General features: G+C 72.2%; 56 protein-coding genes and 1 tRNA gene (1 of these 57 only partly in view). 25 read left to right on the top strand and 32 right to left on the bottom strand.

The genetic code is table 11. From position 1 onward, the window contains the following. The 3 genes from BCF33_RS12940 to BCF33_RS12930 all read right to left on the bottom strand — a co-directional run. A protein-coding gene (locus tag BCF33_RS12940) for an SDR family oxidoreductase (RefSeq protein ID WP_106161310.1) crosses the window boundary here: on the bottom strand, window positions 1–595 show its 5' portion. The gene continues 419 nt to the left of window position 1, outside the view; only the first 595 of its 1,014 coding nucleotides appear in the window; its start codon is at window positions 593–595; the stop codon falls past the left edge of the window. A gap of 13 nt (window positions 596–608) precedes the next feature. Then, window positions 609–1,406, bottom strand: coding sequence for an SDR family NAD(P)-dependent oxidoreductase (locus BCF33_RS12935; protein WP_106161308.1), 798 nt, complete (start codon window positions 1,404–1,406; stop codon window positions 609–611). A gap of 77 nt (window positions 1,407–1,483) precedes the next feature. Continuing rightward, window positions 1,484–1,924 carry a PA2169 family four-helix-bundle protein gene (locus BCF33_RS12930; protein WP_106161305.1) on the bottom strand — a complete coding sequence of 147 codons (441 nt, stop codon included), beginning with the start codon at window positions 1,922–1,924 and terminating at the stop codon, window positions 1,484–1,486. A gap of 226 nt (window positions 1,925–2,150) precedes the next feature. Here BCF33_RS12930 and BCF33_RS12925 point away from each other — a divergent pair, with 226 nt between their 5' ends. Then, window positions 2,151–2,654: a DUF892 family protein gene (locus BCF33_RS12925; RefSeq protein WP_106161303.1), complete on the top strand. Its 504-nt coding sequence runs from the start codon at window positions 2,151–2,153 to the stop codon at window positions 2,652–2,654. Window positions 2,655–2,741: 87 nt separating this feature from the next. On the opposite strand, the gene BCF33_RS12920 is transcribed toward BCF33_RS12925, so the two are convergent. The 4 genes from BCF33_RS12920 to BCF33_RS12905 all read right to left on the bottom strand — a co-directional run bounded on the left by BCF33_RS12920 (window position 2,742) and on the right by BCF33_RS12905 (window position 5,776). Beyond that, window positions 2,742–3,983: a DUF3618 domain-containing protein gene (locus BCF33_RS12920; protein WP_106161301.1), complete on the bottom strand. Its 1,242-nt coding sequence runs from the start codon at window positions 3,981–3,983 to the stop codon at window positions 2,742–2,744. Then, a complete protein-coding gene (locus BCF33_RS12915; protein WP_106161299.1) occupies window positions 3,983–4,417 on the bottom strand; it encodes a phage holin family protein in 435 nt (144 codons plus the stop codon). Before BCF33_RS12915 ends, BCF33_RS12920 begins: the two co-directional genes overlap by 1 nt. A gap of 1 nt (window position 4,418) precedes the next feature. Beyond that, window positions 4,419–5,120, bottom strand: coding sequence for a hypothetical protein (locus tag BCF33_RS12910; protein WP_106161297.1), 702 nt, complete (start codon window positions 5,118–5,120; stop codon window positions 4,419–4,421). Window positions 5,121–5,353: 233 nt separating this feature from the next. Beyond that, on the bottom strand, window positions 5,354–5,776 hold the full coding sequence (locus tag BCF33_RS12905) for a DUF4112 domain-containing protein (RefSeq protein WP_106161295.1): 423 nt from the start codon (window positions 5,774–5,776) through the stop codon (window positions 5,354–5,356). A 105-nt stretch (window positions 5,777–5,881) separates the two neighbouring features. Here BCF33_RS12905 and BCF33_RS12900 point away from each other — a divergent pair, with 105 nt between their 5' ends. Continuing rightward, window positions 5,882–7,102: a putative DNA modification/repair radical SAM protein gene (locus tag BCF33_RS12900; RefSeq protein WP_106161680.1), complete on the top strand. Its 1,221-nt coding sequence runs from the start codon at window positions 5,882–5,884 to the stop codon at window positions 7,100–7,102. A 154-nt stretch (window positions 7,103–7,256) separates the two neighbouring features. Beyond that, window positions 7,257–8,699, top strand: coding sequence for a UdgX family uracil-DNA binding protein (locus BCF33_RS12895; RefSeq protein ID WP_245883826.1), 1,443 nt, complete (start codon window positions 7,257–7,259; stop codon window positions 8,697–8,699). A gap of 97 nt (window positions 8,700–8,796) precedes the next feature. Here the strand turns inward: BCF33_RS12895 and BCF33_RS12890 are convergent, their stop codons facing one another. Beyond that, entirely contained in the window at window positions 8,797–9,552 is a 756-nt protein-coding gene (locus tag BCF33_RS12890; protein WP_106161293.1) for a sulfotransferase family protein, read from the bottom strand. Window positions 9,553–9,736: 184 nt separating this feature from the next. On the opposite strand from BCF33_RS12890, the gene BCF33_RS12885 reads away from it, so the two are divergent. From BCF33_RS12885 to BCF33_RS12860, 6 genes are all read left to right on the top strand, one after another. Next, a complete protein-coding gene (locus BCF33_RS12885) occupies window positions 9,737–11,827 on the top strand; it encodes an HAD-IIB family hydrolase (RefSeq protein WP_158259424.1) in 2,091 nt (696 codons plus the stop codon). Continuing rightward, window positions 11,824–12,948 carry a hypothetical protein gene (locus tag BCF33_RS12880; RefSeq protein WP_106161291.1) on the top strand — a complete coding sequence of 375 codons (1,125 nt, stop codon included), beginning with the start codon at window positions 11,824–11,826 and terminating at the stop codon, window positions 12,946–12,948. Before BCF33_RS12885 ends, BCF33_RS12880 begins: the two co-directional genes overlap by 4 nt. A gap of 19 nt (window positions 12,949–12,967) precedes the next feature. Then, the gene (locus BCF33_RS12875; protein ID WP_106161290.1) at window positions 12,968–13,894 is read left to right on the top strand and encodes a galactosyltransferase-related protein; all 927 of its coding nucleotides are present in this window, start codon (window positions 12,968–12,970) and stop codon (window positions 13,892–13,894) included. Between the two features lie 207 nt (window positions 13,895–14,101). Beyond that, window positions 14,102–16,420: an NADP-dependent malic enzyme gene (locus tag BCF33_RS12870; protein ID WP_170073292.1), complete on the top strand. Its 2,319-nt coding sequence runs from the start codon at window positions 14,102–14,104 to the stop codon at window positions 16,418–16,420. 60 nt (window positions 16,421–16,480) lie between these two features. Further along, window positions 16,481–17,275, top strand: coding sequence for a hypothetical protein (locus BCF33_RS12865; RefSeq protein ID WP_106161289.1), 795 nt, complete (start codon window positions 16,481–16,483; stop codon window positions 17,273–17,275). 423 nt (window positions 17,276–17,698) lie between these two features. Beyond that, window positions 17,699–19,615, top strand: a complete 1,917-nt coding sequence (locus BCF33_RS12860) for an AMP-binding protein (protein WP_106161288.1) — start codon at window positions 17,699–17,701, stop codon at window positions 19,613–19,615. A gap of 21 nt (window positions 19,616–19,636) precedes the next feature. Here the strand turns inward: BCF33_RS12860 and BCF33_RS12855 are convergent, their stop codons facing one another. Next, window positions 19,637–20,395: an NAD kinase gene (locus tag BCF33_RS12855; protein WP_106161287.1), complete on the bottom strand. Its 759-nt coding sequence runs from the start codon at window positions 20,393–20,395 to the stop codon at window positions 19,637–19,639. Between the two features lie 138 nt (window positions 20,396–20,533). On the opposite strand from BCF33_RS12855, the gene glyA reads away from it, so the two are divergent. Together glyA and BCF33_RS12845 are read left to right on the top strand one after the other, a co-directional pair. Further along, a complete protein-coding gene (gene glyA, locus BCF33_RS12850; RefSeq protein WP_106161286.1) occupies window positions 20,534–21,823 on the top strand; it encodes a serine hydroxymethyltransferase in 1,290 nt (429 codons plus the stop codon). After that, window positions 21,820–22,584 (top strand): alpha/beta fold hydrolase, encoded by a 765-nt coding sequence (locus BCF33_RS12845; RefSeq protein ID WP_106161285.1) that lies wholly within the window; start codon window positions 21,820–21,822, stop codon window positions 22,582–22,584. The genes glyA and BCF33_RS12845 overlap by 4 nt, the downstream gene beginning before the upstream one ends. An 18-nt stretch (window positions 22,585–22,602) precedes the next feature. Here the strand turns inward: BCF33_RS12845 and BCF33_RS12840 are convergent, their stop codons facing one another. Together BCF33_RS12840 and BCF33_RS12835 are read right to left on the bottom strand one after the other, a co-directional pair. Continuing rightward, complete coding sequence (locus tag BCF33_RS12840) at window positions 22,603–23,157, bottom strand: cytochrome b (RefSeq protein ID WP_106161284.1); 555 nt, start codon at window positions 23,155–23,157, stop codon at window positions 22,603–22,605. Window positions 23,158–23,189: 32 nt separating this feature from the next. After that, complete coding sequence (locus tag BCF33_RS12835; protein ID WP_106161283.1) at window positions 23,190–23,507, bottom strand: hypothetical protein; 318 nt, start codon at window positions 23,505–23,507, stop codon at window positions 23,190–23,192. A gap of 294 nt (window positions 23,508–23,801) precedes the next feature. Between BCF33_RS12835 and BCF33_RS14490 the strand changes: the two genes are divergently transcribed. The 3 genes from BCF33_RS14490 (at window position 23,802) to BCF33_RS12825 (ending at window position 24,326) form a co-directional block, all read left to right on the top strand. Next, window positions 23,802–23,936: a hypothetical protein gene (locus BCF33_RS14490; protein ID WP_281260019.1), complete on the top strand. Its 135-nt coding sequence runs from the start codon at window positions 23,802–23,804 to the stop codon at window positions 23,934–23,936. Between the two features lie 84 nt (window positions 23,937–24,020). Continuing rightward, window positions 24,021–24,185: a DUF1328 family protein gene (locus tag BCF33_RS12830; RefSeq protein WP_106161282.1), complete on the top strand. Its 165-nt coding sequence runs from the start codon at window positions 24,021–24,023 to the stop codon at window positions 24,183–24,185. Window positions 24,186–24,203: 18 nt separating this feature from the next. After that, window positions 24,204–24,326, top strand: coding sequence for an entericidin (locus BCF33_RS12825; protein ID WP_106161281.1), 123 nt, complete (start codon window positions 24,204–24,206; stop codon window positions 24,324–24,326). A gap of 39 nt (window positions 24,327–24,365) precedes the next feature. Here BCF33_RS12825 and lepA read toward each other — a convergent pair whose 3' ends face one another. Next, complete coding sequence (lepA, locus tag BCF33_RS12820) at window positions 24,366–26,165, bottom strand: translation elongation factor 4 (RefSeq protein ID WP_106161674.1); 1,800 nt, start codon at window positions 26,163–26,165, stop codon at window positions 24,366–24,368. A gap of 177 nt (window positions 26,166–26,342) precedes the next feature. Here lepA and BCF33_RS12815 point away from each other — a divergent pair, with 177 nt between their 5' ends. Next, the gene (locus BCF33_RS12815; protein WP_106161280.1) at window positions 26,343–26,690 is read left to right on the top strand and encodes a hypothetical protein; all 348 of its coding nucleotides are present in this window, start codon (window positions 26,343–26,345) and stop codon (window positions 26,688–26,690) included. A 147-nt stretch (window positions 26,691–26,837) separates the two neighbouring features. Here the strand turns inward: BCF33_RS12815 and rpmB are convergent, their stop codons facing one another. Beyond that, the gene (gene rpmB / locus BCF33_RS12810; protein ID WP_106161279.1) at window positions 26,838–27,125 is read right to left on the bottom strand and encodes a 50S ribosomal protein L28; all 288 of its coding nucleotides are present in this window, start codon (window positions 27,123–27,125) and stop codon (window positions 26,838–26,840) included. Between the two features lie 86 nt (window positions 27,126–27,211). After that, entirely contained in the window at window positions 27,212–28,195 is a 984-nt protein-coding gene (gene meaB, locus BCF33_RS12805) for a methylmalonyl Co-A mutase-associated GTPase MeaB (protein WP_106161278.1), read from the bottom strand. A gap of 109 nt (window positions 28,196–28,304) precedes the next feature. Between meaB and hrpB the strand changes: the two genes are divergently transcribed. Next, window positions 28,305–30,707 (top strand): ATP-dependent helicase HrpB, encoded by a 2,403-nt coding sequence (gene hrpB / locus BCF33_RS12800; protein WP_106161277.1) that lies wholly within the window; start codon window positions 28,305–28,307, stop codon window positions 30,705–30,707. Between the two features lie 67 nt (window positions 30,708–30,774). Continuing rightward, window positions 30,775–30,987 carry a hypothetical protein gene (locus tag BCF33_RS13945; protein ID WP_146132819.1) on the top strand — a complete coding sequence of 71 codons (213 nt, stop codon included), beginning with the start codon at window positions 30,775–30,777 and terminating at the stop codon, window positions 30,985–30,987. Between the two features lie 254 nt (window positions 30,988–31,241). On the opposite strand, the gene gndA is transcribed toward BCF33_RS13945, so the two are convergent. From gndA to BCF33_RS12775, 4 genes are all read right to left on the bottom strand, one after another. Continuing rightward, the gene (gene gndA / locus BCF33_RS12790; protein ID WP_106161275.1) at window positions 31,242–32,687 is read right to left on the bottom strand and encodes an NADP-dependent phosphogluconate dehydrogenase; all 1,446 of its coding nucleotides are present in this window, start codon (window positions 32,685–32,687) and stop codon (window positions 31,242–31,244) included. Between the two features lie 68 nt (window positions 32,688–32,755). After that, window positions 32,756–33,955 (bottom strand): hypothetical protein, encoded by a 1,200-nt coding sequence (locus BCF33_RS13940; protein WP_146132818.1) that lies wholly within the window; start codon window positions 33,953–33,955, stop codon window positions 32,756–32,758. 116 nt (window positions 33,956–34,071) lie between these two features. After that, entirely contained in the window at window positions 34,072–34,998 is a 927-nt protein-coding gene (gene argF / locus BCF33_RS12780; protein WP_106161273.1) for an ornithine carbamoyltransferase, read from the bottom strand. Then, entirely contained in the window at window positions 34,998–36,170 is a 1,173-nt protein-coding gene (locus tag BCF33_RS12775) for an aspartate aminotransferase family protein (protein ID WP_106161672.1), read from the bottom strand. The genes argF and BCF33_RS12775 overlap by 1 nt, the downstream gene beginning before the upstream one ends. Window positions 36,171–36,566: 396 nt before the next feature. On the opposite strand from BCF33_RS12775, the gene BCF33_RS12770 reads away from it, so the two are divergent. Continuing rightward, entirely contained in the window at window positions 36,567–37,124 is a 558-nt protein-coding gene (locus BCF33_RS12770) for a GcrA family cell cycle regulator (protein WP_106161272.1), read from the top strand. Here BCF33_RS12770 and BCF33_RS12765 read toward each other — a convergent pair. From BCF33_RS12765 to BCF33_RS12755, 3 genes are all read right to left on the bottom strand, one after another. Beyond that, on the bottom strand, window positions 37,121–37,624 hold the full coding sequence (locus BCF33_RS12765; protein WP_106161271.1) for a lytic transglycosylase domain-containing protein: 504 nt from the start codon (window positions 37,622–37,624) through the stop codon (window positions 37,121–37,123). The two genes, BCF33_RS12770 and BCF33_RS12765, sit on opposite strands and share 4 nt — an antisense overlap. Window positions 37,625–37,680: 56 nt before the next feature. Beyond that, on the bottom strand, window positions 37,681–38,181 hold the full coding sequence (gene msrB / locus BCF33_RS12760) for a peptide-methionine (R)-S-oxide reductase MsrB (RefSeq protein WP_106161270.1): 501 nt from the start codon (window positions 38,179–38,181) through the stop codon (window positions 37,681–37,683). Between the two features lie 87 nt (window positions 38,182–38,268). Then, on the bottom strand, window positions 38,269–39,072 hold the full coding sequence (locus tag BCF33_RS12755) for a M48 family metallopeptidase (RefSeq protein WP_106161269.1): 804 nt from the start codon (window positions 39,070–39,072) through the stop codon (window positions 38,269–38,271). Between the two features lie 95 nt (window positions 39,073–39,167). On the opposite strand from BCF33_RS12755, the gene BCF33_RS12750 reads away from it, so the two are divergent. Both BCF33_RS12750 and BCF33_RS12745 read left to right on the top strand, forming a co-directional pair. Continuing rightward, complete coding sequence (locus BCF33_RS12750) at window positions 39,168–39,548, top strand: thiol-disulfide oxidoreductase DCC family protein (RefSeq protein WP_158259423.1); 381 nt, start codon at window positions 39,168–39,170, stop codon at window positions 39,546–39,548. A gap of 32 nt (window positions 39,549–39,580) precedes the next feature. Next, the gene (locus BCF33_RS12745) at window positions 39,581–39,832 is read left to right on the top strand and encodes a hypothetical protein (protein WP_106161670.1); all 252 of its coding nucleotides are present in this window, start codon (window positions 39,581–39,583) and stop codon (window positions 39,830–39,832) included. Here BCF33_RS12745 and rimK read toward each other — a convergent pair. The 6 genes from rimK to BCF33_RS12715 form a co-directional block, all read right to left on the bottom strand. Next, window positions 39,829–40,734, bottom strand: a complete 906-nt coding sequence (rimK, locus tag BCF33_RS12740) for a 30S ribosomal protein S6--L-glutamate ligase (RefSeq protein ID WP_106161267.1) — start codon at window positions 40,732–40,734, stop codon at window positions 39,829–39,831. The two genes, BCF33_RS12745 and rimK, sit on opposite strands and share 4 nt — an antisense overlap. Beyond that, the gene (locus BCF33_RS12735; protein ID WP_106161266.1) at window positions 40,731–41,198 is read right to left on the bottom strand and encodes an ATP-dependent zinc protease family protein; all 468 of its coding nucleotides are present in this window, start codon (window positions 41,196–41,198) and stop codon (window positions 40,731–40,733) included. The genes rimK and BCF33_RS12735 overlap by 4 nt, the downstream gene beginning before the upstream one ends. Window positions 41,199–41,238: 40 nt before the next feature. Next, window positions 41,239–42,120, bottom strand: coding sequence for a carbohydrate ABC transporter permease (locus BCF33_RS12730; RefSeq protein WP_106161265.1), 882 nt, complete (start codon window positions 42,118–42,120; stop codon window positions 41,239–41,241). Window positions 42,121–42,135: 15 nt separating this feature from the next. Continuing rightward, window positions 42,136–43,173, bottom strand: coding sequence for a carbohydrate ABC transporter permease (locus BCF33_RS12725; RefSeq protein ID WP_106161264.1), 1,038 nt, complete (start codon window positions 43,171–43,173; stop codon window positions 42,136–42,138). Between the two features lie 63 nt (window positions 43,174–43,236). After that, the gene (locus BCF33_RS12720) at window positions 43,237–44,475 is read right to left on the bottom strand and encodes an ABC transporter substrate-binding protein (protein ID WP_106161263.1); all 1,239 of its coding nucleotides are present in this window, start codon (window positions 44,473–44,475) and stop codon (window positions 43,237–43,239) included. A 198-nt stretch (window positions 44,476–44,673) separates the two neighbouring features. Next, window positions 44,674–44,750, bottom strand: a tRNA-Met gene (locus BCF33_RS12715). A 139-nt stretch (window positions 44,751–44,889) separates the two neighbouring features. On the opposite strand from BCF33_RS12715, the gene BCF33_RS12710 reads away from it, so the two are divergent. After that, window positions 44,890–46,290 (top strand): FAD-binding oxidoreductase, encoded by a 1,401-nt coding sequence (locus tag BCF33_RS12710; protein WP_106161262.1) that lies wholly within the window; start codon window positions 44,890–44,892, stop codon window positions 46,288–46,290. 443 nt (window positions 46,291–46,733) lie between these two features. Here BCF33_RS12710 and hemC read toward each other — a convergent pair whose 3' ends face one another. Further along, on the bottom strand, window positions 46,734–47,675 hold the full coding sequence (hemC, locus tag BCF33_RS12705) for a hydroxymethylbilane synthase (RefSeq protein WP_106161261.1): 942 nt from the start codon (window positions 47,673–47,675) through the stop codon (window positions 46,734–46,736). 76 nt (window positions 47,676–47,751) lie between these two features. Here hemC and hemE point away from each other — a divergent pair, with 76 nt between their 5' ends. The 3 genes from hemE to BCF33_RS12690 all read left to right on the top strand — a co-directional run bounded on the left by hemE (window position 47,752) and on the right by BCF33_RS12690 (window position 50,443). Further along, window positions 47,752–48,801: a uroporphyrinogen decarboxylase gene (gene hemE, locus BCF33_RS12700; protein ID WP_106161260.1), complete on the top strand. Its 1,050-nt coding sequence runs from the start codon at window positions 47,752–47,754 to the stop codon at window positions 48,799–48,801. Between the two features lie 271 nt (window positions 48,802–49,072). Then, window positions 49,073–49,912: an EamA family transporter gene (locus BCF33_RS12695; RefSeq protein ID WP_106161259.1), complete on the top strand. Its 840-nt coding sequence runs from the start codon at window positions 49,073–49,075 to the stop codon at window positions 49,910–49,912. Between the two features lie 42 nt (window positions 49,913–49,954). Continuing rightward, window positions 49,955–50,443 carry a hypothetical protein gene (locus BCF33_RS12690; RefSeq protein WP_106161258.1) on the top strand — a complete coding sequence of 163 codons (489 nt, stop codon included), beginning with the start codon at window positions 49,955–49,957 and terminating at the stop codon, window positions 50,441–50,443. On the opposite strand, the gene BCF33_RS12685 is transcribed toward BCF33_RS12690, so the two are convergent. From BCF33_RS12685 to hemF, 4 genes are read right to left on the bottom strand one after another with little or no spacing between them, the layout of a single operon-like run. After that, entirely contained in the window at window positions 50,440–50,934 is a 495-nt protein-coding gene (locus tag BCF33_RS12685; protein WP_106161257.1) for a histidine phosphatase family protein, read from the bottom strand. The two genes, BCF33_RS12690 and BCF33_RS12685, sit on opposite strands and share 4 nt — an antisense overlap. Then, entirely contained in the window at window positions 50,925–51,674 is a 750-nt protein-coding gene (cobS, locus tag BCF33_RS12680) for an adenosylcobinamide-GDP ribazoletransferase (protein WP_106161256.1), read from the bottom strand. Before cobS ends, BCF33_RS12685 begins: the two co-directional genes overlap by 10 nt. Beyond that, window positions 51,671–52,687: a nicotinate-nucleotide--dimethylbenzimidazole phosphoribosyltransferase gene (cobT, locus tag BCF33_RS12675; protein WP_106161255.1), complete on the bottom strand. Its 1,017-nt coding sequence runs from the start codon at window positions 52,685–52,687 to the stop codon at window positions 51,671–51,673. The genes cobS and cobT overlap by 4 nt, the downstream gene beginning before the upstream one ends. Continuing rightward, window positions 52,678–53,556, bottom strand: a complete 879-nt coding sequence (gene hemF, locus BCF33_RS12670) for an oxygen-dependent coproporphyrinogen oxidase (RefSeq protein ID WP_106161254.1) — start codon at window positions 53,554–53,556, stop codon at window positions 52,678–52,680. The genes cobT and hemF overlap by 10 nt, the downstream gene beginning before the upstream one ends. 60 nt (window positions 53,557–53,616) lie before the next feature. Here hemF and BCF33_RS12665 point away from each other — a divergent pair, with 60 nt between their 5' ends. Further along, the gene (locus BCF33_RS12665; RefSeq protein ID WP_106161253.1) at window positions 53,617–53,982 is read left to right on the top strand and encodes a hypothetical protein; all 366 of its coding nucleotides are present in this window, start codon (window positions 53,617–53,619) and stop codon (window positions 53,980–53,982) included. Window positions 53,983–54,023 lie beyond the last annotated feature (41 nt).

The raw sequence follows: 54,023 nt of genomic DNA, 5'->3' as shown, positions 1-54,023 counted from the left end.
TCCGTGCCCAATCAAACTGCGGCGTGTTCACGCCCGGCAGCATCACCTCCGAGAGCGTGATCGGCACCTCCTCGGCGATCAGCTCGGACCGCACGGCATGGACGAAGCCGTGGACGGCGTGCTTGGAGGCGACATAGGCCGACTGGATGGGCACGGCCCGGTAGCTCAGCCCCGATCCGATGCAGACGATGGTGCCGGCTTGCATGTGCCGCAGCGCCTCGCGCACCCCGTTCACCTGACCGAGGAAGGTCGCGCCGACGATGGCCTCGAACTCCTCCGGGGGCATCTCACGGAAGGGCGTGAAGGCGGTCAGCATGGCGCTGTTCACCCAGATCTCGAGGTCGCCGCCCCAAGCGACGATCTCGCGGGCGGCGCGGGCGACCTCGTCGGCTTCCGCCACGTCGCAGGGGACGCCCTTGATCCAGTCGGTTCCGAACTCGTCCTCCATCTCGCGCAGGCGCGCCTCGCCCCGGGCCATGACGCCGACGCGGTAGCCCCGGCCGACCAGCCGCTGCACCACAGCGCGTCCGATCCCGGCGCTCCCGCCCGCGACGACGGCGGTCCCGATGGGGCTTTCTGGGATTTGGTCAGTCATGCGCAGCCCTCCATCACGTTTCGATCGCGCCGACGGATCCGCCGTCCACGCGGTAGTTGCTGCCGTTGACGAAGCTCGCCCGCTCAGAGCAGAGGAACGCGATGGCGGCGGCGACCTCCTCGGGCTTGCCGCGGCGGTCGAACTCCAGATAGGGGCGGTCCTCCTTCAGGAACTCCTGGATCGCCTCGTCCTTCGTGACACCCTCCTGATCGGCCTTCTTCTTCATCATCCCGTCCGTCATCGGGGTCTCGATGAAGGCTGGCGCGACGCTGTTCACGAGGACGCCCTCATGCGCGTAGCGCCGCGAAAGGCCCTTCGTCAGGTTCAGGAGCGCGGCCTTGGCCACGTTGTAGACGGCCTCCTCCCAATAGGGCTGGACGGCGTTCTCGGACGTGACGACCACCACCCTGCCCCAGCCCTTCTCGGCCATGGGCGGCACCACCTCGCGCATCACGCGCACGGCGGACATGAAGTCGATCTGCCAGGCATCCTCGTAATCCTCGTCGGTCATCTCCGTCAGCGGGTGGCCCTTCGCGCCAGTGACGCCTGCCGCGCTGACCAGGATCCCGGCGCCGCCCCTGTGGCCGACGAAGGACGCTACCTTCCGAACGTCCGCCGCGTCCGTCAGGTCGGCCGCGACGCCGACGGCGCCGTCGCCCAACTCGTTCGTGGCGGCGTCGAGCTTCCCCTGGTCGATGTCGGTCAGGACGACCGCGCACCCCTCGTCGAGGAGAAGCCGCGCCGTCGCGGTGCCGATCCCCCCGGCACCCCCAGTGATGAGCGCGACGCGCCCTTCGATGCCCAAGTCCATCTCTTCCTCCGAATGGCATGAAAAGGGCCGCGCCCTCGTCGGACGCGGCCCGGCAGGATGGTCTAGCGACCCACCATCTACGCGGCCTTGGCGCGTTGGCGGAACCGCTCGACCTTGCCCTTCAGCTTCTGGTACTGCTCGTTCAGCTTAGCGTATTCGGGATCCCCTGCGCCCGTGGCCTCCAGGGCGTCGTCATAGGACTCGAGGAGATGCTCCTCGCCACGGACGATTTCCTCCAGAACGGCCTCGTCGCCCGCGCCGGTGACCATGTCCTTCAGCTTGAGAAACGACTGGTGCGCCGAGCCGAGGGCGGAACCCTTGTGCGCGACATCCTCGCCCATAGCGGTGAGGAACCCGTGCACCTCCATCATGTCCGAACGGCGGTCGGCGAGCATCTCGTCGATCATGCCCTTGATGAAGGCGCTGTCCGTGCGGTCCTTCGCGGCCTCATAGCCGTCGATGGAATCGTGCATCCGGGTGTGCAGGGTCTTGAGGGCGGATTTCTTGTCGGTCGCCATGTTCAGGTCCTCCGGTTTGAGGTGCGTCGGGAATCGACCCGCGTCGGGGTCTCTGGCCCATCAACACGGACCCCCCGGGGTCCGGTTCCGGAGGCGATTCGCGCGCCGAAGGACGATTGGTCGGAACCTGTCGGTGGCCCCCGCCCGCCCCGCCCCTTCGGCGACGGCGGAACGGGCGGTGGACCGGGCGGTTGGGGCGGAGACAAGGAACGAAGGAGATGCCCCTATGGCCCTGAACGATCTCAAGGACGTCTACACCGACCAACTCGCCGACCTCTGGAGCGCGTGCTCGCAATCGCGGGAGGCGACGATGGCCCTTTCCGGCGCCGCGAGCGACCAGGACCTCAAGGACGCGCTTGATGCGGGCGCGGAGGGCATCCTCGCAGGCATGGACGCGATCAAGGATCTGGCCGCGAGGCATGGTTTCGACCCCGAGAGCGAGCACTGCAAGGGCATGGAGGGCCTCGTGCGGGAGGCCAGGGATCACGCCGTCGAGGCGGAGTTCGGCTCGGACGCCGCGCGCGACGCCATGATCATCTCGCAATACCAGCGCATGGCGCACTACGCGATCGCCGGCTGGGGCTGCTGCAAGGCCTTCGCGTCGCGGCTCGGCCTCGGGGAGGATGCGCGAACGCTCGATGAGTGCCTCTCGAACACCTACGACGGCGACGACCGGATGACGGACATCGCGACGGGCAAGGACGGCGTGAACGCCGACGCGGTAGCCTGAGGGCGACGACGCAGCCTCGATGCGCATGGTAAAGGGCGCCCCGAGGGGCGCCCTTCGTCGTCGAGGCACTGGCTTCCCGAGGAAGGCTCAGTTCCTGTCGTGCGCTTCCTTCGCGGCCTCTGCCACCCGGTCCACCGCGCTGCGGGCCTGGACCTCCGCGTCATGGACGGTCTCTTCCGCGCCGCGTCCGCCCGTCATCTGCCCCGCGGCTTCCTTGGCCACCGTCTTCGCCTCGTCGACGGCGGCGATGGCCGCGGCCTCGATCCGGGATCGCTCCTCCTGGAAGACCCGCTCGGCCTCGTCGAAGAGCTGGTCGCGGTAGGCGCCGAACACCTCGTCCTCGCGGCGCGTGCGGGGCAGCATCCCCCCGACCGCCGCGCCGACGGCGACCGCGATCGCGCCCGCGACAAGCGGCTGCTCGGAGAAGAAGTCGTTCGCGCCGCTGCGCGCGTTCCGAGCCTTCTCCTCGGCCCATGCCTGCGCGGCATACGCCCGTGCACGCGCCTCGGCGACGCGATCCTTGCCGTGGTCGTCCATGTCTTCCGTTCCTTCCATCAGGTTATCGCGCAGAGACGCCGCCGAGGCGTAGAGCGCCATGGCCCGGCCCCGGACGGAGGACACGGAGCGCCCCCAGACGTCGCGCGCGCGTTCGGTCAGGCCCACCGAGCCGGCCGCGGACGGGGTCCGCGAGGCGGCACGGGACCATCCCGACGCGTCGTAGTTCGTTGCACCCTCACCCGTCTGGGTGGACCTGTACGCCTCGTCAGCCGCGGCGACCCGGTCACTGAAAGACCGTGTGCCCTTTTCCGGGTAGGTATCGCGGAAGCCCGAAGCGGTATTGTTGCCCGCCGCGTAGGCCGGCGCCGCGCCATGATGGGCGATGCCATTGGGCGCCGAGGCCGCGAGCGCGCGGCCGCGGTCGTAGGCGGCCTTCTCGGCTTCGGTCATGCGATCGTTCCAGGCGTCGCCGTCGCCGCGCACGAACCGCCGCCCGGCCTCGTAGGCCCGGCGTTCGGCTTCGGTGGTCCAGCCGTCCCCGCCGCGCGTGACGGTAGGGTCGCGGTAGTCCGGCCCGGTCCGGCGGGTGCCGCCGATCATCAGCCAGGCGATGCCCGTCACGGCCAGTGCCGCTCCGACGGGGTTCGCCTTGACGGTCTCGAGGAAGTTGCGCGTGGTCACGCCGCCGTATTCGCGGACCTGATCGCCGACCGTCCGGACGACGTTCTCGGCGCTGAACTTCATCGTCAGCGCGTCGAGGGTGGCGGCAAGCTCCGCGCGCTCGACCTCGATCTCGCGCTCGATCTCGCGGGGTTTCTTGCTGTCTGCCATCAGACGGCCTCCTTCACGGCATGGGCGTCGCGCTTCACGTTCTCGACCGTGCGGGTCGGCGCAAGGTTCGTCGCCTTCAGACGGCTGGCACCGATCGCCGCGAGGATCAGGCAGATCAGCAGGATGCCCCCTCCGACGATCAGCGCGGCCCAGCCGGCGTCGATGTCGAAGCCTTCGGCGACCGCCGCCGTCGCGGCCGCGGCGAGCACGTTGAGCCCCACGATCGCGAGGACAGCCGCGATGACGAGCATCACGATCCCGGCCACCGCCGTCTTGATGTTGCTTGATATCTCCGCGCGGGCGAGGTCCACTTCCTTGCGCACGAGGTTGCTGACGTGGTTCATGGCCTCGCTGAGCAGCGAGCCGGTCGTGCGCTGGTGCGCGACGTCCGGATGAACCCTGCGACCGCTTTCAAAACGGGAATGCTCGGTCATCTCACTTCTCCGAGGTGCGGACCGCGGGGGCCGTCACGGGGCGTGCCGCGGGGGCCGCGTAGTCCGGGCGCGTGTCCCGTGCGTAGTCCGGGCGCGTGCCGTAGGAATGGGAGTCCCTCGCCGGCGGCGTGGAGGCCTTGGCGAAGCGCGCGACGGCGAAGCCGAGAAGCGCCGCGCCGCCCAGGAACGCGGTGGGGTTGCGCCGCGCGAAAGCGTTCACGTCGGCGAGCAGGGCGCCGGGATCCTTCGACGCGAACGCCTCGGCGGCGTCCGAGATGCTGTCGGCCATGCGGCCCACGTAGCGGTCGGGAAGGCTGCCCTCGCCGAACTCCTCGCCGGCCGCGCGCATGCGCTCGGCCAGGGTCTGGGCCCGCTCCGCACCGGCCTCCTGGGCGTCATGGAGCTTGGCTTCGGCGCGTCGCTTCGCCTGATCCGAGAGCTTGGACGCCTCGTCCTTCAGCTCGTCCGTGGCGGCGGCGGCGCGGGAATGGACCTCGCCCGCGGCGGCCTTCGCCTCGCCCTTCAGATCGGCTTCTCGCTTTTCGGCCTCGGCCTTGGCGGCGGTCCCGCCAGCCTGCGCGGTCGAAGAGGCCGGGGTCGTGGACGTGGTCGTCGACGGGTTCGAGGCCGTGTTCGGCCCCGAGCCCTTGCCGGCGTTGCCCGTCGGCGGATTCGTGGACTTCATCTTGTCGTTGTCGGCCATGATGGATGGACTCCTCTCAGGCGGTCGGGTGGCGTTGCGCCCCTCGCGGGGCTTCTCAAAACTTCGCGGCAGATGACGGACAGCCGTGCGGCGTCCTCCCTCGCGGTGTGTGACCGTCCAACGGAGGATCGGGCCGCGCGGTTCCGTCAGGGCAGAAAGGGGTGGTCCGACGCCGGAGAAGCGGCGTTCCCTCCGGCGGTGATCCCGTCGCGGGCGCCGATCGTCAGCCGCCGTCAGCCCCCAGGGCGGGCGCTTCGCTCGATGTCCTCGCGCAGCAGCCGCGCGTTCCGCCGGTTCGCCTTGAAGAGCACGTCGAAGACGTCGCCCGCGAGGGGCACCGCGCCCACGAGGAAGTCGAGGCCGACATTTCCCGCCATGCGGCCGAGCGTCCTGCGCGACGCGCCCATCCTCCACCCCTCCCAGACGAGCCAGGCGCTGGGGCCGAGGGTGGCGAGGTCGCCCAGACCCGGAACGAGGCCCACGATCCCCTCGAGGCCGAAGCGCACCCCGAAGATCGAAAAGCGGCTGTCCATCAGGTCGGCGAACCGGTCGATGCGGTCCAGCTCGTCCTGGCGCGGATGACCGGCGGCGCGCGGGGCTGCGGCGGACCGCCGGACGCCCGGATGGACCGGGGCGAGGGTGGGGGATCGCGCCATGCGGCAGCCTCCTGCGACGATCTGCATCAGGGTTCACCCCGGAAACGCGCGGCCGGGCGGCGTCGTTCCGTCGACTTCCGCGCCGTACGAACATATATGGAACGGATGGCAAAGCGCACCCTCGAGGATAAGCTCGCGATCCTTTCGGACGCGGCGAAGTACGACGCCTCCTGCGCGTCCTCGGCGACGCACAAGCGGGACTCGTCGAAGGGCGGGATCGGCTCGACCACGGGGCATGGCATCTGCCACGCCTACGCACCGGACGGGCGATGCATCTCGCTGCTGAAGATCCTGATGACGAATTTCTGCATCTACGACTGCGCCTACTGCATTAACCGCGTCTCCTCGAACGTCGAGCGCGCCCGCTTCACCCCCGAGGAGGTGATCCGCCTCACCCTCGAGTTCTATCGCCGCAACTACATCGAGGGGCTGTTCCTGAGCTCGGGCATCATCAAGTCGCCGGACGACACGATGCGCGACATGGTCCGTATCGCGCGCGATCTGCGCGAGGTGCACGGATTCAAGGGATACATCCACCTCAAGACGATCCCCGACGCCTCGCCCGAGCTGATCGAGGAGGCCGGGCGCTGGGCCGACCGCCTGTCGATCAACATCGAGCTGCCCACCGACGCGGGGGTGAAGGCCTACGCACCCGAGAAGGATCCGAACACCATCCGCAAGGCCATGGCGGACACGCGGCTGCGGCGCGAGGAATATGCCGAGAAGTCCCATACCGGCCGCAGAAAGGGCCGCTTCGCCCCCGCGGGCCAGTCGACGCAGCTGATCGTCGGGGCGGACGGGGCGGACGATCGGACGATCCTGGGCAATTCGGCCCGGCTCTATTCCTCATACGGGTTGAAGCGGGTCTACTACTCGGGCTTCTCGCCGATCCCCGACGCCACCGCGAAGCTGCCGCTCGTCGCGCCGCCGCTGGAGCGCGAGCATCGGCTCTACCAGGCCGACTGGCTGCTGCGTTTCTACGAGTTCCAGGCCGACGAGCTGGCCGCCGGGGGAATGCTCGACCTCGACATCGACCCGAAGCTGGCCTGGGCGCTGCAGCACCGCGAGGCGTTCCCCGTCCAGGTCGCCACCGCCCCTAGGGAGATTCTGCTTCGCGTGCCCGGGTTCGGCACCAAGACCGTGGATCGGCTGCTGAAGCTGCGCCGCCACCGGACGCCCCGCTGGGACGACCTTCGCCGCATGGGCGCGCTGGTGAAGAAGGCCGCCCCGTTCGTCGAGGTCCCCGACTGGCGCCCCGGCGGGCTGACCGACAGCGAGAACCTGCGCGCCCGGTTCGCCCCGCCGAAGCAGCTGGCCCTGCTGTGATCCCGCCGCGCGCTCCGCGCCCGGGGGAGGCGCGGCAGCCCGCCCCCGATGGCATGACCGCAGGCCGGGCTTGGGCTTGGGCCTGGGCGGGAACGCCCGCTTCCGGCCGAGGTCTCCGGCGGGAAGGCCCGAAAGGCGGGGAGAGGGGGGCGCGTTGCACCTGACCCTGCCTCGCATCGGCACATGGGAGGCTTTCCGCTCCGAGTTGCGCCGCGTCGCCGCCGCCGGGGTGCCGCCCGAGGAGGTGTCCTGGTCGCGCGGAACGGCCGAGGGCGGCCTCGACCTCGTCCCGGAAGCGGACCTGGCGCCGCGGCGCGAGGCCCGCGCGCCCAAGGCGTTCGCCGGGTTCGCGAGGCTGGTCGCCCACCATTCGGACCCCGAGCGGTTCGCCCTGCTCCACCTCCTCCTCGACCGGCTCCAGTCCGAGAAGGGGCTGATGGAGGTCCGCACCGATCCGCTGCTGACGCGCCTCTACCGGATGGAGAAGGCCGTCCGCCGCGACCTGCATAAGATGCACGCCTTCGTCCGTTTCCGCGAGGTGGACGCGCAGGGCCCCCGCCGCCGCTTCGCCGCCTGGTTCGAGCCCGACCACCCCATCGTCGAGCCGGGCGCCGAGCATTTCGCGAAGCGCTTCGCCGACATGGACTGGACCATCGCCACCCCCGACCTCACGGCGGTCTTCGAGGACGGCACCCTGCGGATCGAGGATGCCGACGCCGGCCCGCCCCCGGCCGAGGACGCGACGCAGGCGCTCTGGAACACGTATTACAGCAACATCTTCAACCCCGCCCGGCTGAAGCCGGACGCCATGCGGGCGGAGATGCCGAAGAAGTACTGGCGGAACCTTCCGGAGGCGCGCTTGATTCCCTCTCTGATCGCCGGGGCCGAGGCGCGGGTGCGCGCCATGCGCGAAGCCGCGCCCACCATCGCCCCCGCCAGAGCGGCCGCCGTGGCCGCCCAGCTGAGGGAGAAGACCATGGACGGCGGACCCGACCTCTTCGGCCATAACTCGCTCGCCGCGCTGAACGCGGATGCCGAGGCGCGCTACCCCTACCGGGAGGGCATCACCCAGCTCGTCCCGGGCGAGGGGCCTGCGGATGCCGACCTCATGGTGGTGGGCGAGCAGCCGGGCGACCAGGAGGACCTGGCCGGGCGTCCTTTCGTCGGACCTGCCGGGCAGCTCTTCGACCGCTTGGCCGAGAAGGCCGGCCTGCCGCGCGACCGGGTCTACGTCACCAACGCGACGAAGCACTTCAAGTACGAGCCGCGCGGCAAGTTCAGGATGCACAAGTCGCCCACGCTGACGGAGATCAAGAACGTGCGCTGGTGGCTCGACGAGGAGCGGGCGCTGATCGACCCGAAGGTGATCCTGGCGATGGGCGGCTCGGCCGCCTACGCCTTGACGGGCAACAAGAAGGACATGCTCAAGCGCCGGTCCTCCGTCGAGACGGCGATGGGTGGACGGGGCGAGCCGGTGTTCATCACCGTCCACCCTTCCTTCCTCCTGCGCCTTCCGGACGAGGAGAGCCGCGCGCGCGAGCAGGAGCGGTTCGTGAGCGACCTGAAGGACGTCTGGAAGATGGTCGAGGCGGCTTAGGGACGTCGGAGCGACCTCTTCCCGCACTCGGGACGGGATGCTCGGCGTCGCCGCGGGCCGGCCTCTCCTGCTCCGTTCCCGCGCATAGGGCTTCGCCCTACTCCACCGCCTCCCGCACGTCCCGGAACCAGTGCCGCCCGCGCCATTCGCTCGGGCCCGCGATCCCGTCCGGCCCATAGCCGAAGCTGCGCGCCAGTTCGTCGACGGGGGTCCCGTCGCCGAGATAGTCCGCGTTCGGATCGGCCCGCACGGCGCGGGGCGGCGGCACCGGGTCCAGGCGCAGGAAGGCGAAGAGGCGCGCCAGCTCCCTTCTCGGGTCCGCGCAGAGATCCTCGAGGCGCACGACCATCCAGTTGTGCAGCCGGGGAACGTCACCTGCCCAGACTGAATGGGCATGCGCCCAATGACGCAGCAGCGCCGCCTCGCCCCGCGCGGACCACTTCGCCGTCGCACGGGCCGACGCGACGGGGTGCCGTACCACGAACACGAACTGCGAGGCCGGGAGCAGCTGCTGATAGAGCCGTGCCCGAAGAAGGTTCACGGGCGACTTTTCGACCCGCCACGAGCCGCCCTTGGGGTACCAGCGGTCCCAGTCCGCGCGCAGCCGCCCGGCCACCTCCGGGCGATCCCAGGGCCCGCCCTCGACCATGTGCATGGCGGGGTCCTCGGCCCACTCGCCCGGCACCCCGGCGAGCGCGTCGTGCGGTATGGCGCCCTGGAAGAACACGCCCTCGCCTTCGGGCGCCAACGAAGGCGGCAGGCCGCGGACCGCCGGGTGCGCCTCAAGGCAGTCGGCCATCAGCGTGGTGCCGGAGCGGTGCAGCCCGCCGACGAAGACGTATCGCGGATCCATGGATGCGCGAACCTAGTCCACCCGCCACGAGGGTCGAGCGCCCGGGCACGCGATCGGGAATGCCGATCCCGATGGCCGCGGAATGCCGGCTGCGCGGAACCGACTCCCTCCCCCCCCTGTTCGCCTCTTGCACATGATGCGTCGAAGGTTCCAAGCCGGGGAGGGCCACCACCACATGCGGGTAATGCACGTCGCCCTTGGGGGATGCCTCAAGGCGCCTCCTGTCTCCTATGGCCTGACGGAGGACACGGGCGGGCACATCGCCTACGTCCTCGCCGCCGCGAGGGCACAGGCCGCACGGGGCGCTGAGGTCGCCGTCGTGACGCGCCGGTTCGCGGATCACGGCCACGCCTACACGGCGCAGGACGAGCCCTTCGTCCCCGGCGCGCGCATCCTGCGCCTCGACGACGGCGATCCCCGGTATCTTGCCAAGGAGGCGCTCGAGCAGCGGCTTCCCATGCTCGCCGGCGCCTTCGAGGCGATGCTCGACCGGGAAGGCGCGCCCGACGTGATCCATGCCCATTTCGCCGACGCCGCCGCCGTCGTGCGGAAGGCGGCCGCTGCGCGCGGGATCCCCGTGATCTACACGGCGCACTCCCTCGGGATCGACAAGCGCGAGGCGATCGGCGAGGCCGGCCCCGTCCTCGAGCGCCGGATCGCGCAGGAGGACGCCGCCATGGCCTCCGCTGCCGCGATCGTCGCCTCCTCGCGGGACGAGTGTGAGCGGCAGCTCATGCTCTATCCCTCCGCGCGCGAGGGGATCATCCACCGCGTCGTCCCGGGAATCGCCCCGGTGGCCGATGCGGACCCCGGCCGCGCCGCCGCGCTGGTCGCCCCGTTCCTGCGCGATCCGTCGCGTCCTCCGGTGCTCGCCATAGCGCGGCCCGTCGCGAAGAAGAACCTGCCCGCCCTGGTGGAGATGTTCGCCACCGACGAGCGGCTGCGGAAGGGCGCGAACCTCGTGATCGTCGCGGGCCTGCGGGACGGGCTGGACACGGGCCCCGAGGAGCAGGTCGATGTCTATCGGGCCCTTCTCGCCGCCGTGGACCGGCACGACCTCTGGGGGCGCGTCGCGTTGCCGAAGCGGCACGAGCCGGCGGACGTGCCGGCGCTCTATGCCTGGGCAGCCGAACGCCGGGGCGTCTTCGCCAACCCCGCCCTGACCGAGCCTTTCGGCCTGACCCTCCTGGAGGCCGCGGCCGCGGGGCTGCCGGTGGTCGCCACCGATCGCGGCGGCCCCCGCGACATCATCGGGGCCCTCGGCCACGGCACCTGCCACGACCCCGAGGACGTCGCCGGCTTCGCCGCCCGGATCGCGGGTCTGCTCGATGATCCAGCGTCTTGGGACGCCGCGGCCGCAGCCGCCCGCCACAACCGGATCCGATGGTCCTGGGACCGTTACGCGGCCGATCACGCCGCGCTCTGCGAAGGGCTTCTCACGCCCCATGCGGTGCCCGCGCGTCCCCGGCACCTTTTGGTGTCGGACGTCGACGGCACGCTCACGGGTGATCGGGCAGCCGCCGCGCGCTTCGCCGGATGGCGGGCGGGGAACGGGGACTGGGGCTTCGCGGTGGCGACCGGCCGATCGCTGACGGAGTCGCGCGCCGTGCTGCGCCGCTGGGCGCTGCCCGAGCCGGACGCCTTCATCACCGCCGTCGGCTCGGAGATACATCTGCGCGCCGAGGATGGCAGGCTGATTCCGGACGAGGCCTTCGCGCGCCATCTCGACGACGGATGGGACCGCAGCAGCTTGCTCGCCGCGCTGGGAGGGGTGCCCGGGCTGACGCCCCAGGATCCGGTTGAGCAGCGCGCGCGCAAGCTGTCATGGTTCGGCGACGCGGCTGCCGCACGCGCGGCGCGGACGGCCCTGGACGATGCCGGCCTTCGCGCGCGCATCGTCCATTCGCACGGCAACCTGATCGACGTGCTGCCGCCGAACGGCGGCAAGGCCCGCGCGATGCGCTGGCTCGGCAGGCGCCTTGGCGTCCCCCAGAGGGCGATCCTCGCGGCAGGCGACAGCGGGAACGATGCCGACATGCTCTCGGCGGCGCACCGAGCGGTCATCGTGGGCAACGCCTCCGAGGAGCTCGCGCATCTCGCGCCGCGCAGGGGGCTGCACCGTGCCCAGGCGTATCATGCCGATGGCGTCCTCGAAGGCATCGACGCCCTCTCCCGCGGTCTTCCCGTCCCCTCAATCAGGGCCGGCACCGCCGCCAATACGCCGTCGGGGGCGACGGTCGTTCGGGACGACGGTGCGAGGATCGCCGCCAGATGAGACCGTTCGGCTATTTCGTGCACCATCAAGGGCGCGGCCATGCGACCCGCTGCGCCTCTTTGGTGAACGCGCTTCCCGCGGACCGATCTGTCTCGGTGTTCTGCGCCCGCGACGACATTTTCCCGCCGCTGCGAAAGGGCGTGACCGTCCGCCGCATCCCATCGCTCTTCGAGGAACCGAACGCAGTGCCCCGCGCGATGTCGACGCTCCGCTCGCCGCCGAACGTCCATTGCGCGCCCGTCGGCTGGCCCACGATCCGGCAGGCGATGGGGACGATCGCGCGCTTCTTCGCCGAGGAAGACCCGGCGCTGATGATCTCGGACGTGTCCTGCGAGGTCGCGCAGCTCGCGCGGGTTGCATCGGTCCCCTGCGTCCACGTCCTCCAGCACGGCGACCGCTCCGACCCCGGGCATATGCATGCCTATGAGGGGTGCGCCGGCCTCCTGGCGCCCTATGACGCCCGCCTTGAGCAGGAAGGCCGGCCGGCTTGGCTTCTCGACCTCGTCCACCATGCGCCGGGCCTCGGCGTGGCGTCGCGCGTCCGGGGCGACCGCGTCCGCGCCCGCCTCCGGCTGGGGCTGGCACCCGACGCCAACGTGGTCCTCGTGCTCTCCGGTGGCGGCGGCGCAGGGACCCCTCTCGCGCCGCTGACGATGGCGGCGCGCGCCATGCCGGACACCCTCTTCGTCACGATCGGCACGGTCGCGGGCGAATGGCACGAGACGGGCGCCGCCAACCTGCGCCACGACGGCTGGGTGGACGGCGCGGACGACCACCTCGATGCGGCCGACGCCGTGATCGCGTCGACCGGCAACACGACGTGTCACCAGATCCTCGCGCGGGGGCTGCCTTGGCTCGCCGTGCCGGAATGGCGCTACTTTGAGGAGCAGCTCTGGAAGGGTCGTTGCCTCGCCCGCGAAGGGGTCTGCGCGCTTCGCGAGACTTGGCCCGGCACGCCGCAGGGCTGGCGGGACGCGCTCGCCGAGGCCGCGCGCGCCGACGGCGCCCGCGCCCGGTCGATGGTCCGTGCAGATGCCGCGCCCCGCGCCGCCCGCTGGCTCGAGGACCTCGCCGCCCGCCTCTGGGACCGGTCCGAACCGGCCCTGCTCGCCGCCGAATAGGAAGACACAGGAGCCCCCGATGACGATCTCCGTCCTCACTCTTATCCGGGGCCGGAAGGCCCACCTCCTCAACGTGATGGAAGGCCTTGCCCGGCAGACCCGCCGCCCCGACGAGCTAGTGATCGGCGTGATGGAGCCGACGCCCCTCACCGGGCTTCCCGAGATGCCCTTCCCCGTCCGTCAGATCCGGGTCGCGGGCGACGAGCTGCCGCTCGCCCGGGCCCGCAACGCCGTCGCGCGCGCGGCGCGCTCGCACCGCCTGATCTTCCTCGACGTCGATTGCATCCCGGCGCCCGAGTTCGTGGAGGGATACGACCGCGCCCTCGACGTCTGGGACGGAATGCTGATGGGCGAGGTCATGTATCTGCCGAAGGGGGCGACCGACGGGGGCCTCGACTTCGACCGCTTCGCCGCCACCGCGGAGCGCCATTCCGATCGGCAGGGCCCGCCGCCCTTCGGCATCCGCCCTTGCGACGACTACCGCTGCTTCTGGTCGTTGAACTTCGCCATGCCCCGTGCCCTGTTCGAGCGCTCGGGCGGGTTCTGCGAGGAGTATGTCGGCTATGGCGGCGAAGATACGGACTACGGCCGGGTCCTTGATGGTCACGGGATCCGCATCGGCTGGCTGAGGGGCGGGCTCTGCTACCATCAGTACCACCCTCACCACATGCCCCCCGTCCACCACATCCGCGCCATCCTGCGGAACACCGCCGTCTTCCGTCGTCGCTGGGGCGAGTACACGATGGGCCATTGGCTCCATGCGTTCGAGATGATGGGCCTGATCTCTAAGAACGAGGGAGAGGGTTCGGGCTGGCGTATCCTGCGCGAGCCTTCGGAGGCCGACCTGGCGCTGACCCGGCAGCAGGAGCATATGCCCTACGCCAACAGCGCGCGCGTGATACGGGCCATCGAGCGCCGGCAGGAGGCACGGATCGCCGCCGAGTAGGTCAGTCTTCGCACGGGCGGCCCGGCGCTGCCGAGGCTCGCCGGTCCCAGCGGGAAGCGTTCCAAGAAAGGCTGCGTGCCACCACGCACCACGTGGCCGGGCGCGTTCGGTTCGGATGCGCGAATGTCGATACGCCGTTGCCACCCCCGCGCAGCCGCGCGATGGTGCGCGAAATAGTTTAACGTTGAACTAATGGCGGGCGGCACGATGGCGGACGGGACGAACGAGGCGGCGCAGGACGCAGCAGAGGGGCGCGCGGCGCGTGACGGCGCGATGCGGCAGGCTGCGCTCGACTATCACGAGCATCCCAAGCCCGGAAAGTTCGAGGTGCGCCCCACCAAGCCCATGGCGAACGGCCGGGACCTCAGCCGCGCCTACTCGCCTGGGGTGGCCGAGGCCTGCACCGAGATCGCCGCCGATCCGCGGAACGCCGCGCGCTACACGACGAAGGGCAACCTCGTAGCGGTCATCTCGAACGGCACGGCCGTGCTCGGCCTGGGGGACATCGGCGCGCTGGCCTCCAAGCCCGTGATGGAAGGCAAGGCCGTCCTCTTCAAGAAGTTCGCCGGGATCGATTCCATCGACGTCGAGGTTGACGAGAAGGACCCGGAGAAGCTGGCCGACATCGTCTGCGCCCTCGAGCCAACCTTCGGCGCGGTCAACCTCGAGGACATCAAGGCCCCCGACTGCTTCGTCGTCGAACGGATCTGCCGCGAGCGGATGAACATCCCCGTCTTCCACGACGATCAGCACGGCACCGCGATCGTGGTCGGCGCCGCGGCGGTGAACGCCCTGCGGCTGGCCGGCAAGGCCTTCGAGGACATCAAGATCGTCTCCGTGGGCGGCGGCGCGGCCGGCATCGCGTGCCTCAACCTCCTGATGGACCTTGGCGCGAGGCGCGAGAACATCTGGCTCGTGGACCGCGAGGGCCTCGTGACGGAGGCCCGGGCCAACGAGGCCGGCGCCGAGAAGGCAGCCTTCGCGCAACGCCACGGGCCGGCCGGGCTCGGCGACGTGATCGGCGGCGCGGACCTCTTCCTCGGGCTCGCCGGACCGGGCGTGATGACGGAAGGCGACGTGGCGAAGATGGCCGACAAGCCCGTCATCTTCGCCTTGGCCAACCCCACCCCCGAGATCGACCCCGAGGTCGTGCGACGCGCCAAGCCCGATGCCCTGATCGCGACGGGCCGCTCGGACTATCCCAACCAGGTCAACAACGTCCTCTGCTTCCCCTTCATCTTCCGCGGCGCCCTCGACGTCGGCGCGACGGAGATCAACGAGGCGATGAAGGTCGCCTGCGTCGAGGGGATCGCCGCGCTGGCGCGGCAGACCGCCAGCGCGGAGGTGGCCGGCGCCTACAAAGGCGAGACGCTGACGTTCGGGCCCGAGTACCTGATCCCCAAGCCCTTCGATCCGCGCCTGATGCCCACCGTTGCGACCGCCGTCGCCGAGGCGGCGATGACCTCGGGGGTCGCCGTCCGGCCCGTCGACCTGGAGGAGTACCGCGTCACGCTGACCCGCCGCGTCTTCCGGTCGAGCTTCGTGATGCGCCCCGTGTTCGAGGCCGCGTCCCAGGCCAAGCGCCGCATCGTCTTCGCCGAGGGCGAGGACGACCGCGTCCTCCGCGCCACGCAGGCCATCCTAGAGGACATGACGGACCAGCCCATCCTGATCGGCCGCCCCGACGTAGTCGAGAGCCGCTGCGAGCGCCTCGGCCTCGAGATCAGGCACGGGCGGGACTTCGAGCTGGTCAACCCCGAGAACGACCCGCGATACCGCGACTACTGGGGCGACTATCACCGGCTGATGGCCCGCGAGGGCGTGACCCCCGACCTCGCCCGCGCGATCATGCGCACGAACACCACCGCGATCGGTGCCGTCATGGTGCATCGGGACGAAGCCGACAGCCTCATCTGCGGCACGTTCGGGCAGTACCTCTGGCACCTCAACTACGTCTGCAACGTCCTCGCGGACGCGGATCACCGGCCGATCGGCGCCCTGTCCCTGATGATCCTCGAGGATGGACCCCTCTTCATCGCCGACACCCATGTCCATGCCGAGCCGACGCCGGAGCAGATCGCCGCAACCTGCCGGGCCGCCGCACGCCATGTCGGCCGCTTCGGCCTCGAGCCGAAGGTCGCGCTCTGCTCGCATTCCCAGTTCGGCAACCTCGACATCGACACCGGCAGGCGGATGCGCGGCGCGATCGGGCTGTTGGATGCGGAAGGCACGGATTTCGCCTACGAAGGCGAGATGCACGTCGACGCCGCGCTCGATCCGGAGGTGCGCGAGCGGATCATGCCGGACTCGCGCTTCGAAGGGGCGGCGAACGTCCTCGTCTTCGCGAACTCGGACGCGGCCTCGGGGGTCCGGAACATCCTGAAGATGCGCGCCGGCGGCCTGGAGGTCGGCCCGATCCTGATGGGCATGGGCAACCGGGCCCATATCGTGACCCCGTCGATCACGGCCCGCGGCCTTCTCAACATAGCCGCGCTCGCCGGTACCCCGGTCGCCCACTACGGCTGAGCGTCCCCGCCCCCGGCCGCCGCCGGGGGCGCGCCGGGGCGAGGAGGGGACGGCCCTGCGATGACCGAGCCGCACGACCGACGCCGCGCCCCGAGGCCGCGCCAGGCTGGGGGCGTCCTGCGGCGACGGTTGCCAGGGGCCGTCCTGCACCTCTCGGTCGCCGTCCTCCTCACGCTTCTCTCGCAGGTCGGCGGCCTCGCTTGGCTGATGGCGCTGCCGTTCCGGCGCCGATGGCTCGCCTTTCCCGCCGCCTATGCGGTCCTCTCCTTCGCCGCATGGGCGGCCGCGCCGCAGTTCGGCCGCGTCGCGCTGCCCTGCATGGGCGAGACGCTGCGCCCAGCCGCGCCGGCATACTGCGTCCTCAACCGCCGCTACGTCGCACCCGAGATGCGGCGCGCGGCCGAGGCCCTCGCGACCTCCCTCGCGATCCGCTTTCCCGGCACGGTGACCGAGACGCTGGACGGCGGCTTCCCCCTGCCCATGCCCATGCTTCCCCACCGCTCGCACGAGGACGGAAGGGAGCTGGACCTCGCCCTCTGGTGGCGGGACGAGGATGGCTACGCGCCGGGCCTCTCGCCCTCGCCCATCGGCTATCTAAGCCATGCGGGCGGCGCCGCGGGATGTCCGCCCGCCCTCACGGACCTGCGCTGGCTGCAGCGCCTCCTGCCGGAGCGCGAGCCGGACTTCGACCGGCTGGCCGCCGCGCTGCGCTTCCTGCAGGCCGACGGCCGCATCGGCCGCGTGCTGCTCGATCCGCGCCTCGCCGCGGCGGCTGGCGCGGCTGGGGGGAAGGTCGGCTCACCGGGCTGCCGTGCCGCCCGGCACGACGATCACCTCTCCCTCCGGCTTCCATAGGCCCGTCCGGCGGCGGGCGATGCTCGGCGGGGGCGTTCGGCCCCGGCCGGGCACCTGTCGTCAGCGACCCTTCCTCGGGGGGCGGCGCGCGCCCAGCGCGGCGGCCTTGGAGGGAACGTCCGAATAGGGACTCGTGCCAGCCTTCCTCGGCCGGCGGGGCTTGCGGATGCCCATCGCCATGTCACTCCGGGGGGCCCGCGCCGGAGGCGTCCGGCAGGGGCCGATTCGCCGCTCGACGGCGGCAATGACGCGATCTGACGCCACGCGGGGGCCGGGCGCAGACACGTTTTCGACGCGGATGTCCAAATGGCGACATCCAGGGCGCGATCGTCCTGCTCGTCGGCCATGTTCCGCCGCCGCCGCAGGCCGCTTGACCCCGCCCGCATGCCGGCCCCACCCTTCGAAGAGGGGAGGAGGACGCGAATGGGCTACCGTGAGACCTACGAGGCATGGCGCGCGGATCCGGAAGGCTTCTGGATGGAGGCCGCGCGCGGCCTCGACTGGGATCGCTTTCCGACCCGGGCCCTGACGGGCGAGGCTCCGGTACACCGCTGGTTCGCGGACGGAACCCTCAACACCTGCCACGAATGCGTCGACCGGCATGTCGCCGCCGGCAAGGGCGATCGTCCTGCCATCGTCCACGACAGCCCCGTGACCGGCACGAAGCGAACCCTCACCTATGGGGAACTGCGCGACGCGACCGCCCGGCTCGCGGGGGCGCTGCGGCGCCACGGCGTGCTCTCGGGCGACAGGGTCGTCATCTACATGCCGATGATCCCCGAGGCGGTGGTGGCGATGCTGGCCTGCGCGCGGATCGGGGCCGTGCATTCGGTCGTCTTCGGCGGCTTCGCGGCGAACGAGCTGGCCGTCCGCCTCGACGACTGCGCCCCGAAGGCCGTCATAGCCGCCTCCTGCGGGATCGAGCCGGGGCGCGTGGTCGAATACGGGCCCCTTCTGCAGGATGCCTTGGAACTGGCCGCCCATGCGCCGGAGTTCTGCGTCGTGCTGCAGCGCACCGAAGCCGAGAGCCGGCTGCAGCCCGGAAGGGACGTGGACTGGCACGACTTCCAGGACGGCGCCGAGCCCGCCGGATGCGTCTCGGTGCCCGGCGACCATCCGGCCTACATCCTCTACACCTCCGGGACGACGGGCCGACCCAAAGGCGTGGTGCGGACGGCGGGCGGCCATCTCGTCGCGCTGCGCTGGACCATGCAGAACGTCTACGGCGTCCGCCCGGGGGACGTCTTCTGGACCGCCTCGGACGTCGGCTGGGTCGTCGGGCACAGCTACATCGTCTACGGCCCGCTGGCGAACGGGAACACGACGGTGCTCTACGAGGGCAAGCCCGTCGGCACGCCGGACGCCGCCGCGTTCTGGCGGGTCATCGAGGAGCACCGGGTCGGCGTCCTCTTCACCGCGCCCACGGCGTTCCGCGCCATCAAGCGGGCCGACCCGGGGGGCGCGCTCGTCGATCGGCACGACCTCTCCTCGCTGCGCGCGCTGTTCCTCGCGGGCGAGCGGGCCGATCCCGACACGGTGGACTGGGCGAAGGCCAAGCTCGGCGTGCCCGTGATCGATCATTGGTGGCAGACCGAGACCGGATGGGCGATCGCCGCCAACCCCCTCGGGCTGGGCCTCGAGGACGTGCCGACGGGTTCGCCGGGGCGTGCGATGCCCGGCTACGAGGTCGCCGTGCTGGACGAGGGCGGCGCGCCCGTTCCGGCCGGCGCGCTGGGGTCCATCGCGGTCCGCCTGCCGCTGCCGCCCGGCACGCTCGCCGGCCTCTGGAACGGGGGGGAGCGCTTCGAGAAGACATACCTGTCCGCCTTTCCGGGCTTCTACGCCACGGGGGACGCCGGCACGACGGACGAGGACGGAAACCTCTTCGTCATGGCGCGCACCGACGACGTGATAAACGTGGCCGGCCACCGCCTGAGCACGGGCGCGATGGAGGAGGTGCTGGCCGGCCATCCGGACGTCGCCGAATGCGCGGTGATCGGCGTGGCGGACGAGCTGAAGGGCCAGCTTCCCCTCGGCCTGCTCTGCCTGAACGACGGCGCCGCGCGCCCTCCCGAGGACGTGGCCGCCGAATGCGTCGCCAGGATCCGGGCGGAGATCGGCCCCGTGGCGGCGTTCCGGACGGCGGTCGTGGTGGACCGCCTGCCGAAGACCCGTTCGGGCAAGATCCTGCGCGGCACGATGGCCGCCATCGCCGACGGTCGCGAATGGCGAATGCCGGCGACGATCGACGATCCCGCGATCCTGGACGAGATCGCCGTGGCCCTGCACGGTCGGCGGAGGCCGCGAACCGGGGATCGCCGCCCGGAAGGCGCGTCCTGACCCCGGCAGGCCCCGGCAGCTTCAGACGAACTGCTCGCGCAGCAGGCGCTCCTGCAGGCCGTGGCCCGGGTCGAACAGGATCCGATGGCGGATCTCGGGGGCCGACCGGACCTCGACCTCGCGCACGCGGACGGCGGCGCGGCTGTCGGCGTCGGCCATGACGGGCCGCTTGGCCCCTTCCAGCACCTCGAACCGCACCGCAGCGCCCTCCGGGATGAGGGCCCCGCGCCAGCGGCGGGGCCGGAATGGCGCGATCGCCGTCAGCGCGAGCACGTCCGAGCCGATGGGCAGGACCGGCCCATGGGCGGAATAGTTGTAGGCCGTGGAGCCGGCCGGCGTCGCCACGAGCGCGCCGTCGCAGACCAGCTCCTCCATGCGCACGCGCCCGTCCACGCTGACCCGCAGCTTCGCCGCCTGCGGCCCCGCCCGTAGCAGCGAGACCTCGTTGATCGCGAGGGCCTCGTGCGCGGCTCCGTCCTCGTCGACGGCATGCATGCGAAGGGGGTGGATCACCTCCTCCTCCGCGGCGGCGAGGCGCGCCGGCAGATCCCCTCCCGAGTAGTCGTTCATCAGGAAACCGACCGTTCCGCGGTTCATCCCGTAGGTCGGCGCGTCGAGCCCCTCGGTCGCGTGGAGCGTCTGGAGCATGAACCCGTCGCCGCCCAGGGCCACCACGACCTCGGCCTCGGCCGGCGGCACGTCGCCATACCGGGCGATCAGGCGCTCCCGCGCCTCCTGCGGGGCCGCGCCGCGCGCAGCCGTGAAAGCGATGCGCGTCAATCGTCCCTCCCCGTCCCGCGCCAGCCTGCCCCGCCGCCTGATAGGAACGCAAGCGCGCGCCGGTTCGCCACCCGCGCGCTTTGCGCCGGCGCCCGCAGGGTGTAGTCGGCGGCGACGCCCCCAGAGGGAGATGGGACCATGAACGCTCCGCACCGCCTGAACGGCTTCTTCACCGCGCCCCTTTCCGAGACCGATCCCGAGATCGCCGCGGCCATCGACCACGAGCTCGGTCGCCAGCAGCAGGAGATCGAGCTGATCGCCTCCGAGAACATCGTCTCGCGCGCGGTGCTCGAGGCGCAGGGCTCGGTGATGACGAACAAGTACGCCGAAGGCTACCCCGGCCGGCGCTACTACGGCGGCTGCCAGCATGTCGACGTCGCCGAGGAGCTGGCGATCGAGCGGGCCAAGCGCCTCTTCGGCGTGGGGTTCGCGAACGTGCAGCCCTCCTCCGGCAGCCAGGCGAACCAGGGGGTGTTCACCGCGCTCCTCCAACCGGGCGACACGATCCTGGGCATGAGCCTCGACGCCGGCGGCCACCTGACTCACGGGGCGCGTCCCAACCAGTCGGGCAAGTGGTTCGACGCGGTGCAATACGGGGTGCGGCAGGACGACCTGACGCCCGACTACGACCAGATGCGCGACCTGGCGAAGAAGCACCGGCCCAAGCTGGTCATCGCCGGCGGATCGGCGATCCCGCGCCATCTCGACTTCGCCCTGATGCGCGAGATCGCCGACGAGGTCGGGGCCTATCTGCTGGCGGACGTGGCGCATTTCGCGGGGCTCGTCGCGGCCGGTCTCTATCCCAGCCCCTTCCCGCACGCGCACGTGGCCACCACCACGACGCACAAGACGCTTCGCGGCCCGCGCGGCGGCATGATCCTGACCGACGACGAGGGGCTGGCGAAGAAGTTCAACTCCGCCATCTTCCCGGGCATCCAGGGCGGGCCCCTTATGCACGTCGTGGCCGCCAAGGCCGTCGCCTTCCGCGAGGCGCTCGACCCCTCGTTCCGCGCCTACCAGGCGCAGGTGATCGAGAACGCCCAAGCCATGGGCGAGGCCCTGACGGCGGCGGGCGTCGACCTCGTCACCGGGGGCACGGACTGCCACCTGCTCCTGGCGGACCTGCGCCCCAAGGGGGTAAAGGGGAACGCGGCCGAGACCTCGCTGGGCCGGGCGCACATCACCTGCAACAAGAACGGCATCCCCTTCGACGACGAGAAGCCGACCGTCACCTCCGGCGTGCGCCTCGGCAGCCCAGCGGGCACGACCCGCGGCTTCGGCACGCCGGAGTTCCGGCAGATCGGCGAGTGGATCGGCCGCGTCGTCGATGGCCTCGCCGCGAACGGCCCGGAGGGGAACGGCGCCATCGAGGCAGCCGTGCGCGCCGAAGTGGCCGAGATGACGGAGCGGTTCCCGATCTACCGATGATACTCGAACGGGCGGGCTTCGGCGACGGGCCGGCAAGGCCCCTCCTCGTCGCGCACGGCCTCTTCGGGTCGGGGCGCAACTGGTCGGTAATCGCCAGGCGCCTGTCGGACCGGGGCCGCGTGGTCACCGTGGACATGCGGAACCACGGGGCGAGCGGCCGGTCCGGTGACCATTCCTATCCCGCGATGGCCCGCGATCTCGCCGAGACGATCGAGGCCGAAGGCGGCGGGGCCTGGGACGTGATCGGCCATTCGATGGGCGGCAAGGCGGCGATGACGCTCGCGCTCGCCCGGCCCGACCTCGTCCACGCGCTGGTCGTGGCCGACATCGCGCCGATCGCCTACGACCACACGCAGCGGCACCTGATCGAGGCGATGCGCGCGCTCGATCCAGCGACCGTCTCCTCCCGCGGGGAAGCGGACGCGGCCCTCGCCAAGTCGGTGGACGATCCGGGCGTGCGGGCCTTCCTCCTCCAGTCGCTCGACGTCCGCGATGGGCGCTGGGCGCTGAACCTCGACGCGCTCGACGCCGCGATGGACGGGATCGTGGGCTGGCACGATCCTGGCGGCACGTTCGACGGCCCCGCCCTCTTCCTCGCCGGCGGGGAGAGCGACTACGTCCCGGCCGAGGCGCGAGGCGCGATCCGCGCGCTTTTCCCGCGGGCCCGGATCGCCCGCATCCCCGGCGCCGGCCACTGGCTGCACGCCGAGAAGCCGCGGGAGTTCGTAGCCGCCGTACGGGCCTTCCTCGACAGGGCGTGAGGGCGGCCTGGTCCGTGCCTAGTCCGTGCGCGCCATGTCCTTCTCGGCTGGGTCGCGGCCCAGCATCCGCGTCGCCACCCCGTCGCGCTTGAACGCATGCCAGAGCGCCCCCGCCACATGCAGCGCCGCGAGCGCCAGAAGAACGTATGCCGTGACGCCGTGCGCCCAGGCGATCGTCGGATTGCCGGAGAGCACGGCGACCAGCCCGGCGATCGGCATGAGGATCAGCACAACGTAGAACGCGTAATGCGTCCCCCGGCTGAGCCACTGCACCGGCCGCGGCTCGTCCGAGGGAGGAGGCGGCGCGCCGTAGCGCGCGCGCAGCCCGGCCCTGCCCAGCATCGCGGCGAGGATCGACAACCCGATCGTGCCATGCACCCAGACCGGGCCGGCCAGATTCAAGGGCTGCACGTCCCGCAGGAGGAACGCGGCCTCCATCTGGCCGCCGGTGAGGAACTGGAACACCACCAGGACCACGACGAGCCAGTGCAGCGCTCTCTGCGAGGAATGGTAGCGTCCGGGCACCCGGTCGGTGCGATGCTTGGTATCGTCGAGATCGGCGGCGGCGGTCATCGGGGCTCCTCCGGGGTGTATCGCCGGGGAAGCTAGCGCGCAGGCGCGCCGGGCAAGCCTCTGGCGGAGGAGGAGGCCCGGATGCGGCGGACCAGCCAAGCGGCGCCACCGCCCAGCGCGACGCCGGCATGGGTCAGGCCGGAGGCGACGCCGAAGATCACCACCGCGAGCTCGGCGAGGTATCCGACCGGCTCGAAGACGAAGAGGGCCCAGAAGAGCCAGCAGGCGGTGCCCGCCGCGGCGACGGCCAGGCAGGCGAGGAAGCCCCGCCGCCCCAGACCAAACGTGAGACAGAGCGAAAGGGCGGCCGGAAGGCCGATCAGGAGGGCGATCAGAAGATTCGGGGTCATGCTCCGATGCTGCCCGCGCAGCAGGCGCCTTGGCGATGGCGGAAAACCCGACCCCGCCCGGCCGCGCTGCCGCCCGAACGGCGTTCCGCAAGCATTCCAGAGGGCGCTGCCAAGTTGGACGGCCTGAGCTGCCGAAGCGTTCCGCCACCCGAAGGGACCAAGGTATCCGAACGCTTGGTGGCGGCCCCGCCGCCGCGCGGGGCCTCGCCTGCCGCCGCCGCCCGGATGGAACCGAAGGGCGGGTTCCGGTGCTGAACCGGACACAAAGCCCTGGACGCTCAACGGAGAGACCCAATGCCGAAATCCCTCGCCCTCATCCTCGCCCTTCTGGCGGTTCCCGTCCTGTCGGCCTGCGCGCCGCTGGTCGGCGCCGGCGCGGTCGTCGCCGCCGACGAGATCGCGGAATCCGAAGGCGACAACCTCTTCTAGGAGGTTTCGACCCCTCGCGCCGGGCGCCGCCCCACGGCGGCGCCCGCATGAAGATCCAGCCTCACAGCCGAGAAGACACCATTCATGCTCGAACTGATCCTCATCCTTCTGGTCGTCGCCGCGATCGCCGGGCTGCTCGGCCTCGGCCGGGTCGAAGGGGTCGCCCTGACGGGCGCCAAGATCCTGATCGGCATCGCGCTGGTCGTGTTCCTGCTCGTGCTCTTCGGCGTGATCGCCATCGCAGTCTGACCTGGAAGGAATCAAGCAATGACCACGATCCGTCTGACCGCCGCCCTGCTCGCGCTGCTGAGCGTCGCGGCATGCAACACCGCCGAAGGCTTCGTTCAGGACGCCGAGAACGTCGGCGACGAGATCGCCGCGGAGATCTGACCGGCCCGGCGCCGCGTCCCCCGGGATGCGGCGCCGCCTCTAGCCATCCATCTTCAGCGCCGAGATGAACGCCTCCTGCGGGATGTCGACCTTGCCGAACTGGCGCATCTTCTTCTTGCCGGCCTTCTGCTTGTCGAGAAGCTTCTTCTTCCGGCTCACGTCCCCGCCATAGCACTTGGCCGTCACGTCCTTTCGCAGGGCGGCCAGGGTTTCGCGCGCGATGACCTTGCCGCCGATCGCCGCCTGGATCGGTATCTTGAACATGTGGCGCGGGATCAGGTCCTTGAGCTTCTCGCACATCGCCCTGCCACGGCTCTCCGCACGGTCGCGGTGGACCATGATCGAGAGGGCGTCGACAGGCTCCTCGTTCACGAGGATCTGCATCTTCACGAGGTTGTCCTGCCGGTAGCCCGTCATCTGATAATCGAAGGAGGCATAGCCCTTCGTCACCGACTTGAGCCGGTCGTAGAAGTCGAACACGACCTCGTTCAGCGGCAGGTCGTAGACCACCATCGCGCGCGATCCGGCGTAGGTCAGGTCCTCCTGGATGCCGCGCCGATCTTGGCAGAGCTTGAGGACGTCGCCGAGATACTCGTCCGGGACGAGGATCGTCGCCTTGATGCGCGGCTCCTCGATATGGTCGACGAGGGTCGGGTCGGGCATGTCGGCGGGGTTGTGCAACTCGATCATGGACCCGTCGCGCATGTGCACGTGATAGATCACCGAAGGCGCCGTGGTGACGAGGTCGATGCCGTATTCCCGTTCGATCCGGTCGCGGATCACCTCGAGGTGGAGAAGGCCGAGGAACCCGCAGCGGAACCCGAAGCCGAGCGCGGCCGAAGTCTCCATCTCGTGCGAGAAGCTCGCGTCGTTCAGCGCGAGCTTGTCGATGGCGTCGCGCAGGTCCTCGAACTCGGCGTTGTCCACCGGGAAGAGGCCGCAGAACACGACCGGCTGCGAGGGCTTGAAGCCCGGCAGGGGCTCGGTCGCGCCGTGCTTCTCTGTGGTGATCGTGTCGCCCACGCGGGTGTCGCGGACCTGCTTGATCGAGGCCGTCAGGAACCCGATCTCGCCCGGTCCCAGCTCGCCGACGTCCTGCATGGTGGGGCGGAACACGCCGACCCTGTCCACGCCGTGCACCGCGCCGTTCGACATGAACCGCACGCGGGCGCCCTTCTTCAACGTGCCGTCGATCACGCGCACAAGGACGATCACGCCCAGATAGGCGTCGTACCACGAATCGACGAGCATCGCCTTGAGCGGCGCGTCCGGCGCGCCCTTCGGGGCGGGAAGCCGGGTGACGATGGCCTCCAGCACCTCGCGGATGCCCTCGCCCGTCTTGGCGCTGACGGGGATCGCGCCGCTCGCGTCGATGCCGATCACGTCCTCGACTTGCTCGGCCACCCGGTCGATGTCGGACGCCGGAAGGTCGATCTTGTTGAAGACGGGGACGATCTCGTGGTCGGCGTCGATGGCCTGATAGACGTTGGCCAGCGTCTGGGCCTCGACGCCTTGCGTCGAATCGACCACGAGGAGCGATCCCTCCACCGCCCGCATGGAGCGCGAGACCTCGTAGGCGAAATCCACATGGCCGGGCGTGTCGATCAGGTTCAGGACGTAGTCCTCGCCGTCGCGGGCGGTGTACTCGATCCGCACCGTGTTGGCCTTGATGGTGATCCCGCGCTCGCGCTCGATGTCCATCGCGTCGAGCAGCTGCTCCTTCATGTCCCGCTCCGAGACGGTGTTCGTCTCCTGGATCAGGCGGTCGGCGAGCGTGGACTTCCCGTGGTCGATATGGGCCACGATCGAGAAGTTCCGGATATGCGCGAGATCGGTCATGCGCGGCATATATGGGGGGTTCGAGGGAAGGGAAACGGGCCTGCGCGTCGCGGAGGGGGCGCGGCACGAACGCGACAGGCGCGGGCCGCGTGGACGGGCGGGCGCGCGCGGCGGATTGCGCGAGGATGCCCACCCGTGCAGGGTCGGGGACGGACAGGGACGTTCGGAGGGAAATCCATGCGCATCACGCTCGCCATCGGCGTCCTCGGGACGCTCGTGCTCGCAGGCTGCGGCGGCAGCCGGACCGACGTCTCGACGCGCGGCCCCTACGTCGCCAGCGCCACCGGCCCGATCAGCCGCGCCTGCCTGGTCGGGGGCCGGGACAGGGCCAACCCCGTGCTCTGCGGCTGCATCCAGGCCGTCGCGGACGTCCGCCTCTCGGGACGCGAGCAGCGCCGCGGCGCCCGTTTCTTCTCCGACCCCCACAGCGCGCAGGAGACGCGCCAGTCCGACCGCCCCCGGGACGAGGCGTTCTGGGACGAGTGGACCGGCTTCGCCGACGCCGCCGCCCGCACCTGCAGCTGAAGGGGCCAGCCCGGGGACCGGTCCGCCGCGAAGGCGGACCCGGGCGGCATCAGGGCCCTGGGCCGGCGCGTCCCGCTCGCCGAACCCGGCCTTGGAAACGCGAAGGGCCCCGCCGAAACGGGGCCCGGGCAGGACGCTACGGAAAACTCAGGCCGCGGCGCGGGCCGCCAGGATGTCCTTGCGGACCTTGCGGGCGGCGGGCGAGAGGTCCGTTTCCTTCGCCTTCATCATGAACCCGTCGAGGCCGCCCCGGTGATCCACCGTCCGCAGCGCGGCGGAGGAGACGCGGAACTTGAACGTCCGCCCCAGCGCCTCGGACATCAGCGAGACGTCCTGAAGGTTCGGCAGGAAGCGGCGGCGGGTCTTGTTGTGGGCGTGCGAGACGTTGTTGCCCGTCATCGGGCCTTTGCCGGAGAGTTCGCAGACGCGCGACATGGGGCTCTATCCTCGGGTTCGGGCGCCGGACCCGGCGCAAACGGCGACGGGCGCCCGAACGGCGCCCCGAAAAAGGTCCGCGCGACCTAGACCCCGGCAGCCGAGGCGTCAAGCGCCTCGCGGGCCGCCGCCGCGGGGGCACGGGCGCCCTGCCCGACGGCCCGCCGCAGCGCCTCCGCGCGGGCGGCCGTTCCAGCGTCCGCCGCCAGACGCTCCAGGATCAGGGCGCGCAGCTCGGCGTCGAAGGCCGCCTCGGCCTGCGCCGCCCGCCGGGCCGCCAGCGCACCTGAATCCCTCCGGTCGGCGTGCAGCGCGGCGATCTCCTCCCAGGCCTCGGCGACGCCCCGCCCCTCCAGCGCCGAGAGGGTACGCGCCTTCGGAAAGCCCTCGAGGTCCTCCGCCCCGCGGCGCAGAAGGCGCAGCGCCCCCGCATAGTCCGCCGCCGTCCGCCGGGCCTGCGCGGCGAGGTCCCCGTCCGCCTTGTTCACGAGGACGAGGTCCGCCGCCTCCATGATCCCGCGCTTCACGCCCTGCAGCTCGTCCCCCCCCGCCGGGGCCAGCAGCAGCGCGAACACGTCCGTCAGCCCCGCCACGGCCGTCTCGGACTGGCCGACGCCCACCGTCTCGACGATGGCCACGTCGAAGCCCGCCGCCTCGCAGAGGGCCAGCACCTCGCGCGTGCGCCGCGCGACGCCGCCCAGCGTGGCCTGCGAGGGCGACGGCCGCACGAACGCGCCGGGCTCGCGCGCGAGCCGCTCCATCCGGGTCTTGTCCCCGAGGATGCTGCCACCCGTGCGCGTGCTGGACGGGTCCACCGCCATGACGGCGACCCGGCGCCCCTGCCCCGTCAGATGAAGGCCCAGCGCCTCCACGAAGGTGGACTTGCCGACGCCGGGCGTGCCCGTCAGCCCCAGCCGCAGCGCCCCGCCCGTCCGGGGGGCGAGCCGGTCGAGAAGGCGCGCCGCCCCGTCGCGATGGTCCGCGCGCGACGACTCCACCAGCGTGATCGCCCGGGAGAGGGCGCGCCGGTCGCCCCCGGCGACGGCTTCGGCCAGGGCCTCGACATCCATCGACGAAGGGATGCGGGCGCGCGAGGGCTCTTGCAAGCGTCTCGGCCCGCGCCTGCACCGGCGACGCGCCGACCTTCCAAGATCGTGCCCGCCGGGTCAGAACGCAGCGATGGACCTGCCCGTCGACGCCGCGATCCCGCACGTGCTCGCCGCCCTCGCGCCCGAGGGGGGGCGCTGCGTGCTGCAGGCCCCGCCCGGCGCGGGCAAGACGACCCGCGTGCCGCTGGCGCTGCTAGGCACCTTGCCCGAAGGCCGCATCCTCATGCTCGAGCCGCGCCGCCTCGCCGTGCGCGCCGCGGCCGCGCGCATGGCCGAGACGCTGGGCGAGGAGGTCGGCCGCACCGTCGGCTACGGCATGCGGGGCGAGCGGAAGGTCTCGTGCGCGACCCGGATCGAGGTCGTGACCGAGGGCCTGCTGACCCGCCACCTCCAGTCCGACCCTGCCCTCGAAGACGTCGCCTGCCTCGTATTCGACGAGTTCCACGAACGCTCGCTCGACGCCGACCTGGGCCTCGCCCTCGCGCTGGAGGCCGCCGGGGCGCTGCGCCCGGACCTGCGCCTCCTCGTCATGTCGGCCACCCTCGACGCGGAACCCGTGGCTGCGCTGATCGGCGCGCGGACCGTGACCTCCGAGGGACGCGCCTTCCCCGTCGAGACCCGGTACCGGACCCACCCCCGCCGCACGGGCGAGCGTCGCGGCGACCCCCGCGCCATCGCCGCCCTGACCCGCGAGGCGCTGGCGGAAGAAAGGGGATCGGCCCTCGTCTTCCTGCCCGGCGAGCGGGAGATCAGGGCCTGCGCCGCCGCCCTCGAAGGTTGCGGGGCCGAGGTCATGCCCCTCTACGGCGCGATGCCGCTCGCCGCGCAGCGCCGCGCCGTGGCCCCGGCTAAGGGGCGCAAGGTGGTGCTGGCGACCTCCATCGCCGAGACCTCGCTGACCATCGAGGGGGTGCGGGTCGTCGTGGACGCCGGCCTCGCCCGCCGGGCGCGCTTCGATCCGGGCACGGGCATGGGGCGGCTCGTCACCGAAGCCGCATCGCGCGCCGAGGCCGACCAGCGCCGGGGCCGCGCCGGACGGACCGGTCCGGGGGTCTGCTTCCGCGACTGGACCCGTGCGGAGGAAGGGGCGATGCCCCCCTTCGCCCCCCCGGAGATCGCGACCGCGGACCTGGCGGCGTTGGCCCTGACGCTGGCAGAGTGGGGATCGGACGCCCTGCCCTTCCTCGATCCGCCGGACGAGGGACGGCTCGAGGCGGCGCGCGACCTCCTCCGCGCGCTCGGGGCGCTGAACGGCCGGTCCGTCACCCCCCATGGCCGCGCCATGGCGGCCCTGCCGCTGCACCCGCGCCTCGCCCACATGCTCATCCGTGCGCCGGGATCGGCGCACCTCGCCGCGCTCCTCTCCGAGCGGGACCCCCTGCGGGAGGCCGGCGTCGACCTCGAGGTCCGGCTGCGACGCTGGGGCGATCCCGCCATGGCCCCCGTGCGCCGCGAGGCGAAGCGGCTGGAGCGGCTCCGCCCCGCCGCTGCGCCGCCCCCTCTCGTGCCGGACGGCGACGCATCGCCCTCCGGCCATCCGGGGCGTCCGTCCGCCCCCTCCAGCGGCGGGGCCCTGTCCCTGGCCTTCCCCGACCGGATCGGGCTGCGGCGGAAAGGGGACGAGGCGCGCTGGCTCCTCTCGGGCGGGCGGGGCGCGACCATGCGGGGCGACGAGGCGCTGGCCGGCGAGCGGATGATCGTCGCCGCCGACCTGGACGGCGCGGGCCGGGAGGCGCGGGTCCGCCGGGCGATGACGGTCTCGGAAGCCGAGGTGCGGGCGCTCCATCCGGTCGCGGTCGTCCGGCTCTGCGAATGGGATCGGCGCGCGGGCCGCGTCGTCGCAGCCGAGCGCGAGATGCTCGGCGCCGTCGTCCTCGCGGAGCGGGGCTGGGACGCCCCGCCCGATGCCCTGGCCCGCGCCGCCTTCGAAGGGGTCCGCGCCCTCGGCCTGCCCGGGACGAAGGCCGTCCGCCTCCTGCGGGCCCGCGCCGCGGCGGCCGGGAGGGACCTCTCGGACGAGGCGCTCCTCGCCGATCCCGAATGGCTCCTCCCCTGGCTGGGCGAGGTGCGCGACGCTGGGGCGATCCGCGCGCTCGACATCCGCCCCGCCCTGGAGGCCCGGCTGGGCTGGGAGGGGATGCGCGCCCTCGACGCCGCCGCCCCGCCCGCCTTCGCCACGCCCCTGGGGCGGAAGGTGCCGATCGACTACGGCGGCGAGGTTCCGGGCATCGAGGTTCGTCTGCAGGAGCTGTTCGGCGTGGCGGAGCATCCGCGCGTGGGCGGCGCGCCCCTGCGCGTCACGCTCCTCTCCCCCGCGGGGCGCCCCCTTCAGGTCACTACCGACCTGCCGGGGTTCTGGGCCGGCGAGTACGCGGAGGTCCGCAAGGAGATGCGCGGCCGCTACCCCAAGCATCCCTGGCCGGAGGACCCCGCGGGCGCGGAGCCTACGGTCCGGGCGAAGCGGCGGGGATAGGCGGACCGGTGCCGGCGGGCCGGCGGCTCCCGTGCCTCCGCCCCGGCCCCACTCCTTCCTGCCGCCCATGACGCGCACCCTCGAACCCTCTGCCCACCTCGAAGTCGGCCCGGACCGGGTCTGGAAGGAGGTGAACCGCCTCCGCCTCCGCCTCCACGTGGCCGCGCCGGTGACCCGCTTCCCCCCGGTCGACCTCTCGGCCTTCCCGAAACGGTGGTCCGATGGTGATCACCTCGTGTCCATGCGGCTCGTTGGGTCGTCCCGCTCGGCCGGCAAGTGAACGGCGCCTCGCGCCCTGTGCCGGACGGGGACCGTCGCTTTCCGCTCGACATTGGCCGCAACGCCTCCTTCCGGCGCTGGGACCACCTGATCGCGGTTGGGCCCCGAGGCAGCAGAACCCGCTACACCGACCGGGCGGAGATCGACGGAGCCCGCGCACCCCTTTCGTCGCGGCCTTCGCACGCCGCTTCTACGCCCGCCGGCAGCGGCGGTGGCGGGCGCTGGCGGCGTCCGGCTTCGACTACGGCTGACGGGTCACTCCGGCTCGCCGGCGGGCTGGTCTGAAGGGACGGCGTCGTGGTCGTCCCACCAGGGGCCGTGATGGTCGGTGCCCTCCATGTCCCGCCGCTCGAAGCCGTGGCGGCCGAAGAAGTCGCGCTGGGCCTGGATCAGGTCGGCCGTCCCCCGGCCCCGCCGCAGCGTCTCGAGGTAGTCCAGCGAGGACGACAGCGCCGGCACCGCGATTCCCGCCGACATGGCCGCCGTCACCGTGCGGCGCAGCGCCGGCAACCCTTCGCGGATACGCGTGGTGAACGGCTCGGCCAGCACGAGCGAGCCGTGGGGCAGCCCGCCGCGCACCGCGCCCGCGATCTCGTTCAGCATGGCGGCGCGGATGATGCAGCCGGCGCGCCAGATCTCCGCGATGCGGGCGATGTCGAGCCGCCAGTCGAAATGGTCCGAGGCCGCGCCGAGGAGGTGGATCCCCTGGTCGTAGGCGATGATCTTCGCCGTCAGCAGCGCCTGCTCCAGCACCTCCAGCCCGGGCATCTCGGCGGGCTCGGCCGGCACGTCGATCGCCGCCTTCGCCGCGCGCCGCAGCTCGAGCTGCGCGGACCAGGACCGGGCGGCCACCGCCGCCTCGATGGCCGACGCCGACTGGCCCAGCTTCAGCGCCTCGATCAGGGTCCACCGCCCTGTCCCCTTCTGCCCCGCGCGCCCCAGGATCACGTCCACCGCGGGCTTGCCGGTGCGGTCCGTCGCGGCCAGCACCTCGCCGGTGATCTCCACGAGGTAGCTCTGCAGCGGGCCTTCGTTCCAGCGCCGGAAGACGGGGGCGATGTCGTAGGGGCTCATCCCCCCGCCGTCGCGCAGGATGCCGTAGACGTCGGCGATCATCTGCATGTCGGCGTATTCGATGCCGTTGTGGACGGTCTTGACGAAGTGCCCCGCCCCGTCGGGGCCCAGCCGGTCGACGCAAGGATCCCCCTCGTAGCGCGCCGCGATCGAGCGGAGCATCTCGTCCAGCCGGTCCCAGGCCGCCTTCGTGCCGCCCACCATCATCGAGGGGCCGTTGCGCGCGCCCTCCTCGCCGCCCGAGACGCCCATGCCGACGAAGTTCAGGCCCCGCGCGGCGAAGTCCTTCTCGCGGCGGATGGTGTCGCCGAAATCGGTGTTGCCGCCGTCGATGACGACGTCGCCCTCCTCCAGGAAGGGGCGAAGGCTCTCCAGCGCGTCGTCCACGAACCGGTCGGGCACCATGACGAGGACGGCGCGCGGGCGGCTCAGGGCGCCCATCATCGCGGCGAGGTCGGCATGGGGGGCGATCCGCGCGTCCAGCCCCTCCCTCGCGGCGCGCTCCGCGAGGCGCCGGGCCCCGTCCGGCGCGACGTCGTAGCCTTGGACGTCGTGGCCCTTCGAGGCGAAGTTCAGGGCCAGGGCGGCGCCCATCACCCCCAGGCCGACGATCCCGATCTCGGACATGTGGTCCCTCCCGTGCGTGGTGGGGGGAGGTGTAGGGCGATGGTGGGGGGAGGGGTAGGGCTTACCTTCTAATGGCTCTTCCCATCCCGATCGTTCTCATCACGGTCGGATGCTGGCAACGATGGAAGTATTGGGAAAGCCGCCTGAAGCCGCGAATATATAGAACGAACCGAGCCTGGCGCGAGTATCTCGGCAACACCGAGTATTGATGCAATACTTCCTGCGACCCCAAAAGTTCCGGGCAGTGCGACGATAAAGAAGGCCGAAAAGAACAGTACTCGACCCACATAGATCGAACCATTCTTGATGGCCTGCCTTCGACGCCGACGTAGGACTTCTTTTCGACGCTCATCCATTGTAAATTGGATCGCTTCAGAGAGATCGCGGACCTCACCTCCAATATCACGAAGCAACGTCGCTATATCTTCATCGAAGACCGGTTCACCCTCAGGCGTGCGCACCGACCCCACAGCGTCAGCAGCCTGGAAGAAGTCGTCAGCGGTTATCTCCTCCGAGGCACCATCATCCATTGGAAGCGCCTCGACCTGCTGTGCCTTTGCAAGTGCCTCGCGGAAGTAGAGGCGCATAAGCTCGACATGCTCGGCGGTAAATCCATCAAGTGCGTTCACATCCCAATCGCTGGCAGCCATCCGAAAGTCATCGCTGTTGGCTTGCGCTGCGATGAGCGTACCGAGGCGATGAAGTAGGCGCGGGTTCGGCTTCTCCGAAGCGCAAGACTTCTTGTAACTTCGAAGCGTGGATACCAGACGTGTGGTAGGCGCATTTGCGCTATTTGGAATACTCTCTACGATCAGATCAGCTTGCTCCGCAAGACTCTCGAGAAGGTTCTCCTTGTCTACGGCGAATGCCTCATGATCTTGTGTTCTGTCATCGGTTGAGAAAGGTACCGAAACAATGCGGTTTAGGACTTCGTCATAGGAAAAGTCTGTAAGAGCTGCATTCAGAACCGAGTTCTCGAGCTGGTCTTTGGTATCGACAAGGTCGATACGAACGTTGAGATTCAGCGCGTTTGAAACGCTCTCTATCCGCTCCTTCTCAATATCGAGAACGGCTTTAGAGGCAGAAAGTATCTTGCGGCGCCACTGCCGGCCGGGGTAGGTAACACCGCGCTCCCAATTACCAACAGTACTCTGCGCGCAACCGATTGCCCACCCCCACTGTTCTTGAGACGCCGTTCGCGCCCGAAAAAAGTAGAAAAGGCTTCTGTCAAATAGGTCTTCGTCCTCAAGTTTTCTTACGAATTCCACATACCTTGCATATCGCTCCAAGAAGCTCTTCTTGAGTGACTCGGAAACTCTGCCCCCAAGTGGTGAACGAGCCATCGCCTTCGAAACCTCCTACTTATTAAAGGGATAGTAGGTTGCTAAACCCCCAAACACCACCGCATCACCGCCTTCTGGGCGTGCAGCCTGTTCTCCGCCTCGTCGAACACCACCGAGCGCGGCCCGTCCAGGACCGCGTCCGTGATCTCCTCGCCCCGGTGGGCGGGGAGGCAGTGCATGACCAGGGCCTCCGCCGGGGCGGCTCCCAGCAGCGCCTCGTTCACCTGATAGGGACGCAGGAGGTTGTGGCGGCGCTGGCGGCTCGACTCCGGGTCGCCCATCGAGACCCAGGTGTCCGTCACCACGAGGTCCGCGTCCGCCACCGCGCGGGCCGGGTCCCGCTCCACCCGCACGTCCGCGCCGCGCCCCCGCGCCCACTCGACCACCGAAGGGTCGGGGTCCAGCGCCTCGGGCCCCGAGAAGGTCAGGTCGAAGCCGAACGCCCCGGCCGCATGGAGGAAGGACCGGCAGACGTTGTTGCCGTCCCCCATCCAGGCGACGCGCCGGCCCTCGACGGGGCCGCGCCGCTCCTCGAAGGTCATGACGTCGGCCATCAGCTGGCAGGGATGCGAGGCGTCCGTCAGCCCGTTGATCACCGGCACGGTCGCGGTCTCCGCCAGCTCCTCCAGCGTCTCCTCGCGGAAGGTGCGGATCATGATCAGGTCCACGTAGCGCGACAGCACGCGCGCGGTGTCGGCGACGCTCTCCCCGTGGCCCAGCTGCATGTCCGCGCCCGACAGGGTGATCGGCACCCCGCCGAGCTGCCGCACGCCCACGTCGAACGACACCCGCGTCCGGGTCGAGGGCTTCTCGAAGATCAGCGCGACCATCCGGCCCGCCAGCGCGGGATCGTCGTCGGGCATCCCCTTGGGCCGGACCGCGCGCGCGGCCTTCATGGCGTGGGCGCGGTCGATCATGATCCGCAGGTCCGCGGGGTCGGTCCGGTGGAGGTCGAGGAAATGGGGCATCAGGCGGCCTCCAGGGTGCTGGCGGCGGCGTCGAGGCGGCGCAGGGCTTCCTCCAGGTCGCCTTCTTCGATGTTCAGCGCGGGCAAGAGCCGCAGGACGTCCCCCGCGGCCGGCACGGTCAAGAGCCGCTCGCCCTCGGCGGCCCGGCGGATTTCGGCGTTCGGCACGACGCATTCGAGGCCGAGCATCAGCCCCTGCCCCCGCACGCCGGCGAACACCTCCGGATGGGCGGCGACGAGGCCCTCCAACCCCTGGCGGAACCGGCCGGCCTTGCGCGAGACCTCGGCCAGGAAGGCCGGGTCGCCCACGATCTCCATCACCTTCAGCCCGACGGCGCAGCCCAGCGGGTTGCCCCCGTAGGTCGAGCCGTGCGTCCCGACGGTCATCCCCGCCGCGGCCCCTTCGGCGGCCAGCACCGCGCCCAGCGGAAAGCCCCCGCCGATGCCCTTGGCGACCATCATGACGTCGGGCGCGATCCCGGCCCATTCGTGCGCGAAGAGGCGGCCGGTCCGCCCCATGCCGCACTGCACCTCGTCCAGAACCAGAAGCGCGCCGGTGCGGTCGCACGCCTCGCGCAGGCCCTTGAGGCACCGGTCGGGCATCGCGCGGATGCCGCCCTCGCCCTGGATGGGCTCGACCATCACGGCGGCGACCGACTCGTCGAGGGCGGCGTCCAGCGCCTCGTGGTCGCCCCAGGGCAGGATCTCGAACCCCGGCATGAGCGGCCCGAAGCCCCGGGTCATCTTCCCCGGCCCGGCCGCGGCGATGGCCCCGGTCGAGCGGCCGTGGAACGCCCCCTCGAAGGTCAGGATCGTGGGCCGGTCCTCGCCGAGGTCGGACCAGTGCTTGCGGACCATCTTGATCGCCAGCTCGGCCGATTCCGTGCCCGAGTTGGTAAAGAACGCCGTGTCGGCGAAGGTCGCGTCGACCAGCCGCTCGGCCAAGGCCTGCTGCGGGGCGATCTCGTAAAGGTTGGACAGGTGCCAGACGCGGCCGGCCTGCTCGGTCAGCGCCTCGACGAGCGCCGGATGCGCGTGCCCGAGGCAGTTGGTCGCGATCCCGGCGCCGAGGTCGAGCCAGCGGCTGCCGTCCGCCTCCCGCAGCCAGGAGCCCTCGCCCGACACGAAGGTCAGCGGCGCGCGGTCGTAGGTCGGAAGGATGGCGGGGATCATGGTCGTCTCCGAAGGGTCGATGCGCATAGGGGCGGCTCGCCCGGGCGCGGTCAATGCTGGGAAGGGGGTCTGAGAGAGGGCGCGGCCCGCACGGGGCGCGCGCCGGCGTCGGCGTCAGCGTCGTCGGAGGCGATGCGCGATCATGCCGCGGGGCTAGCGGGACTTCTCCGCCCCGTCCAGCCTGTCGCCCGCGCCCGGCGTCCGCCCGACGTCCGCACGTCGCCGGCAGGGCGCCGTCGCGGCCGCCCCGGTTGTGGCCGCGCCCTTCCGTTCATAAGGTAAGGGCCCGCCCGCGCGCCCGCGCGGCAGGGGGACTTTCAGAGGATTCTCGCGGCGCCCGGACACGCGGCCATGACCTGGCCCCCGCGCCGCGCCGCCAGACGAGGAGCACGGGGCATGTCCTGGACCGACGAACGCGTCGAGACGCTGAAGCGCATGTGGGGCGAGGGGCAGTCCGCCTCGACCATCGCCAAGGAGCTGGGCGGCGTGACCCGCAACGCCGTGATCGGCAAGGTGCATCGCCTGGGCCTGTCGAACCGCAACCAGGGCGCCGCCGTGCCCGAGGCCGCGCCCGCCGCGAAGGCCGGCGCGCCTTCCAGACCCTCCGTCCCCGCCACCGTCCCCGAGTTCGAGGAGCCCGCAACCCGCTCGGCCGAGCCGCCGCGCACCGCGTTGAAGAAGATCATTCCCGCCGGCCAGCCCCTGCCGCCGCAGCCCTCGGCCAACGAGATCTCCGAGGAGGCGCTCGAGAAGGTTCGCGCGGTCGAGAAGGGCGCCGCGCGCCTCGACCTGATGGAGCTGACCGAGCGGACCTGCAAATGGCCGATCGGCGATCCGGCGACCCCGGCCTTCTGGTTCTGCGGCCTGCCCGTCCAGCAGGGCAAGCCCTATTGCGAGGCTCACGTCTCGGTGGCGTTCCAGCCCGCCAACAGCCGCCGCGACCGTCGCCGCTAGAGGTCCGGCGGGGGGGCCGATCCATCCGGGCAGTGGCGGCGCACCTCCGTCGCGCGAAGGCCCGTGGCGCGCAGCAGGCACCGGTTGCGGGCCTCGTAGTAGTAGCCCGACGCGTAGCGCCGCACCGCCCCCGCCTCGTCGCCGCCCGACAGCAGCCATGCCCCCCGCAGGTAGCGGACCGCCCAGCGAAGGTTCGTCTCCGCCCGCAGCAGCTCGCCGGGCGGGCCGCGGTGGCCCATGGTGCGGGCCGTCTGGGGCAGGATCTGCATCATCCCGTAATAGGGCCCGTTCCGCGCGCGGGGGCGGTAGTCCGACTCCCGCTGGATGACCCGGTGGACGAGGCTCCGGGGCACTTCGTGCCGATCGGCGTATCGGTTGACGAGGCGCCTGATCTCAGCCGTCTCGCCGGGGAACAGGGCGGGCGCGGTCGCCTGCCGCGCGACCTCGGGCGCGGCGGGGGCGCAGGCGGCGAGGAGCAGAGCGAGGACGACGGCGCGCATGCCCCCGCCTAGCGCGGCGACGCCCCGCCCGCCAGCGCGGGCCGGGCGCGTCGGCGTCAGGCCGCCACGAAGTCCAGCGCGACGCCGTTGATGCAGTGGCGCAGGCCGGTGGGCGCGGGGCCGTCCTCGAAGATGTGCCCCTGGTGGCCGCCGCAGCGGGCGCAGTGCACCTCCGTGCGGGGATAGATGAGCTTGTAGTCGATCCTCGTGCCCACGGCCTCGGGCGCGATGGGCTGCCAGAAGCTCGGCCAGCCGGTGCCGCTGTCGAACTTGTTCTCGGAGGAGTAGAGCGCGTTGCCGCAGCCCGCGCAGGCGTAGGTCCCGTCCTCCCAGAGCTTGTCGAGCGGCGAGGAGTGGGGCGGCTCGGTCGCCTCCTCGCGCAGCACCGCGAACTCCTCCGGGGTCAGGCGGGCGCGCCATTCGGCTTCGGTGAGGGTGAGGGGGAAGTCCCCTTCCGCGGCCTCGGCCCCGCGCGTGCCGAGCCACCCGGCACCGCCGACGAGGGCAGCGGCCCCCAGCGTCGAGCCTCCGATGATGAGCGAGCGTCTGGTCGGCATGGCGTCCTCCGTTCGTGCCTTCTCGCCGCAGAACGTGGGGCCTCCCCCGCCGTTCGGCGAGGGGCGTTCACGACCCTTTCAACGGCGCTACAGGCCCGCGGCGGCCCGGCGCACGGCGTCGAGGCGGGCGGCGTTGGGCGGATGGGTGCCGAGGAACCGGTCGCCGGGGTCCGGGATGCGCTGGAAGAAGGCCGCGCCCCGCAGCGGATCGAACCCCGCCTCCGCGGCGATGCGCGTGCCTATCGCGTCGGCCTCCAGCTCGAACGTGGGGCCGAAGCGGCGCGCACCGACCAGGGCCCCGGCGCGCGCGAACTCGGCGACGCCGGCCCTGTCCAGCCCCCGCGCCCGGCCGATCGCCACGCCCAGCGCCTGCCCGAACCCCTCCGCCTCGCGCTGCCGGTCGAGATGGCCGGCGATGTGATGCGCCATCTCGTGCCCCAGGATGAAGGCCAGTTCGTCCGCGTTGCGCGCCTCCGCGATCAGCGCGAGCGTCATCCCCACCACCGGCCGGCCCTGCCGGTTCACCGTCTGGAAGGCGTTGGGCGGAACGCCCGGACGGTCGTCCACCACGATCTGGTAGTCGCAGTCCGGGACGTCGCCCTGCGCCCGGCAGAGGGCCTCGGCGACCGGCTCGATCAACTCCACGACCTGCGCGAAGGTGCGTGCCGCGACCCGCGGCGGCAGGCGGTCGGGCACCGCCTCCGCCGAACGGACGACAGGCGCGGGAACGGGCGCGGGAACGGGCGCGCCTGGGGCCAGCGACCCCGCCACAGGTCCGATCACCGGCAGCGGCGCGCAACCGGCCGCGGCCAGCACGGCGCAGAGGGCGGCACGGGGGCCGGCGCGCGGGGCGAAGCGGGCGGCGGCCCGGGCGAAGCTGGCGAACGGCATGGGTCCCCTCCCCTCGTGCCCGGCGGACCCTAGCGCCCCCCGCCCCGAACGCCATGCCCCTGGGCGAAGGCCGGCCCGGGCCCCATATCCCGCCCATGCCCGACGACCCGCATGCGCTCACGGTGATCTACAACGACGAATGCCCCGTCTGCCGCTTCGAGGTGGAGGGCCACCGTCGCGCCGCGCCGGCCACCCGGTTCGTGCCCGTCCGCGGCGCCGACCTCCGCGCCCTCGGCCTGACGGAGGAGCAGGCGCTCCGCCGCCTCCACGCGGTCCGCGGCGGCGAGGTCCTCTCCGGCCTCGACGCCAACCGCGCCATGTGGGCCGAGCGGCCCGCGCTCCGCTGGCTCGCCCGCCTGACGGGCCTGCCGGCCGTGCGCCCCGTCGCCGCCCTGCTCTACGACAGGGCCGCCGCGCCCCTCCTCTACCGGATGCACCTGGCGCGCGGACGCCGGACCAGGGCCGCGCGGGGTTGAAGAGAGGCGCCCGCGCGCTCACCCTGCATCCCATGTTCACCATCGAGCACACCTTCGACGCCACCGTCGTCACCCTCGTCGACGAGGGCGCGGCGCCTCTCGGCGAGGACGTGGTCGTCCATCTCTTCGAGGAAGGCGCCGTCCTGAAGCAGTGGGACGTCCGCCGCAGGGAGGCCGTCTCCGTCGTCCTGTCGGACGCGCAGGTCCGCGACCTCTTCGCCGCGCTGGACCTGCCGGAGGGGGCCTATCGGCGGCAGCCCACCGGACTGCCGCCCAAGGGCTAGCCCCGTCCGCGCGTCCTCGCGGTGCCCTTCTCGGCGGTCTTCTCCAGATGCTCGATCACCTTGCCCGCCACGTCGAGGCCGGTCGCCTTCTCGATCCCCTCCAGCCCGGGGGAGGAGTTGACCTCCATCACCACCGGCCCGTGGTTGGCGCGCAGCATGTCGACGCCGCAGACGTTCAGGCCCATCGCCTTCGCCGCCCGCACCGCCGTCGACCGCTCCTCCGGGGAGAGCTTGATGAGCTGCGCCGACCCGCCCCGGTGGAGGTTCGAGCGGAACTCCCCCTCGGCCCCGGTGCGCTTCATGGCGGCGATCACCTTGCCCCCCACCACGAAGGCGCGGATGTCCGTGCCGCCCGCCTCCTTGATGAACTCCTGCACGAGGATGTTCACGTTGGCGCCCCGGAACGCCTCGATCACCGACTTGGCCGAGCGGTCGGTATCCGCCAGCACCACCCCGATCCCCTGCGTCCCCTCCAGGAGCTTCACGACGAGCGGCGCGCCGCCCGCCAGCTTCAGCACCTCCTCGGTCTGCTTGGGGTCGTGCGCGAAGGTCGTCACGGGCAGCCCGATCCCGTCGCGCGCCATCAGCTGCATGGATCGCAGCTTGTCGCGCGAGCGGCCGATCGCGACGCTCTCGTTCAGAGGGTAGGTGCCCGCGACCTCGAACTGGCGCAGCACCGCGAGGCCGTAGAAGGTGATCGAGGCGCCGATGCGCGGGATCACCGCGTCGTAGCGTGGCAGCTTCTCGCCGTTGTACCAGATCTCGGGCCGGCGCGAGGCGATGTTCATGTAGCAGCGCAGCGTGTCGATCACGTCGATCCCGTGCCCGCGGGCCTCGGCCGCCTCGACCAGCCGCCTGTGGGAGTAGAGGCCCGCGTTCCGGGCCATCATCGCGATCTTCATGCCTTCGCCTCCTTCAGGGGCTCGGTCAGCAGGAACGAATGGCCGCAGTCCAGCAGGATGCCCCGCCCCGCCACGGCCGTCCGCCCCAGGATGACGGGGTGCGTCATGCGTCCCCGGTCGGTCAGCGACAGCTCGATCCGCCAGATCCGGCGGCCCAGCTTCAGCCGCGTGCGCACGAAGACCCGGCTCTCGGGGGTGCCGCCCGTGTTGGTGACGTCCCGCTCGTCATGAAGCGGCAGGCGCATCGTCTCGGGCGCGGGGCGGCCCTTCAGGCGGGCGGGCCGGAACTCGACCCAGTCCTCGCCGTCCACGGTCCGCAGGCGGATGCGCGTGGCGTGGAGCGCGCTGGACCGCGCACCCGAATCGAACTTGCCGGTGAAGGGGGCGGGCAGGATGTCGGGCAGCGCGACGGTCTCGCGCCATCCTATCACCTGCGGCTCGCGCCGTCTGTGCGAGGTATCCATCGCCGCAGGCTAGCGGCCCCCGCGGCGGCCGCAACCCTGCCTACCCCTTCACCGCGCCCGCCGTCAGCCCCGAGACGATCTGGCGCTGGAAGAACAGCACCAGAAGGAACAGCGGCACCGTGGCCGACACCACGGAGGCGACCGCGAACATCACGTTCCCCTCGTTCTGGGTGGACCCGAGGAAGGCCGCGATGCGCGGCACCATGGTCTGGTTCTGCTGGCTCAGCAGCACCGCCGTCACCGCGAAGTCGTTGTAGGCCAGGAGGAACGAGAAGAGGCCCGTCGTGATCACCCCCGGCCACATGACGGGCACGATCACCCGCCGGAACGCCCCGAAGCGCGTGCATCCGTCGACCATCGCGCTCTCGTCGAGGTCCTTGGGGATGTTCAGGAAGAACGAGTGCAGCATCCACAAGGTGAAGGGCTGGTTGATCGCGACGAGCACGATGATCGTCGTCGGCAGCGCCCCCCAGATGCCCCATTCGAAGAAGGGCAGCAGGTAGCCCGAGACCAGCGTGATGTGCGGCATCGCCCTGAAGAGGAGCGCGACCATGAGGAGGACGAACGCGTATCTCTTGCCCGACCGCGCCAGCGCGTAGCCTCCGAGCGTGCCGAAGGTCAGGCTGATGGCGACGACGCAGACCACCACGATCAGGGTGTTGAGGGCGTTCCGCCAGAACTCCTCCTGGACCCAGGCCCCCTCGTAGCCGTCCAAGGTGAAGGGGCTGCCGGTCTGGGCCTCGGTGAACCGCCCCGTCAGCGCGTTCTTCCAGTCGGCGAGCGAGAAGAAGTCCGCCTGCACCTTGAAGCTGCCCCAGAGGGTCCAGAGGAACGGGAAGGCCGCCGCGATCAGCCAGATCACCAGGAAGAGGATCGAGATCGTCGTCGCGGCCCCCGACCGCCGCATCGCGCGTGACGCCATCGGCCCGCCCCTTCCCTAGTGCCCGTGCCGGCGCTTGAAGTCGCGCCAGGACCGGATTGCGACCGGCGTCACGAGGATGCCGATCCCGATGATCGTCAGCAGCGACGTCGCCGCCGCCGATCCGAAGAGGGGCACGTCGCCCCCGCGAAGGTCGTTGTAGACGGCGAAGGACAGCGAGGTCGCCACCGCCTGGCTGTTGAAGGCCACGACCGGCTCGAGGACGCGGAAGTTGTCCATCAGCTGGATCAGCGTCACGAAGACCACGAGCGGCATCAGGTGCGGCACGACCACGTACCGCACCCGCTCGAAGCGCGAGGCGCCGTCGAGGACGGCAGCCTCCATCGTCTCCTCCGGGACGGACTGGAGGCCGGCGTAGAAGACGATGAAAGCCATGGGCGCGCTGTGCCAGATCCCGTAGGCGAAGAGCGTCAGCCAGGTCAGCGTCCCGCTCGCCCTCAGCGAGAGGTCCGGGTCGCCCGTCAGGTTGACGAGGGCGGTGCCCAGGATGCCGCGGCTGTCCAGCATCCAGTAGAGCACGAGCGCCCCGATCAGCGGCGTCACGATCATCGGCAGGAGCGTGACGAAGATCGTCGGCCCCTTCAGCACCTTGGGCAGCGCGTTCACCCCCAGCGCGATCACGAGACCCAGCAGCAGGCAGAGCGGCGTGACCACGGCCGTGTAGGCCAGCGTGAAGGCCAGCGCCTTGTAGAAGGGCAGGTTCATCACCCGCCCGAGGAAGTCGCCGATCCCGTCCGAGGCGCGCCATGCCAGCGACACCGCGTCCGCCGCGAGGTGGTTGCGGTCGAGATAGGTGGACAGGCCCACGAACCGCCCGAGCGGCTGCTCGTCGCGCAGGGCCTGCGTCGCGGCGTTGTCGACCTGGGTGACGGTGGTGCAGCCGGCCAGCGGCACGCAGTTCTCGACCTCGACCAGGATCTGCTCGTGCTCGACGTGCAGCGACTGGACGACGACCGAGACGATCGGCAGCGCGATGAACAGGATCATCGCCAGCAGCGACGGCCCTATGAACTTCAGGAATGTGCTGTTCGGCATGGCGGCCCCCTGCCCCGGGTCGCGAAGAAGGCGGGCGGGCCGCCGGCGGCCCGCCCGGCCCCGTTACTCCAGGAAGCCCTGCTCGCGCGCGGCGGCCTCGTAGGCGGCCCCGACGTCGGCCAGCGCCTGCTCGGCGCTCTCGTTGCCCTGCATGAAGTCCGACAGCTCGTTGCCCAGCGCGGTGTGCAGGAGGCCCATGTAGGGGACCATCGGATAGGGCCGCGCGCCGGCCGCGGCGGTGGCGGCGACGCCCGCGGCGGCCTTGCCGGGCTCGAAGCCCTCGATCAGCCAGACGGCGGCGTCCTCGTTGCCCTCGAGGACGGCGGGCTCGATCCCGCTCGCCATGGCCACGAAGGTCGCCTCCGCGTCCTCGTCCGAGACGTTGGACGCGATGGTGAACCCGTCCCACCAGAGGGTCGAGGCCGGGATTCCCGTCTCGCCCACCGTGGGCGCGGCGGCCAGGACGGTCGCCTCGCGGATCTCCTCGGGGGTGTCCTCGCCCAGGATCTCGGTCGCGCGGCTGCCCCAGAGGATCCCGACCGCCGCCTCGTCCGCCGCCCAGAGCGCGGAGGTCGCGTTGGAATCGTAGGTCAGGAAGTCCGGGCCGGCATACTCGTTCAGCGCGGCCATCATCTCCAGCGCGGCGACGCCCGCCTCGTTGTCGATGGCGAGGTTCGCGGTCCCCGGCTCGAAGAACTCGCCCCCGTAGCCGGAGTACATGTTCACGAACTCCTCCGCGAGGTTCCAGCCGACGGCGGTGTTGGCGACGAACGGGTCCTCCATGATCCCGGCCTCGCGGATGGCCTCGAGAAGGTCCAGAACCTCCTCGTAGGTGGTCGGCACCTCCATCCCGACCTCGTCCAGGATGTCCTGGCGCACGAAGAGGTGCTGGGCGTTCGCCATGAACGCCACCGCCATCGCCTGCCCGTCCACAGTGATGACCTGCGCGGGCGAGATCACGCCCTCGCCGTGCTCGGCGATCAGGTCGTCGAGCGGGCGCACCAGCCCCTCGTTCAGCAGCGGCACGAGCGTCCCGTTGGCCACCACGGCCGAGGTGTACTCGGCCGGGTTCGCGGTCAGCGCGGGCACCTGGATGTTCTTGTGCTCGGTCGTGAGGTTCTGCTGGTACTGCACGTCCGAGGCGCATTCCGCCGCGCGGGCGACCACGGCCTGGATGGCCGGGAACTCGTTCCCGAGGACGCTGACCCGCCCCTCGTCGAGCGGGCAGGAGGCGTCGGCGAGCGCGCCCCCCGCGATCAGCGCGAGCGCGGCGGCGCCCGAAAGGGTGTTGTGGACGGTCATTGCGAGACTCCCCGTTGCGATCCGTCCGCGCGCTCGTGAGGCGGCGCGCGGTCCGGCGTGACCTTGCGGCGTCCGGTGCGGAAGGCCAAGCCCCCGACCGGTCGAGCAGCAGCGAAGCACGTCCTGCACACGTTTGCAAAGCCAGAAAGACGGGCGGGCGGGACGGGTCGCGGGGGCGGGTCGCGGGACGGGCGGGGTTGGTGGCGCTGCAGGGACTCGAACCCCGGACACAAGGATTATGATTCCTCTGCTCTAACCAACTGAGCTACAGCGCCTCCGGGCGCGGCAGGTATGCCGGGCGCACGGGGGCGTCAAGCCGCGTCCCCGCCCTTCCCCGGCCCCCCGCTTCCCCGGCCCCCCGCCGCGCGCCCGCCGCGCTGGCCCTCCGGGCGCCTTCGCGGCATGGTCCCGGCCATGTCCCTGCTCGAAGACCTCCGCGCCGATCTCGGCCCCGCCCACGTCCTGACCGGCGAGGAGGCCGCGCCCTACGCCACCGACTGGACGAAGGCGTATCGCGGCGCCCCCCTCGCCGTCGCGCGCCCCGCCTCGACCGAAGGGGTCTCGGCCGTGCTGCGCCGCGCCCACGCGGCCGGGACGCCCGTCGTCCCCGTCGCGGGCAACACCGGCCTCGCGGGCGGCACCATGGCCGAAGGGGCGGTGATGCTCTCGCTCGCGCGGATGGGCCGCATCCGCGAGGTCAGGCCCGCGGCCCGCGTCGCCGTGGTCGAGGCCGGCGTGGTCCTCGCCCGCCTCCACGAGGCCGCCGAGGCCGAGGGCCTCGTCTTCCCGCTGACCTTCGGCGCGAAGGGCTCGGCGATGATCGGCGGGGTGCTGTCCACCAACGCGGGCGGCTCGAACGTCCTGCGCTACGGCGGCCTGCGCGGCATGTGCCTCGGGGTCGAGGCGGTGATGGCCGACGGGCGCGTCCTCGACCTGATGGGCGCGGTCCACAAGGACAACACCGGCTACGCGCTGAAGGACCTCCTGATCGGGGCGGAAGGCACGCTGGGGATCATCACGGCCGCCACGCTGAAGCTCTTCCCGAAGCCCCGCGCCTACGCCACCGCGACGGTCGCGGCGCCGTCGGTGAAGGGCGCCCTGACCCTCCTGCACCGGCTGCAGGACGCCACGGGCGGCGCGGTCGAGTGCTTCGAGTACATGCCCCGCCACTACGTCGAGCAGCACATCGCGCACATGGACGGCGCCGAGCCCTTCGAGGCGCCCCACGAGGTCAACCTCCTCGTCGAGGTCGGCGCCACCGCCCCCCGCGACGCGGAGCCGGACGAGGGCGGCGCCGTCCCCGTGCAGGAGACGCTGGCCGCGACCCTCGCCGCCATGATCGAGCGGGGCGAGGTGCTGGACGCGGTGGTCGCCTCCTCCGAGACCCAGCGCCGCGCGATGTGGGCGCGGCGCGAGGCGGCGGGCGAGCTGATGCTCCATGTCGGGCGGCTCCTGAACCTCGACGTGGCCCTGCCCCTCGACCGGGTGGAGGACTTCCTCGAGCGGGCGGAGGAAGGGCGCCGCAGGATCGACCCGGGGGCGAAGCTCTCCATCGTCTCGCACCTGGGCGACGGCAACGTCCACTGGACCGTCTGCCCGACCGACCCCGCCCGCGACGTCCCCCTGACCGAGATGGTCGAGGACGCCGTGGCCGCGCTCGGCGGCTCCTTCTCGGCCGAGCACGGGATCGGGCTGGCCAAGCGCGGCACCATGGCCCGCCGAAAGGACCCCGTCGCCCTCGACGCGATGCGCGCGATCAAGGCCGCGCTCGACCCGAAGGGCATCCTCAACCCCGGCAAGGTCCTGCCCGACTAGGCAGCGATTTCCCCCCTTCGGGGCGATCCGTCCCGATCTCGAAGGAAGTGGGGGGCCGGCCGCAGCGGTGCACGCCACGATCGGCGGCGCGCCCCTCCCCCAGCCGAGGCCTCCGGCGGGCGTATTCGGGCCCGATCGAACGGGGGCCCCAGGCTCGCCGGCGCCGCAATCGGCACGCCCCCAACGGAGAGTGGGCACCCAAGGGCCGCCCAGCAACCGGAGGGGACGCCGCCTTTCGACGTCGGCGGTCATCGGCTCTCCAGCCTGTACCGCGCGGTCATCTTGGGCGCGCGAGGTCAAGGAAGGATGAACGGCCCTTTCGATCGAGCCCAAGTACTCCCGCCGGAGGCGCACGGTGCCGACCCCTCGGTCCCGCCCCCGGCGGAGCGCCCCGATCTTCCTTCGAGATCGAGGCAGGCCGCCCGCGAGGCGGGGAAGCCCCCTCAGCCGCGCCAGTCGAAGAAACCCGGCCCCGCCGCCGACAGCAGGCGCTCGGCCAGCGCCACGCCCATCTCCGGCCCGTCCCCGGCGGCGCCCTCCTCCTCGCCCGCGTGGTGGGCCGTGCCGTCGGGGGCCAGGATCTCGCCGCGCAGGCGCAGGCGGTCCCCGGAGAGGTCCGCCAGACCCGCGATGGGCGTCTCGCAGGACCCGTCGAGCCGGGCGAGGAACGCCCGCTCCGCCGCCAGCCGCAGCCCCGTCGCCCGATCGTGGAGCGGCGCGAGCAGCGCCCGCGCGCGCGCGTCGTCCTCGCGCCGCTCGATCCCGATCGCGCCCTGCGCCACGGCCGGCAGCATGTCCCCGGGGTCGATGGGCCGCGCCGTCTCCGGGTGCCCCAGCCGCCGCAGCCCCGCCATGGCGAGGAAGGTCGCCGCCGCGACCCCGTCCTCCAGCTTGCGCAGCCGGGTCTGCACGTTGCCCCGGAACTCCACCACCCGAAGGTCCGGCCGCCGCACGATGACCTGCGCGCGCCGCCGCAGGCTCGAGGTACCGACCACCGCGCCCTCCGGCAGGTCCGCCAGACCCCCCTCCTCCCCCAGCGTGACGAACCCGTCGCGCACGTCCTCGCGCGGCAGGAAGCAGTCCAGCACGAGGCCTGCGGGCTGCTCGTTGGGCATGTCCTTCGTCGAGTGGACGGCGATGTCGATCCGCCCGAGGAGGATCGCCTCCTCGATCTCCTTGGTGAAGAGGCCCTTGCCCCCCACCTCGCGCAGCGCCCGGTCCTGGATGCGGTCCCCGGCGGTCGAGATCGGGATCAGCTCGAACGCCGCCTCGGGCAGCCCGTGGGCGGCCATCAGCCTCTCCCGCGTCTCGCGGGCCTGCGCCATGGCGAGCACCGAGCTGCGCGTGCCGATTCGGAAGGGGGCGTCGGGCGAGGGCATGTCCATGCCGAACCGCTAGCCCCGCCCCGCGGCCCTGTCCACCGCGCTTGACAGCCCGTGCCCGGCGGCGGACGGATCGGCCATGACCACAGCTCCCCTCCCGTCCGCCGGGCCGTCCAAGCCCCTCCTGCGCGCCCTCGCCGGCGAGACGCTGCCCACCCCGCCGATCTGGATGATGCGCCAGGCCGGCCGCTACCTGCCCGAGTACCGCGCCACCCGCGCGCGGGCGGGCGACTTCCTGTCGCTCTGCTACGCGCCCGAGCTGGCGGCCGAGGTCACGCTCCAGCCGATCCGGCGCTTCGGGTTCGACGCCGCGATCCTCTTTGCGGACATCCTCCTGCTGCCGCAGGCGCTGGGGCAGGACCTCTGGTTTGTCACGGGCGAGGGCCCGCGCCTGGCGCCGATCACCGACGCGGCGGGCCTGAAGCCCGCGGACGCCGTCCACGAGACGCTGGGCCCGATCTACGAGACCGTCCGCATCCTCGCGCGCGAGCTGCCCGGGGAGACCGCGCTGATCGGCTTCGCGGGGGCGCCCTGGACGGTGATGACCTACATGATCGCAGGGCGCGGCACGCCTGACCAGGCCCCCGCCCACGCCCTGATCGCCGAGGACCGCGCGGCCTTCGAGGCCATGCTCGCCCGGGTCGAGGCGGCGACGGTGGAGTATCTCTCGGCCCAGGCCGAGGCGGGCGCGGAGGTGGTCAAGCTCTTCGACAGCTGGGCCGGGTCGCTGGAAGGGGAGGATTTCGACCGCTACTCCGTCCAGCCCATGCGCCGCATCACCGCGGCGCTGAAGGCCCGCCACCCCGGCCTGCCCGTGATCGCCTTCCCCCGCGGCGCGGGGCGGCGGTACCAAGGGCTCCACGCGGCGATCGGCGCGGACTGCATCGCGCTCGACGACGGGGTGACGCCCGACTGGGCGGCGGGGGCGGTGCAGCCCGGGGGCTGCGTGCAGGGCAACCTCGCCTCCTCCCACATGGTGACGGGCGGCGAGGCCCTGGTGCGCGAGACCCGGCGCACGGTCGAGGCCTTCCGCGGCGGCCCGCACGTCTTCAACCTCGGCCACGGCATCACCCCGGACGCCGACCCCGAGAACGTCGCCCTGATGATCGAGACGGTCCGCTCGGCCTGAAGGCGCGCGCCCCGATGCCAGGCCGCGGGGCGGCGTCTCGCCCGGGCCGCCACCGCCGCACCCGGCCGTGCCGCCCGTCCGGCGGGGACCGAGCGATCAGGACCGGATCGGCGCCCCTCCCCTTCGTGGACGGAGACGTCGCCGGGGAGATTCCGGAAGAAGGGTGGCGGCGCGTCCCCCCTCCCCCCGGCAGGCGCGGCGAGCGGCGGCCCCCTCCCTCCGGGACCGCCCCGCGCTTGACCCCGCCGCCCCGGTGGCGCCACCTCGCCCGGTGACATGGACCGTCTTCCTCGCCGTGCTCCTCGCCGCGCTCCTCCACGCGGGCTGGAACGCCGTGGTCAAGGGCAGCTCCGACAAGCTCGCCGGGATGGCGGCGATGGCGGTCGGCCACGCGGTGCCCGGCGGCCTCGCCGTCCTCCTCTTCCCGCCCGTCGATCCCGCCGCCTGGCCGTGGATCGCGGGATCGGTCGCGCTCCACTTCGGCTACCTGCGGTTCCTCCTCCTCGCCTACCGCCTCGGCGACCTGTCGGAGGTCTATCCCCTCGCGCGCGGCTCGGCACCGCTGCTCGTCGCGCTCTTCAGCACCGTGGTGCTGGGCTCGGCGCTCTCGGGGATGCAGCTCGCGGCCGTGGCCGTGATCGCGGCGGGCATCCTCTCCATCGGCCTCGCGCGGCGCGGCCGCGCCAACCCCTCCGCCGTCGCCGCCGCCCTCGTCACGGGGGTCTTCATCGCCGCCTACTCGCTGATGGACGGGGTGGGCGCGCGCGTCTCGGGCAGCCCGGTCGCCTTCTTCGGCTGGGCCGCGCTCCTCGGTGCGATCCCCTTCGGCCTCTACGCCGAGCGGCGCCGCCCCGGCCTCGTGCTCCGGCTTCCCCGCCTGGCCCCGGCGGCCTTCTTCGGCGGCGGCTGGGCCAGCTTCACCGCCTACGCCATCGTCGTCTGGGCCTTCACGCAGGCGCCCATCGCCCTCGTCACCGCCCTGCGCGAGACCTCCATCGTCTTCGCCCTGCTCATCGGCGCCCTCGTCCTGCGCGAGCGGGTGGACCTCGCCCGCATCGCCTCCACCTTCGTCACCCTGGTCGGCGTCGCGCTCCTGCGCTTCGCCCGCTGAGCGCCCCGCCCCCGCCACGATCCGCCGCGAGGGAGTGGGCCCATGCGCTTCGTCCTCCGCCGCCTCTTCGTCGCGATCCCCGCCGCGATCGCCTTCGGCGCGGCGACGGTCCTCCTGAAGATGCCCATCCGCGACGGCGAGGCCCTCCTCCTCGGCGAGGAGGCGACGAAGATCGAGGTCGCCTTCCTTCGAATGGCCCGCCTCGCGCTCGAGGCCGCGCCGGATACGGCCCCCGCCCTCCTCGCGCGCGGCACGGGCTTCGCGCCGGCCGAGGTGCGCCTCGCGCTGGAGGGCATCGCCGACGGCTCCGCCCTCCTCGCCGCGCGAACGGTCGCGCCAGGGGTCGCGGCAGGGGTCGCGGCAGGGGACGCGCCAGGGGATGCGGGAGGGGACGCGGCGGCGGCCCGGGCGGCGGCCATGGACCGGCCCGCCGGCGATCGGCCCGCCATGGACGGGCCCGCCACGGAAGGCCCCACGGGCCCGGACGTCCGCATCGCCGGTGCGCGCTTCGTCCGCCCGCCCGCTCCCTAGAGCGTCCGGACCTCGCCGAACCCGATCCGTTCGTCCCAGGGGCCGGGGGCGCCCGCGAGGTGGCGCAGGGCCTTGAACACCCCCGCATGGGAAAGCCACAGCTCGCCCTCCCCCGCCCGCTCCAGCGCGGCGGCGACGCGGGCCGCCATCTCGGCGACCGTCTCGCCGCCGGGGGGGCGCCAGTGCAGCGTGTCGGCGGCCCAGGCGTCGATCTGGCCGCGTGGCACCGCGTCCCAGGGTCGCATCTCCCAGGCGCCGAAATCCATCTCCCGCAGGCCGGGGTCGGCCACCGCCCGCACCCCCAGCCGCGCCGCCAGCCGCCGCGCCGGCCCCGCGCAGCGCCCCAGCGGCGAGTGGCGGACCGCCGTCGCCCCGACCTGCAGCGCGTCGATCGCCTCCTCCCAGCCCGGCAGGAGGGCGAGATCGCTCGCCCCGTAGCAGACCCCCCGGGCCACGTCGGGCGGCGGATGGCGCAGGAAGGTCAGAGGCATGCCGCGATCCCCGCCAGCACCGCCAGCTCGCCCGCCTGCTCGACCGCGCCGAGGCAGTCGCCCGTGTAGCCGCCGAGGCGTCGCTCGAACCGCCGCCGCACCAGCCGGTGCGACAGCGCCAGGAGGGCCAGCGCCGCCGCCGCGCCCCACGGCACCAGAAGGGCCGCCGGCACCAGCGCCGCCGCCGCGACCGACGCGCCGAGGCCCCAGCCCGGCGCGCCCCGCTCCACGGGCTTGGCGGTGCCGTGGTCGCGCACGTAGGGGGCCGTCGCCATCACCAGCACCGCGCTGAGGCGCCCGCCCGCATGGGCCGCGACCAGGGCGGCCGCCGCCGTCCAGGGCCCCATCACGGCCAGGGCCGCGACCTTGCCCGCCAGCAGAAGCCCGATCCCGAGGACGCCGTAGGTCCCCAGCCTGCTGTCGCGCATGATCTCCAGCGCGCGCTCGCGGGTGGCGCCGCCGCCCAGGCCGTCGCACATGTCCGCGAACCCGTCCTCGTGGAACGCCCCGGTGGCCAGGACGCCCGCCGCCACGGCCGCCACCCCCGCGAAGAGGGGCGAGACGGGCGCGCCCGCCCAGAACGCCGCGCCCGAGATCAGCCCGACGAGGATCCCGACCCCCGGGTACCAGCGCGGCGTCAGGGCCATCCGCTCCGCCGACCAGGCCGGCTCGCCCACGGGCAGGCGCGTCAGGAACTGCACCGCGAGGCGGAAGACCGTCCACTCCTCCCGCAGGCTCACCCCGCCGGGGGCCCGGCCGACACGCCCGCATCCTCGAAGCTCGCCATCTCGGCGAGCATCGCCGCCGCCGCCCGCACCAGGGGGAAGGCCAGCAGCGCGCCCGTCCCCTCGCCCAGACGCAGCGCGAGGTCGAGCAGCGGCTCCGCCCCCAGCCCCTCCAGCAGCGCCCCGTGCCCCGCCTCGGCCGAGCGGTGGCAGAACACCATCGCCTCCCGGCAGCCCGGGTCGAGGTCCAGCGCGGACGCCGCCGCCGCCCCCGCGATGAACCCGTCCACCAGGACCACGCGGCGGGCCCGCGCCGCGCCCAGCATGGCGCCGGCCATCATCGCGATCTCGAAGCCGCCGTATTCCCGCAGGGCGTCGACCGCGCCCATCCGGTCCGGGCACCGCCCCGCCGCCCCCTCCAGGGCGGCGCGCTTCCGCGCCAGCCCGGCGTCGTCCAGCCCCGTCCCGCGCCCGACCAGCGGGCCCACGGGGCGGCCCAGCAGCTTGGCCGCCACCAGCGCGGCCGAGGCCGTGTTGCCGATCCCCATCTCACCGAAGGCCGCCGCGTCCGCCCGCACCCCCGCGCCCAGCGCCCGGCCCGCCTCCAGCGCCTCGCGGACCTGATCGGCCGACATGGCCGGCCCCTCACGGGCGTCCGCCGTGCCCGCCCCGATCCGGCGCGAGACCAGGCCCTCGGCCTCCAGCGGCTCTCCGGCGACGCCGGCGTCCACCACCGTGACCTCGGCCCCCACGGCCCGCGCGAAGACCGACGCCGCCGCCCCGCCCGCCAGGAAGTTGCCGACCATCTGGCGCGTCACCTCCTGCGGGAACGCGCTCAGCGCGGCCATGCCATGATCGGCCGCGAAGATCAGCAGCCGGCAGCTCTCGACCCGGGGGGCCGGCGTGCCCTGCAGGGCCGCGACCTGCGCCGCCAGCCCCTCGATCCGCCCCAGCGAGCCCGGCGGCTTGGTCTTGCCGTCCAGGGCGGCCTGGATCGCCTGCGCCGAAAGGGCGGCCCTCACGTCCATTTCGCCACCGGCGGCAGGGACATCAGCACCGCGTTCGCGTCGTGGCCCGTCTCCAGCCCGAACTTCGTGCCGCGGTCGTAGACGAGGTTGTACTCGGCGTAGAGGCCCCGGTGGACCAGCTGCGCCTCGCGCTCGCCTTCCGTCCACGGCTCGGGCTGGCGCTTCTCGACGAGGGGCAGGTAGGCCGGCAGGAAGGCCGATCCGACGGCCCTGGTCAGCGCGAAGTCCTCGCCCAGGTCGCCCGTCGAGAGGTCGTCGTAGAACACGCCCCCCACGCCCCGCGCCCGGCCCCGGTGGGGCACGAAGAAGTACTCGTCCGCCCAGTCCTTCATGCGCCCGTACTCGCCCGCCCAGGGGGCCAGCGCCTCCTCCAGGGTGCGGTGGAAATGGGCGGTGTCCTCCTCGAATGGGATGGCGGGGTTCAGGTCCGCGCCGCCCCCGAACCAGTGCGCGTGGGGGGTCCAGAACATCCGCGTGTTCATGTGCACCGCCGGCACGCGCGGGTTCGCCATGTGCGCGACGAGCGAGATCCCCGAGGCCCAGAACCGCGGGTCCTCGGCCATGCCGGGGATGCCCTTGCGCGCCGCCATCGCCGCCTGCGCGCGCGGCTGCAGCACCCCGTGCACCTCCGACCAGTTCACGCCGACCTTCTCGAAGACCGCGCCGCCGCGCAGCACGGACATGATCCCGCCGCCCGCGTCGGACCCGTCCTCGGACCGGCGCGCCGTCGGCGTCACCTCGAAGCGCGCGCCCGTCCCGAAGCGGGCCTCCAGCGCCTCGAAGGCAGCGACGATCTCGCCCCGGAGGGCCTTGAACCACGCCGCGGCCTCGGCGCGCTCGGTCTCCATGTCCGTCGCGTGAGCGTTCATACCCGTCCCTCCATCCGGCCCGCCTAGCATCGGGCACGGCTCGCGGCTATCCTCGGGGGCATGCGGCGCGCCTTGATCTCGATCACGTTCCTCCTCGCGCTCGCGGGCTGCGCCCGGCAGGCCTGCCTCGACGGCGCCACGCGCGAGCTGCGGCGCGTCGAGTCCCTCCTCGCCGAGTCCGAGACCGCCCTCGCCCGCGGCTACCGCGAGGAGACGGTCCTCGCGCGCGGTCCGGTGGCGGGCTTCACGCTCTGCGCCTCGCGGGACGTGGCGGGCCTCTGCGTCGGCCAGCCCGCGGCGGCGACGCGCACCCGCGCCGTCGCCATCGACCCGGCGGCGGAACGGCGGACCCGCGACAACCTTCGGACGCGGGTCTCCCAGCTCCGCCGGGAGGCGTCGCGCGCCGTGGCCGCCTGCCCCGCCTGAGGGCTGGGGCCGCGTTCGTCGCCCGTGCGGCGCGTATGGGA

The sequence above is a fragment of the Hasllibacter halocynthiae genome, assembly GCF_003003095.1.
GTDB lineage: Bacteria > Pseudomonadota > Alphaproteobacteria > Rhodobacterales > Rhodobacteraceae > Hasllibacter > Hasllibacter halocynthiae.
This window is presented reverse-complemented; position numbering and strand designations above follow the sequence as displayed.

Excerpts from the sequence above, each read along its gene's own strand:
- BCF33_RS12935 (WP_106161308.1), bottom strand. The coding sequence starts at position 1,406 with ATGGACTTGGGCATCGAAGGGCGCGTCGCGCTCATCACTGGGGGTGCC.
- BCF33_RS12930 (WP_106161305.1), bottom strand. The coding sequence starts at position 1,924 with ATGGCGACCGACAAGAAATCCGCCCTCAAGACCCTGCACACCCGGATG.
- BCF33_RS12925 (WP_106161303.1), top strand. The coding sequence starts at position 2,151 with ATGGCCCTGAACGATCTCAAGGACGTCTACACCGACCAACTCGCCGAC.
- BCF33_RS12920 (WP_106161301.1), bottom strand. The coding sequence starts at position 3,983 with ATGGCAGACAGCAAGAAACCCCGCGAGATCGAGCGCGAGATCGAGGTC.
- BCF33_RS12915 (WP_106161299.1), bottom strand. The coding sequence starts at position 4,417 with ATGACCGAGCATTCCCGTTTTGAAAGCGGTCGCAGGGTTCATCCGGAC.
- BCF33_RS12910 (WP_106161297.1), bottom strand. The coding sequence starts at position 5,120 with ATGGCCGACAACGACAAGATGAAGTCCACGAATCCGCCGACGGGCAAC.
- BCF33_RS12905 (WP_106161295.1), bottom strand. The coding sequence starts at position 5,776 with ATGGCGCGATCCCCCACCCTCGCCCCGGTCCATCCGGGCGTCCGGCGG.
- BCF33_RS12900 (WP_106161680.1), top strand. The coding sequence starts at position 5,882 with ATGGCAAAGCGCACCCTCGAGGATAAGCTCGCGATCCTTTCGGACGCG.
- BCF33_RS12890 (WP_106161293.1), bottom strand. The coding sequence starts at position 9,552 with ATGGATCCGCGATACGTCTTCGTCGGCGGGCTGCACCGCTCCGGCACC.
- BCF33_RS12885 (WP_158259424.1), top strand. The coding sequence starts at position 9,737 with ATGCACGTCGCCCTTGGGGGATGCCTCAAGGCGCCTCCTGTCTCCTAT.
- BCF33_RS12880 (WP_106161291.1), top strand. The coding sequence starts at position 11,824 with ATGAGACCGTTCGGCTATTTCGTGCACCATCAAGGGCGCGGCCATGCG.
- BCF33_RS12875 (WP_106161290.1), top strand. The coding sequence starts at position 12,968 with ATGACGATCTCCGTCCTCACTCTTATCCGGGGCCGGAAGGCCCACCTC.
- BCF33_RS12870 (WP_170073292.1), top strand. The coding sequence starts at position 14,102 with ATGGCGGACGGGACGAACGAGGCGGCGCAGGACGCAGCAGAGGGGCGC.
- BCF33_RS12865 (WP_106161289.1), top strand. The coding sequence starts at position 16,481 with ATGACCGAGCCGCACGACCGACGCCGCGCCCCGAGGCCGCGCCAGGCT.
- BCF33_RS12860 (WP_106161288.1), top strand. The coding sequence starts at position 17,699 with ATGGGCTACCGTGAGACCTACGAGGCATGGCGCGCGGATCCGGAAGGC.
- glyA (WP_106161286.1), top strand. The coding sequence starts at position 20,534 with ATGAACGCTCCGCACCGCCTGAACGGCTTCTTCACCGCGCCCCTTTCC.
- BCF33_RS12845 (WP_106161285.1), top strand. The coding sequence starts at position 21,820 with ATGATACTCGAACGGGCGGGCTTCGGCGACGGGCCGGCAAGGCCCCTC.
- BCF33_RS12840 (WP_106161284.1), bottom strand. The coding sequence starts at position 23,157 with ATGACCGCCGCCGCCGATCTCGACGATACCAAGCATCGCACCGACCGG.
- BCF33_RS12835 (WP_106161283.1), bottom strand. The coding sequence starts at position 23,507 with ATGACCCCGAATCTTCTGATCGCCCTCCTGATCGGCCTTCCGGCCGCC.
- BCF33_RS14490 (WP_281260019.1), top strand. The coding sequence starts at position 23,802 with ATGCCGAAATCCCTCGCCCTCATCCTCGCCCTTCTGGCGGTTCCCGTC.
- BCF33_RS12830 (WP_106161282.1), top strand. The coding sequence starts at position 24,021 with ATGCTCGAACTGATCCTCATCCTTCTGGTCGTCGCCGCGATCGCCGGG.
- BCF33_RS12825 (WP_106161281.1), top strand. The coding sequence starts at position 24,204 with ATGACCACGATCCGTCTGACCGCCGCCCTGCTCGCGCTGCTGAGCGTC.
- lepA (WP_106161674.1), bottom strand. The coding sequence starts at position 26,165 with ATGACCGATCTCGCGCATATCCGGAACTTCTCGATCGTGGCCCATATC.
- BCF33_RS12815 (WP_106161280.1), top strand. The coding sequence starts at position 26,343 with ATGCGCATCACGCTCGCCATCGGCGTCCTCGGGACGCTCGTGCTCGCA.
- rpmB (WP_106161279.1), bottom strand. The coding sequence starts at position 27,125 with ATGTCGCGCGTCTGCGAACTCTCCGGCAAAGGCCCGATGACGGGCAAC.
- meaB (WP_106161278.1), bottom strand. The coding sequence starts at position 28,195 with ATGGATGTCGAGGCCCTGGCCGAAGCCGTCGCCGGGGGCGACCGGCGC.
- hrpB (WP_106161277.1), top strand. The coding sequence starts at position 28,305 with ATGGACCTGCCCGTCGACGCCGCGATCCCGCACGTGCTCGCCGCCCTC.
- BCF33_RS13945 (WP_146132819.1), top strand. The coding sequence starts at position 30,775 with ATGACGCGCACCCTCGAACCCTCTGCCCACCTCGAAGTCGGCCCGGAC.
- gndA (WP_106161275.1), bottom strand. The coding sequence starts at position 32,687 with ATGTCCGAGATCGGGATCGTCGGCCTGGGGGTGATGGGCGCCGCCCTG.
- argF (WP_106161273.1), bottom strand. The coding sequence starts at position 34,998 with ATGCCCCATTTCCTCGACCTCCACCGGACCGACCCCGCGGACCTGCGG.
- BCF33_RS12775 (WP_106161672.1), bottom strand. The coding sequence starts at position 36,170 with ATGATCCCCGCCATCCTTCCGACCTACGACCGCGCGCCGCTGACCTTC.
- BCF33_RS12770 (WP_106161272.1), top strand. The coding sequence starts at position 36,567 with ATGTCCTGGACCGACGAACGCGTCGAGACGCTGAAGCGCATGTGGGGC.
- BCF33_RS12765 (WP_106161271.1), bottom strand. The coding sequence starts at position 37,624 with ATGCGCGCCGTCGTCCTCGCTCTGCTCCTCGCCGCCTGCGCCCCCGCC.
- msrB (WP_106161270.1), bottom strand. The coding sequence starts at position 38,181 with ATGCCGACCAGACGCTCGCTCATCATCGGAGGCTCGACGCTGGGGGCC.
- BCF33_RS12755 (WP_106161269.1), bottom strand. The coding sequence starts at position 39,072 with ATGCCGTTCGCCAGCTTCGCCCGGGCCGCCGCCCGCTTCGCCCCGCGC.
- BCF33_RS12750 (WP_158259423.1), top strand. The coding sequence starts at position 39,168 with ATGCCCGACGACCCGCATGCGCTCACGGTGATCTACAACGACGAATGC.
- BCF33_RS12745 (WP_106161670.1), top strand. The coding sequence starts at position 39,581 with ATGTTCACCATCGAGCACACCTTCGACGCCACCGTCGTCACCCTCGTC.
- rimK (WP_106161267.1), bottom strand. The coding sequence starts at position 40,734 with ATGAAGATCGCGATGATGGCCCGGAACGCGGGCCTCTACTCCCACAGG.
- BCF33_RS12735 (WP_106161266.1), bottom strand. The coding sequence starts at position 41,198 with ATGGATACCTCGCACAGACGGCGCGAGCCGCAGGTGATAGGATGGCGC.
- BCF33_RS12730 (WP_106161265.1), bottom strand. The coding sequence starts at position 42,120 with ATGGCGTCACGCGCGATGCGGCGGTCGGGGGCCGCGACGACGATCTCG.
- BCF33_RS12725 (WP_106161264.1), bottom strand. The coding sequence starts at position 43,173 with ATGCCGAACAGCACATTCCTGAAGTTCATAGGGCCGTCGCTGCTGGCG.
- BCF33_RS12720 (WP_106161263.1), bottom strand. The coding sequence starts at position 44,475 with ATGACCGTCCACAACACCCTTTCGGGCGCCGCCGCGCTCGCGCTGATC.
- BCF33_RS12710 (WP_106161262.1), top strand. The coding sequence starts at position 44,890 with ATGTCCCTGCTCGAAGACCTCCGCGCCGATCTCGGCCCCGCCCACGTC.
- hemC (WP_106161261.1), bottom strand. The coding sequence starts at position 47,675 with ATGGACATGCCCTCGCCCGACGCCCCCTTCCGAATCGGCACGCGCAGC.
- hemE (WP_106161260.1), top strand. The coding sequence starts at position 47,752 with ATGACCACAGCTCCCCTCCCGTCCGCCGGGCCGTCCAAGCCCCTCCTG.
- BCF33_RS12690 (WP_106161258.1), top strand. The coding sequence starts at position 49,955 with ATGCGCTTCGTCCTCCGCCGCCTCTTCGTCGCGATCCCCGCCGCGATC.
- BCF33_RS12685 (WP_106161257.1), bottom strand. The coding sequence starts at position 50,934 with ATGCCTCTGACCTTCCTGCGCCATCCGCCGCCCGACGTGGCCCGGGGG.
- cobT (WP_106161255.1), bottom strand. The coding sequence starts at position 52,687 with ATGGACGTGAGGGCCGCCCTTTCGGCGCAGGCGATCCAGGCCGCCCTG.
- hemF (WP_106161254.1), bottom strand. The coding sequence starts at position 53,556 with ATGAACGCTCACGCGACGGACATGGAGACCGAGCGCGCCGAGGCCGCG.
- BCF33_RS12665 (WP_106161253.1), top strand. The coding sequence starts at position 53,617 with ATGCGGCGCGCCTTGATCTCGATCACGTTCCTCCTCGCGCTCGCGGGC.